Annotated in this window: 50 protein-coding genes, 1 tRNA gene and 5 riboswitches (1 of these 56 cut by a window edge); of the genes, 19 read left to right on the top strand and 32 right to left on the bottom strand. The window is 60.1% G+C overall.

Features of this window, described 5'->3' with window-relative positions:
• Positions 1-225, top strand: a 225-nt coding sequence (locus AMM41_RS16940; protein ID WP_304438333.1) for a group II intron maturase-specific domain-containing protein, incomplete at its 5' end; no start/stop codon positions are given.
• A gap of 193 nt (positions 226-418) precedes the next feature.
• On the opposite strand, the gene AMM41_RS16935 is transcribed toward AMM41_RS16940, so the two are convergent.
• From AMM41_RS16935 to AMM41_RS16920, 4 genes are all read right to left on the bottom strand, one after another.
• Positions 419-1285, bottom strand: a complete 867-nt coding sequence (locus AMM41_RS16935) for a CoA transferase (RefSeq protein ID WP_089961817.1) — start codon at positions 1283-1285, stop codon at positions 419-421.
• 68 nt (positions 1286-1353) lie between these two features.
• On the bottom strand, positions 1354-2304 hold the full coding sequence (locus AMM41_RS16930; protein WP_089961814.1) for a carbohydrate kinase family protein: 951 nt from the start codon (positions 2302-2304) through the stop codon (positions 1354-1356).
• Positions 2305-2325: 21 nt separating this feature from the next.
• Positions 2326-3270: an ABC transporter permease gene (locus AMM41_RS16925; protein ID WP_089961810.1), complete on the bottom strand. Its 945-nt coding sequence runs from the start codon at positions 3268-3270 to the stop codon at positions 2326-2328.
• A 69-nt stretch (positions 3271-3339) separates the two neighbouring features.
• A complete protein-coding gene (locus AMM41_RS16920; RefSeq protein ID WP_089961807.1) occupies positions 3340-4305 on the bottom strand; it encodes a sugar ABC transporter substrate-binding protein in 966 nt (321 codons plus the stop codon).
• 163 nt (positions 4306-4468) lie between these two features.
• On the opposite strand from AMM41_RS16920, the gene AMM41_RS16915 reads away from it, so the two are divergent.
• Genes AMM41_RS16915 through AMM41_RS16900 form a run of 4 tightly spaced genes read left to right on the top strand, consistent with a single transcriptional unit; the run spans position 4469 to position 7603 of the window.
• A complete protein-coding gene (locus AMM41_RS16915) occupies positions 4469-5257 on the top strand; it encodes an ATP-binding cassette domain-containing protein (protein WP_194944837.1) in 789 nt (262 codons plus the stop codon).
• A complete protein-coding gene (locus AMM41_RS16910; RefSeq protein ID WP_089961803.1) occupies positions 5251-5691 on the top strand; it encodes an RbsD/FucU family protein in 441 nt (146 codons plus the stop codon). The genes AMM41_RS16915 and AMM41_RS16910 overlap by 7 nt, the downstream gene beginning before the upstream one ends.
• Before the next feature lie 20 nt (positions 5692-5711).
• Positions 5712-6935 (top strand): ROK family protein, encoded by a 1224-nt coding sequence (locus AMM41_RS16905; RefSeq protein ID WP_089961799.1) that lies wholly within the window; start codon positions 5712-5714, stop codon positions 6933-6935.
• On the top strand, positions 6932-7603 hold the full coding sequence (locus AMM41_RS16900) for a transaldolase family protein (RefSeq protein ID WP_089961796.1): 672 nt from the start codon (positions 6932-6934) through the stop codon (positions 7601-7603). Before AMM41_RS16905 ends, AMM41_RS16900 begins: the two co-directional genes overlap by 4 nt.
• A 115-nt stretch (positions 7604-7718) precedes the next feature.
• Here AMM41_RS16900 and AMM41_RS16895 read toward each other — a convergent pair whose 3' ends face one another.
• Together AMM41_RS16895 and tsaE are read right to left on the bottom strand one after the other, a co-directional pair.
• Positions 7719-9110 carry an N-acetylmuramoyl-L-alanine amidase gene (locus AMM41_RS16895; protein WP_089961793.1) on the bottom strand — a complete coding sequence of 464 codons (1392 nt, stop codon included), beginning with the start codon at positions 9108-9110 and terminating at the stop codon, positions 7719-7721.
• The gene (gene tsaE / locus AMM41_RS16890) at positions 9100-9648 is read right to left on the bottom strand and encodes a tRNA (adenosine(37)-N6)-threonylcarbamoyltransferase complex ATPase subunit type 1 TsaE (protein ID WP_228769330.1); all 549 of its coding nucleotides are present in this window, start codon (positions 9646-9648) and stop codon (positions 9100-9102) included. Before tsaE ends, AMM41_RS16895 begins: the two co-directional genes overlap by 11 nt.
• Positions 9649-9672: 24 nt before the next feature.
• Between tsaE and queG the strand changes: the two genes are divergently transcribed.
• Complete coding sequence (gene queG, locus AMM41_RS16885) at positions 9673-10737, top strand: tRNA epoxyqueuosine(34) reductase QueG (protein ID WP_089961864.1); 1065 nt, start codon at positions 9673-9675, stop codon at positions 10735-10737.
• A gap of 745 nt (positions 10738-11482) precedes the next feature.
• On the opposite strand, the gene AMM41_RS16880 is transcribed toward queG, so the two are convergent.
• On the bottom strand, positions 11483-12301 hold the full coding sequence (locus tag AMM41_RS16880; protein ID WP_194944836.1) for a C13 family peptidase: 819 nt from the start codon (positions 12299-12301) through the stop codon (positions 11483-11485).
• Between the two features lie 91 nt (positions 12302-12392).
• Positions 12393-13304, bottom strand: a complete 912-nt coding sequence (locus tag AMM41_RS16875; protein ID WP_089961785.1) for an AEC family transporter — start codon at positions 13302-13304, stop codon at positions 12393-12395.
• Between the two features lie 150 nt (positions 13305-13454).
• Here AMM41_RS16875 and AMM41_RS16870 point away from each other — a divergent pair, with 150 nt between their 5' ends.
• On the top strand, positions 13455-14429 hold the full coding sequence (locus tag AMM41_RS16870) for a tripartite tricarboxylate transporter substrate binding protein BugE (RefSeq protein ID WP_089961782.1): 975 nt from the start codon (positions 13455-13457) through the stop codon (positions 14427-14429).
• A gap of 9 nt (positions 14430-14438) precedes the next feature.
• Positions 14439-15347, top strand: coding sequence for a site-specific tyrosine recombinase XerD (gene xerD, locus AMM41_RS16865; RefSeq protein WP_089961779.1), 909 nt, complete (start codon positions 14439-14441; stop codon positions 15345-15347).
• Between the two features lie 11 nt (positions 15348-15358).
• Here the strand turns inward: xerD and AMM41_RS16860 are convergent, their stop codons facing one another.
• The 6 genes from AMM41_RS16860 to AMM41_RS16835 form a co-directional block, all read right to left on the bottom strand.
• On the bottom strand, positions 15359-16894 hold the full coding sequence (locus tag AMM41_RS16860; protein ID WP_089961775.1) for a class I adenylate-forming enzyme family protein: 1536 nt from the start codon (positions 16892-16894) through the stop codon (positions 15359-15361).
• Positions 16895-17583: 689 nt separating this feature from the next.
• On the bottom strand, positions 17584-18741 hold the full coding sequence (gene ribD / locus AMM41_RS16855; RefSeq protein ID WP_228769328.1) for a bifunctional diaminohydroxyphosphoribosylaminopyrimidine deaminase/5-amino-6-(5-phosphoribosylamino)uracil reductase RibD: 1158 nt from the start codon (positions 18739-18741) through the stop codon (positions 17584-17586).
• Between the two features lie 46 nt (positions 18742-18787).
• Positions 18788-19225: a type IV pilus modification PilV family protein gene (locus AMM41_RS16850; protein ID WP_089961771.1), complete on the bottom strand. Its 438-nt coding sequence runs from the start codon at positions 19223-19225 to the stop codon at positions 18788-18790.
• A complete protein-coding gene (locus AMM41_RS16845) occupies positions 19222-20439 on the bottom strand; it encodes a hypothetical protein (protein ID WP_089961769.1) in 1218 nt (405 codons plus the stop codon). Before AMM41_RS16845 ends, AMM41_RS16850 begins: the two co-directional genes overlap by 4 nt.
• Positions 20436-21068: a hypothetical protein gene (locus AMM41_RS16840; RefSeq protein ID WP_089961764.1), complete on the bottom strand. Its 633-nt coding sequence runs from the start codon at positions 21066-21068 to the stop codon at positions 20436-20438. The genes AMM41_RS16845 and AMM41_RS16840 overlap by 4 nt, the downstream gene beginning before the upstream one ends.
• Entirely contained in the window at positions 21065-21532 is a 468-nt protein-coding gene (locus tag AMM41_RS16835) for a type IV pilin protein (RefSeq protein ID WP_089961761.1), read from the bottom strand. The genes AMM41_RS16840 and AMM41_RS16835 overlap by 4 nt, the downstream gene beginning before the upstream one ends.
• A gap of 116 nt (positions 21533-21648) precedes the next feature.
• Between AMM41_RS16835 and AMM41_RS16830 the strand changes: the two genes are divergently transcribed.
• Entirely contained in the window at positions 21649-22272 is a 624-nt protein-coding gene (locus AMM41_RS16830) for a GspH/FimT family pseudopilin (protein ID WP_089961759.1), read from the top strand.
• Positions 22273-22281: 9 nt separating this feature from the next.
• Here AMM41_RS16830 and nrdR read toward each other — a convergent pair whose 3' ends face one another.
• The 3 genes from nrdR to AMM41_RS16815 form a co-directional block, all read right to left on the bottom strand.
• A complete protein-coding gene (gene nrdR / locus AMM41_RS16825) occupies positions 22282-22728 on the bottom strand; it encodes a transcriptional regulator NrdR (RefSeq protein ID WP_089961755.1) in 447 nt (148 codons plus the stop codon).
• Positions 22729-22740: 12 nt separating this feature from the next.
• A complete protein-coding gene (gene glyA, locus AMM41_RS16820) occupies positions 22741-23985 on the bottom strand; it encodes a serine hydroxymethyltransferase (RefSeq protein ID WP_089961752.1) in 1245 nt (414 codons plus the stop codon).
• Between the two features lie 58 nt (positions 23986-24043).
• Positions 24044-24214: riboswitch (ZMP/ZTP riboswitch) on the bottom strand.
• 41 nt (positions 24215-24255) lie between these two features.
• Positions 24256-25041 (bottom strand): lytic transglycosylase domain-containing protein, encoded by a 786-nt coding sequence (locus AMM41_RS16815; protein WP_194944835.1) that lies wholly within the window; start codon positions 25039-25041, stop codon positions 24256-24258.
• A gap of 421 nt (positions 25042-25462) precedes the next feature.
• Between AMM41_RS16815 and AMM41_RS16810 the strand changes: the two genes are divergently transcribed.
• Positions 25463-28180: a DUF349 domain-containing protein gene (locus AMM41_RS16810; protein ID WP_089961742.1), complete on the top strand. Its 2718-nt coding sequence runs from the start codon at positions 25463-25465 to the stop codon at positions 28178-28180.
• 46 nt (positions 28181-28226) lie between these two features.
• Here AMM41_RS16810 and AMM41_RS16805 read toward each other — a convergent pair whose 3' ends face one another.
• From AMM41_RS16805 to AMM41_RS16790, 4 genes are read right to left on the bottom strand one after another with little or no spacing between them, the layout of a single operon-like run.
• The gene (locus tag AMM41_RS16805) at positions 28227-29051 is read right to left on the bottom strand and encodes a UDP-2,3-diacylglucosamine diphosphatase (protein ID WP_089961738.1); all 825 of its coding nucleotides are present in this window, start codon (positions 29049-29051) and stop codon (positions 28227-28229) included.
• Between the two features lie 11 nt (positions 29052-29062).
• Complete coding sequence (locus AMM41_RS16800; RefSeq protein WP_089961733.1) at positions 29063-29569, bottom strand: peptidylprolyl isomerase; 507 nt, start codon at positions 29567-29569, stop codon at positions 29063-29065.
• Positions 29570-29573: 4 nt separating this feature from the next.
• On the bottom strand, positions 29574-30296 hold the full coding sequence (locus AMM41_RS16795; protein ID WP_089961729.1) for a peptidylprolyl isomerase: 723 nt from the start codon (positions 30294-30296) through the stop codon (positions 29574-29576).
• A 26-nt stretch (positions 30297-30322) separates the two neighbouring features.
• Complete coding sequence (locus tag AMM41_RS16790; protein ID WP_089961725.1) at positions 30323-30829, bottom strand: tetratricopeptide repeat protein; 507 nt, start codon at positions 30827-30829, stop codon at positions 30323-30325.
• A gap of 242 nt (positions 30830-31071) precedes the next feature.
• On the opposite strand from AMM41_RS16790, the gene cysS reads away from it, so the two are divergent.
• From cysS to AMM41_RS16760, 6 genes are all read left to right on the top strand, one after another.
• On the top strand, positions 31072-32448 hold the full coding sequence (gene cysS / locus AMM41_RS16785; RefSeq protein ID WP_089961853.1) for a cysteine--tRNA ligase: 1377 nt from the start codon (positions 31072-31074) through the stop codon (positions 32446-32448).
• Positions 32445-33095: a DNA-3-methyladenine glycosylase family protein gene (locus AMM41_RS16780; RefSeq protein WP_089961719.1), complete on the top strand. Its 651-nt coding sequence runs from the start codon at positions 32445-32447 to the stop codon at positions 33093-33095. The genes cysS and AMM41_RS16780 overlap by 4 nt, the downstream gene beginning before the upstream one ends.
• Positions 33096-33140: 45 nt before the next feature.
• Entirely contained in the window at positions 33141-34115 is a 975-nt protein-coding gene (locus AMM41_RS16775; protein ID WP_089961716.1) for an acetyl-CoA carboxylase carboxyltransferase subunit alpha, read from the top strand.
• A gap of 28 nt (positions 34116-34143) precedes the next feature.
• Positions 34144-35088 carry a tRNA lysidine(34) synthetase TilS gene (tilS, locus tag AMM41_RS16770; RefSeq protein ID WP_089961713.1) on the top strand — a complete coding sequence of 315 codons (945 nt, stop codon included), beginning with the start codon at positions 34144-34146 and terminating at the stop codon, positions 35086-35088.
• A 147-nt stretch (positions 35089-35235) separates the two neighbouring features.
• The gene (locus AMM41_RS16765) at positions 35236-36498 is read left to right on the top strand and encodes an aspartate kinase (RefSeq protein ID WP_089961709.1); all 1263 of its coding nucleotides are present in this window, start codon (positions 35236-35238) and stop codon (positions 36496-36498) included.
• 17 nt (positions 36499-36515) lie between these two features.
• Positions 36516-36608, top strand: a tRNA-Ser gene (locus AMM41_RS16760).
• 194 nt (positions 36609-36802) lie between these two features.
• On the opposite strand, the gene AMM41_RS16755 is transcribed toward AMM41_RS16760, so the two are convergent.
• The 9 genes from AMM41_RS16755 to AMM41_RS16715 form a co-directional block, all read right to left on the bottom strand.
• Positions 36803-37285 carry a GNAT family N-acetyltransferase gene (locus tag AMM41_RS16755; RefSeq protein ID WP_089961706.1) on the bottom strand — a complete coding sequence of 161 codons (483 nt, stop codon included), beginning with the start codon at positions 37283-37285 and terminating at the stop codon, positions 36803-36805.
• A 2-nt stretch (positions 37286-37287) separates the two neighbouring features.
• Entirely contained in the window at positions 37288-38550 is a 1263-nt protein-coding gene (locus AMM41_RS16750; protein WP_089961849.1) for a D-amino acid dehydrogenase, read from the bottom strand.
• 74 nt (positions 38551-38624) lie between these two features.
• A riboswitch (glycine riboswitch) is annotated at positions 38625-38726 on the bottom strand.
• Positions 38727-38736: 10 nt separating this feature from the next.
• Positions 38737-38827: riboswitch (glycine riboswitch) on the bottom strand.
• Between the two features lie 35 nt (positions 38828-38862).
• Positions 38863-41769 (bottom strand): aminomethyl-transferring glycine dehydrogenase, encoded by a 2907-nt coding sequence (gcvP, locus tag AMM41_RS16745; RefSeq protein WP_089961703.1) that lies wholly within the window; start codon positions 41767-41769, stop codon positions 38863-38865.
• A gap of 178 nt (positions 41770-41947) precedes the next feature.
• Positions 41948-42313, bottom strand: a complete 366-nt coding sequence (gene gcvH, locus AMM41_RS16740) for a glycine cleavage system protein GcvH (RefSeq protein ID WP_089961700.1) — start codon at positions 42311-42313, stop codon at positions 41948-41950.
• 117 nt (positions 42314-42430) lie between these two features.
• Complete coding sequence (gene gcvT / locus AMM41_RS16735; RefSeq protein ID WP_089961845.1) at positions 42431-43570, bottom strand: glycine cleavage system aminomethyltransferase GcvT; 1140 nt, start codon at positions 43568-43570, stop codon at positions 42431-42433.
• Between the two features lie 45 nt (positions 43571-43615).
• Positions 43616-43748: riboswitch (glycine riboswitch) on the bottom strand.
• A gap of 11 nt (positions 43749-43759) precedes the next feature.
• Positions 43760-43877, bottom strand: a riboswitch (glycine riboswitch).
• Positions 43878-43886: 9 nt separating this feature from the next.
• Positions 43887-45164 carry a TRAP transporter large permease gene (locus tag AMM41_RS16730; RefSeq protein ID WP_089961697.1) on the bottom strand — a complete coding sequence of 426 codons (1278 nt, stop codon included), beginning with the start codon at positions 45162-45164 and terminating at the stop codon, positions 43887-43889.
• Positions 45161-45655, bottom strand: a complete 495-nt coding sequence (locus AMM41_RS16725; protein ID WP_089961694.1) for a TRAP transporter small permease — start codon at positions 45653-45655, stop codon at positions 45161-45163. The genes AMM41_RS16730 and AMM41_RS16725 overlap by 4 nt, the downstream gene beginning before the upstream one ends.
• Before the next feature lie 71 nt (positions 45656-45726).
• Positions 45727-46698 (bottom strand): TRAP transporter substrate-binding protein, encoded by a 972-nt coding sequence (locus AMM41_RS16720; protein ID WP_089961689.1) that lies wholly within the window; start codon positions 46696-46698, stop codon positions 45727-45729.
• Positions 46699-46887: 189 nt separating this feature from the next.
• Positions 46888-48579, bottom strand: coding sequence for an electron transfer flavoprotein-ubiquinone oxidoreductase (locus AMM41_RS16715; protein ID WP_089961684.1), 1692 nt, complete (start codon positions 48577-48579; stop codon positions 46888-46890).
• Positions 48580-48741: 162 nt separating this feature from the next.
• Here AMM41_RS16715 and AMM41_RS16710 point away from each other — a divergent pair, with 162 nt between their 5' ends.
• Both AMM41_RS16710 and AMM41_RS16705 read left to right on the top strand, forming a co-directional pair.
• A complete protein-coding gene (locus AMM41_RS16710) occupies positions 48742-49524 on the top strand; it encodes an SDR family oxidoreductase (protein ID WP_089961680.1) in 783 nt (260 codons plus the stop codon).
• 10 nt (positions 49525-49534) lie between these two features.
• Positions 49535-49957 (top strand): acyl-CoA thioesterase, encoded by a 423-nt coding sequence (locus tag AMM41_RS16705; RefSeq protein WP_089961676.1) that lies wholly within the window; start codon positions 49535-49537, stop codon positions 49955-49957.
• 45 nt (positions 49958-50002) lie between these two features.
• Here AMM41_RS16705 and AMM41_RS16700 read toward each other — a convergent pair whose 3' ends face one another.
• Positions 50003-50899 (bottom strand): metal-dependent hydrolase, encoded by an 897-nt coding sequence (locus tag AMM41_RS16700; protein WP_089961671.1) that lies wholly within the window; start codon positions 50897-50899, stop codon positions 50003-50005.
• A 99-nt stretch (positions 50900-50998) separates the two neighbouring features.
• Between AMM41_RS16700 and AMM41_RS16695 the strand changes: the two genes are divergently transcribed.
• Entirely contained in the window at positions 50999-51682 is a 684-nt protein-coding gene (locus AMM41_RS16695; protein ID WP_228769327.1) for a TetR/AcrR family transcriptional regulator, read from the top strand.
• Between the two features lie 24 nt (positions 51683-51706).
• Here AMM41_RS16695 and AMM41_RS16690 read toward each other — a convergent pair whose 3' ends face one another.
• A protein-coding gene (locus AMM41_RS16690) for a gamma-glutamyltransferase family protein (protein ID WP_089961662.1) crosses the window boundary here: on the bottom strand, positions 51707-52998 show its 3' portion. 523 nt of this gene lie beyond the right edge of the window; only the last 1292 of its 1815 coding nucleotides appear in the window; the start codon falls outside the window, past its right edge — the gene reads right to left on this strand; it ends in the stop codon at positions 51707-51709.

The raw sequence follows: 52998 nt of genomic DNA, 5'->3' as shown, positions 1-52998 counted from the left end.
CTCAAGGGATGGTTTGGCTACTTCAAGCACGCCTATAAAAGCACATTCCCCAGCATAGACGGATTCATCCGCAGGAGGTTGAGGGCGATGCTGCGCAAGCAGCAAAAGAGCCCGGGGATGGGGAAGAGCCAAGTTGATCACAAACGCTGGCCAAACGAGTACTTCGCGCAGTTGGGGCTGTTCACCATGACGCAGGCCCGAATGCAAGCGAGCCAATCCCGATGAGGAAACCACTGACTGGAGAGCCGTGTGCGGGAAAACTGCACGCACGGTTCGGAGGGAGGGGAGGCCTTGGCCTTTCCTACCCCTATCAACATGAATGGCCAACCTCTGTGGTCTGACATTTCCCCTTGTAGGAGCGACGCCCTCGTCGCGAAAAGCCTCGCAGACCACTCAGCATCGCCCCGGGGCGGGGCTTTTACTTGAGGGTCATCAGAGGGATGTCTTTGGCCACCGCCAGCTTGTCGAGCTGGGCGCGGGTTTGGCTGGCCAAAAAGGCTTCGATGGCTTGGCGGGTGGCGGGTTTGAACAGGTCCTTGACCGGGTGGGTCAGTGAGACGCCAGCCACTTCGCACAGACTCATCGCAAAGTGCGGCTCCAAGGCTGCGACGGCCACACGGCCGTTTTTGCAGGCGTAAACGCGGTAGCCTGCGTGGGCCCCGCCCACCGCGCCGTCGGGGGTGGTCATGCGCAATTGGCGGGGCAAGGCCAACCAAGCGGCGGCGCTGGACAGGGCCACCTCGTGGCGGGAGCCTTTGCCCTTTGCACGCTGATGAAGCACCGCCTTGAGTGTGGCTTCGCTGGCCATGAGTGCACCGCCCATGTCGGCAAACAGGCTGGGCGGCAGGTCCATGCCGTTGACCAGGCCCACTTCTGCCTGGTAGGTCAAATCATGGCCGGGGATTTCGGCCAGTGGGCCAGGAGCGCCTACCACTTCGATCAAGCTCAGGGCGGGGTATTGTTTGTGCAGGCTTTTCCAGCCCAAACCCAGCTTGGTCAGGGCGGATGGGCGAAAGGACGTCAGCAGCACATCGGTCTTGCCCAACAGCTTGTGCAGGGCAGCTTGTCCGGCATCGGTTTTGAGGTCGAGGGTGTGGTGCTTCACCCCTTTGTGCATCAGCGCGTAACCGTCTGGCGTGTAGTGCTGCATCGGATCGCCCGATGGGGGATTGATTTTGGTGCAAGTTGCGCCCATTTGGGCCAGGCGCATCAGTGCCGCCGGGCCGGGCAGGTTCAGGGCAAGGCTGACAACGCGCGTGCCGCGCAGGGGTTTTGTAGATGACATGGGGTGAACTTGAATGCGTTTTTGAGGGGCTTTGCATTATCGGCAAAGTTCAAGACGCTGGCTGTCACTCAAGGCTTGCCTTGCTGCTCAAAAGCCATGATGTCTGCCGGTTGGGGGGGCTGGCAGCCCGCGCGGGTGCAGTTGATGGCCGCGGCTTTCATGGCCAAACCCAAGGTGTCCATCACACGCAGCCCCGCTTTGTGGGGTTGCAAGGCCCAGTCGGCCAAGGTGTTGCCCCAAAACGTGTCACCTGCGCCCACGGTGTCCACGACGGAGACGGGGGGGGCCGGCAAAGTGTGGCTGTGGCCTTCGATGTCCAGATGAGCCCCTTCACCACCAAAGGTCAGGGCGACACGGCTCAAAGCACCCGCTGGCCCGCTGGCCCGCAACTCGCGCACCCATCGTGGCGATTCACCCACGCCGACCGCCGCAAAACCCATGGACTCCAGATCCTCGTCGCTGGCTTTGAGCCAGTCGGTCAGGGCGATCACCTCTTTCAGGGCGGCCACGTAAGGTGCCAATTCGCCCGCCACCTGGGGGCGCAGGTTGATGTCCACGCTGATGGTCCAGCCCATGGCGCGTGCCGACTTGAGAATGGCCACCACTTTGTGGTGTTCTGGCGGAATCAGCAACAAAGACCCGGTGTGAAAGATGCCCGGGCTGGCTTGTTGGCGCAGCAGGTCCAAGACACCGTCCACGGTGTAATCGCGGTCGGCAATGCCTTCGCGGTAAAACCCATAGCTCGGCTGACCCGCATTCAATTGCACCACCGCCAGCGAGGTGGGTCGTGGGCTGGTGCCGCCAGGCAGCGCCACGCCGTCTTGATGCAGTTGCCGCGCCATGCCTTGTCCGAACAGGTCGCTGGACAAGGGGTTGATGTAAGCCACGCGGGCCCCGCGCAATGCCGCTGCACGGGCCAGATTAAATGGGCTGCCACCCATCAGGGGTCGCAATTGGCCGTCGGGCTGGGCGATGCAGTCCATCAGGGCTTCGCCCAGCACAAAAATCGGAGTGGTCATGAGAGTGGAAAAGAGAAGAATTTATTTTTTCAGCAGGTGTTTCCGGCGCACCACGTCGATCCACACGGCCACGATCACGACTGCGCCAATGGCCATCATTTGCTTGAACTGGGAGACTTCCATCAGGTTCATGCCGTTGCGGATCATGGTGATCAGCACCGCCCCCAGCAAGCTGCCCCAGATGCTGCCGCGCCCGCCAAAGAGCGAGGTGCCGCCCAGAATGACAGCGGCGATGGCGTCCAGCTCAAACATTTGTGCCATCTTGCCGCTCGACGAGTCCATGCGGGCCATGAGCACGATGGCCGCCAGGGCGCAGCACAGGCCCGAGATCACGTACACGCCCAGCTTGTACCAACGGATGTTGATGCCCACCTGGCGAGCGCCCATTTCGTTGGAGCCCATGGCGTACACATAGCGGCCGATTTTGGTGCTCGACAACACAAAGGCCATCACCACAAAAAAGACGCCGGTGATCAGGGTGGGCATGGGGATGCCGAAGACATCGCCATAGCCGATGAAAGGGAAGGGATCGGGCAAGCCCGCGTTGTCAAAACCGCCGGTCATGTCAAAAGCCAGACCGCGCCAGAGTGTCAAACCACCCAAGGTGACGATGAAAGCCGGGATGCCCACAAAGGCCACCAAGTAACCGTTGAAAATGCCCACCGCCGCGCCAATGGCCAGCGCCACGAGCATGGCCAGATAAGGATCGACGCCCATTTTGATCATCATGTGACCGGCCACGGCACCGGCCAGCGCGGTCAGCGCACCCACGGCCAGGTCCACGCCACCGGTCAGGATCACAAAGGTTTGTCCACCTGCGAGCAAGGCGATCACCGAGGCCTGCACCAGGATGTTGGACAGGTTGCCGGTGGTCAGGAAGTAGGGCGAGGCGAAGGTGAGCAAAACGCCCAGCACGATGACCGCCACAAAGGCGCCGTACCACTCTTGTCGGGTGATGGATTTCATAAATTCTCGGTATTGCAAAAAGATAAACCCGGACACGCAGGTCCGGGCGGGCCCTATCGTGGAATTGACTTATTTGGCCTTGACCTTCATGAACTGGCCCACGCCGGAGTCGGCCGCGAACTTGTCCACGTTGGCCGGCAGCACCAAGAAAGAGCCGGTGTCGATGCGGGCTTCAACCTTTTTGCCTTGAGCCGCTGCGATGGCGGTTTCCACGCCCACTTGGCCGATCTTGGCCAGCATTTGTGCGGCGTTGGCTTGTTGCCAGCCTTGCTTCATCATGTCCAGGCCGCCGGGCGAGCCGTCAAAGCCTGCAATTTTCACGTCGCCGGGCTTCTTGCCTGCGGCCATCAAGGCGGCTTTGGCACCCAGAGCGCCGCCGTCCCAGGCGCAGGCGATCACTTTGGCACCGGGGTTGGCACGCAAGGCAGCTTCCACACCGTTTTGGGCCATGGTCTGGTCCCAGGTGGTGGCCACTTCAACGATTTTGACGTTCTTGCGAACCTCGTTCAGTGCGTCCACAAAGCCTTTTTTGCGCTCTTGGCCAGTCGATTGGCCTTGGTCGCCGGTCACGTAAATCACGGTGTCGCCGTCTTTGATTTGCTCAGCGGCCCATTTGCCCTGCACGTTGGCGGCCTTGATGTTGTCGGTGGCCACATACGAGGTGATCTTGGAGCCGGTGATGCCGGTGTCCACCGCGACCACAGCAATGCCAGCGGCCAGCGCTTTGTTGATGGCAGGCGCGATGCCGGCCGAGTCCACCGGGGCGATGGCAATCGCATTGACTTTGCGGGTGATCATGTCTTCCACGATGGCCAGCTGGCGTGACAACTCGCCTTTGTCAGCGGCCAATTCGATGAATTTGACGCCTTTGGTCTGTCCGGCTTTCTTGGCCCCCCCATTGATCAGGGTCCAGCCTTCGTTGGTGTTGCCGTTGGTGATGTAGGCCACTGTGATGTCGGCTGCCATGGCCGAAGTGAACAAAGTGGCGGCAGCGGCGGCGATGGCCAGGCGGCCGAATGTGCGTTTGGTGATCATGGGTCTTTTCTCCGTTGTGGGTTCGTACCGGGCAGAAAACCTTTTCTCTGACCGCGAACGGATTGGAAACGAAAAACCCGACTAAGTAAACCTAGTAGTTTTACTAATGCGTGAAATCACGAAATCCGCGATGCTTGCGCCATTCCATGTGAAAGTTGCTGTCATGTCTTCATCCCCCCCTGTTCTCGAAATCCAACAACTGACCAAGCATTACGGCGGCGTCAAAGCCTTGACCGATGCGCATTTCCGACTTTTGCCTGGAGAGCACGCGGCCATCGTGGGCGACAACGGCGCGGGCAAAAGCACCTTTGTGCGCCTGATCACCGGGGCCGAGCAGCCCAATTCAGGCGATATCTTGCTGGACGGCGGCAAGGTGAATTTCGAGTCACCGCTCGATGCGAGAGAGCAGGGCATCGAAACCGTGTACCAGACCCTGGCACTGGCCGAAGACCTGGATGTGCCCGCCAATATTTTTCTGGGCCGCGAGATCACCCGCCTGAACTTGGGGCCGCTGTCCATCCTCAACCACAAGGCCATGCGTGAAAAATCAGCGGCCATGTTGTCCACCACGGGCGTGAAGATTCAGGACATGTCCGAAAGCCTGCGTGGCATGTCGGGCGGGCAGCGCCAGTGCGTGGCGATTGCCCGCGCCGCCGGTTTTGCCAAAAAACTCATCATCCTGGACGAGCCGACCGCCGCTTTGGGTGTGCAAGAGACAGCCCGCGTGGAAGAAATCATCAAGGGCCTCAAGCAGCGCGGCATTCCACTCATCATCATCAGCCACAACCTGCGCCAGGTGTTTGATCTGGTGGACCGCATCTGGGTGTTCCGCCAAGGCCGCATCATCTGCAGCCGCCTGACCCGCGAGACCAGCCCCGAAGAGATCGTGGGCCTGATCACCGGGGCGATTGACCCGGCCAACCTGCGCTCTGAAGAGGCCGCCACATGCTGAAAGGGATCGACCCGCTGCTCACGCCCGAGTTGCTGATGCACCTGTGCGCCATGGGGCACGGTGAATGGGTGGCGGTGGTGGATGCGAATTTCACGGCCGATTTTTTGAGCCAGGGCAAGCCGGTGGTGCGCCTGCCAGGCAACAGCCTGGAGCGGGTGAGCCGCGCCGTGCTGTCGGTGATTCCGCTGGCGGTGGATGTGGCGAAACCGGCGGCTTTCATGCGGGTGTGTCACAGCGCAGACGGTCACCGCACGCCTGCTCAGCAGGCCGTGGTGGATGTTGTGGTGGCCGAAGGCTTTCAACCCGAACAGGTCGAGGCGGTGGAGCGCTATGCGTTTTACGAGAAAATCAAAGCGGCCAGCCTGATCGTGCAAAGCGGTGAAGGCACGGCCTATGGCAACGCCTTGTTTTGCAAGGGCGTGATTCTTGTTTAATTTATTCCAGCATTTCTGACATGAACAGCGCCACCCCGAATTCAGCCATGCGTGGGTCCAACCACGTCGGGATGCGCCAATTCAACGAGCGCATCGTGCTGCAGGCCATCCGTCACCACGGGGCCATCCCCAAAGCCGATCTGGCCCGCCTGACCCAGCTGTCCACCCAGACCGTGGCCATCATCGTGGGGCGTCTGCTGGACGACGGCTTGCTGCTCAAGCAAGACCGGGTGCGCGGCAAGATCGGCCAGCCTTCGGTGCCACTGTCGCTCAACCCGCAAGGGGCGTTCAGCGTGGGCATTCAGGTGGGGCGGCGCAATCTGGAGCTGTTGGTGGCCGATTTCACGGGCCAGCCTGTCCATCGCGTGGAGGTGCTTTACGACTATCCAGACCCCGACGAGCTGTTTCAGTCCATGACGCAAGGCTTGCAGACTTTGCAAGCACGCATGGGCGATCTCTGGCCTCGCACCGTGGGGGTGGGCCTGACCGCGCCGCTGTCGCTGCACAAATGGGCCGACCTGATGGGCGGGCAAGCCGCACAGGCCTTGGCCCGCTGGGAACACATCGACCTGCTTGCACAAGTGCAGCGCCTGACCGATTTGCCGGTGGTGTTTGCCAAAGACACCACCGCCGCTTGCGTGGCCGAGTTGCTGCAAGGCCATGGGCGCAGCGAACGGAGCTTTTTGTACGTGTTTGTGGGCACCTTCATTGGTGGCGGTTTGGTGCTGTCGGGCCACATCATGAACGGCGAGCGCGGCAACGCCGGGGCGATTGGCTCACTCCCTGTGGGTTTGGCCACGTCCGAGTCCAAGGGCTCAGGCATGCCGCCGCAGCTGCTGCAAAAAGCCTCGGGCTGGCAGCTCGAACAGGCCTTGCTGGCCGCAGGCCACAACCCTTTGCTCATTCACCAAAGCGCCATCATGGATGCGGCTTATGCCGAATTCACCGGCCCGTGGATCGCCCAAGCCAGTCAAGCTTTGGCCATGACGGTGGCCAGTGCCGCCGCCTTGCTCGACCTGGACGCGGTGGTGATGGACGGCTCGCTCGGTGCACCGCTCATGACCGCCCTGATGGCTGCCACGCAAGAGGCGCTGGGCCAGTACCGGTTTGACGGCATGCACCAACCCCCCCTGTTGGCGGGGCAGGTGGGTGCGCACGCCCGTGCTTTGGGCGGGGCCTTGCTGCCGCTGCACAGCCAGTTTTTTCCGGACAAAGACATCTTCCTGAAACAGGACGCAGCATGAAGTTCTACCTCGACTCGGCCGATGCACGCCAATGGGCGCTGCCCGCAGGCTGCCCGCCCGTGCAGGGCGTGACGACCAACCCCACCTTGGTCATGCAAGCCGGTTTGCCGGTCAGCCTGAGCGGCTATTTGAAGTTGGTGTCTCAAGCCGGTGAGGCGCGTTTGCCCGAGCTGATGCTGCAACTGCCTCGTGCCGACGTGGGCGAAGCCGCCCAATGGCTGGAAGTGCTGCTGCCTGCCGCCGTGCAGGCCCGCGTGCGCCTGACCCTCAAGCTGCCGTGCCACCCCGACTGGCAGCCGGTGCTGCGCGAGGTGCAGGCCTGGGGCGTGCCCACTTTGCTGACGGGCTTGTCCAACCCGGTGCAACTGCTGTGGGCAAGGGCGCAGGGGGCGAGCTATGTGGCGCCCTATGTGGGCCGTCTGCAGGCCGGTGGCCGTGATGTGTGGGCCTTGATCGAGGCTTGTGTCGCGGTGCAGTCCGACGGCTTGCAACTGCTGGCCGCCAGCATCAAGTCGGCCGATGTGCTCTCACGCCTGATCGCTTGTGGGGCGCACGCTGTCACGGTGCGGCCGGAGTTTGCGGCAAGCCTGGCCACCGACCCCCTCACGTTGGCGGCGATGGCACAGTTTGACCGCGATGTGCAGACCAGCCAGCGGGCTGTTTTGTAGGTCGGCGGCTTCAGCCCCGACATGGATTTCCAGTACGCGTTGTCGGGGCTTAAGCCACCGACCTACAAATACCTGTGACAACAGCGCGAGGGTTCTGACCATCGACCGCCCCTCTTCAAATGCTGCGGTTGCGGGCCAGTGGCGGGTTGCGCGAAAAATACTGCAAGATGCCGCGCATCAGGGCGTCTGTGAGTTGCTTTTGGTAGGCCTCGCTGCGCAGTTTTTCTTCTTCTTCAGGGTTGCTGATGAAGGCGGTTTCGACCAGCACGCTGGGGATGTCGGGTGCTTTGAGTACGGCAAAACCAGCTTGCTCGACGCGGGGCTTGTGCAGGCGACCCACACCGCCAATCTCGCGCAGCAAGCTGCTGCCCAGCTGCAAGCTGTCTTTGATCTGCGCGGCCGTGCTCATGTCCAGCAATGCACGCTGCACTTGGGCGTCTTGTGTGCCTAGGTTGATGCCGCCAATCAAGTCGGCTTTGTTCTCTTTTTGTGCCATCCAGCGGGCGGCACTGCTCGACGCGGCCCCCTGGCTCAGGGCAAACACACTGGCCCCACTGGCCTGTGGCGTGAAAAATGCATCGGCATGGATGCTGACAAACAGGTCGGCCTGGACGCGACGTGCTTTTTGCACCCGCACTTGCAGCGGAACAAAAAAATCGGCATCGCGCGTCAGGTAGGCCCGCATGGGGTTGCCTGCAACGCTGCTGGCGTTGATGCGGTCGCGCAGCATTTTGGCAATTTTGAGCACCACGTCTTTTTCACGCGTGCCACCCGGGCCAATGGCCCCAGGGTCTTCGCCGCCATGCCCGGGATCCAGCGCCACCACGATCAATCGCTCCGTGCTGGTGGTGTTTGACTTGGGCGGGGGGTGATCCGGACGGTCCATCGATGGGGTGCCTGGCGGCAACTTGTCCACTCGCCGGGTGCTGGGCGGGGGCAAAACCATCGCCCCTGTGCCGGGCAGGCTGTGCTTGGCCATCAACTCACCCAGTGGGTCATTCACTGCGGCTGAGGGCGCTGGCAGGCCAGCCGCAGGGGCTGTTTTTTCGGCCATGCGTTCCTGAATCAGTTGTTCCAGGGGGTCAAGGGCTTGGGCAGGGTAGAGGTCCAGCACCAGTCTGTGGGCATAAGCGGCCACCGGTTGCAGCGTGAACACCTCGGGGGCAATCGGGCGCTTCAAATCGATGACCAGGCGCACCACCTGGGCGCTGAACTGGCCGATGCGAATGCCTGAAATGTTCGGGTCAGACGCTTGCACCTGCCCCACCAGGTCACGCAAGGCGGCATTGAGTTGCAGGCCTTCGATGTCCACGGCCAAGCGAGGCGGTGATGTGATGAAAGTTTGTGTGGTTTTGAGGGGCGCGTCCGATTCCAGCGTGACCCGTGTGTAGTCGGCAGCCGGCCAAATGCGCACAGCCAGCATGTTGGCCCCTCGGGCCAGCTGGGCTGAACCCAAACTCAGCACCCAGAGGCCCGCCTTGAGCCATTGGCGTCGGTCAATGGGCATGTGTGGCACCTTGGGCCCACGACTGCAGCCAACTTTGCCCTTGGGGGGTGCCTGCGCTGATGTGGACACGGCGCTGGTCTTCGTCGAGGGCTTCAAGGGCAATCACCCAGTCCGCGGCAGGCAGTTGCCCGGCCACTTTGTCTGGCCATTCCATGAGCTTGAGGCCCGGCCCTGCAAAGATGTCCCGAAAACCGGCGTCTTCCCACTCTTTGGGGTCGCTGAAACGGTAAAAATCAAAATGCCAAATCGGCCAGGCACTCTCGCCGGTGCCGACTTGGTGTGGCTCAACCACTGCATAAGTGGGGCTTTTGATGCGGCCTTGTACACCCGCCGCACGCAACAGGTGCCGCACCAGCGTGGTTTTGCCCGTGCCCAAATTGCCGCGCAGTTCGATGCGTGCATCACGCCCTTGGGGCCATGTTTGCAACGCCGCAGCCAGTGCGGTGGCAAAAGCCTGTGTGGCCGCTTCGTTGGACCACAGGCTTGTCCAGCTGGAGGCGGTGACGGGGCTTTCTACAATCGGTGGGTGACTGCTCAACGTACTCAAATCGACCTTCTTGAACTGTGGCCCCAGATCCAAGTCTGGGCGGGTGAACTGGGATTGTCCCAAATTGGCGTGACGGGGATCGATTTGTCCTCGGCAGAGCCCGGATTATCCGCTTGGCTGGAGGCGGGTTTTCAGGGCAGCATGCATTACATGGCCGCACATGGCCTCAAACGTGCCCGTCCCGCAGAGCTGGTGCCTGGCACGGTGAGCGTGATCACCGCTCGCATGGATTATTTGCCCCAGGGCACCACGTCCGACTGGGTGGCTCGGGAGACCGCCCGTAGCCTGCAGCCCGGCGAGGCGGTGGTGTCGCTGTACGCCCGGGGGCGTGATTATCACAAGGTGTTGCGCAGCCGCCTGCAAAAACTGCAAGATTGCATCGCCCAGGCGATAGGCCCCTTTGGCCACCGTGTGTTCACCGACTCGGCCCCCGTGCTCGAGGCCGAGCTGGCCAGCCGCAGCGGTTTGGGCTGGCGCGGCAAGCACACCCTGATCCTGTCACGCGAGGCGGGCTCGATGTTCTTTCTGGGTGAGTTGTTTGTGGATTTTGCGCTGCCCGAAACGCCAGCCGCGACGGCGCATTGCGGCCAATGCACCGCCTGCATGGACCTGTGCCCCACGCAGGCCATCGTCGGGCCTTACCGGCTGGATGCGCGGCGCTGCATTTCGTATCTGACGATCGAGCATGCCGGGCCCATCGACGAGGCGCTGCGTCCCTTGATGGGCAACCGCATTTATGGCTGCGACGATTGCCAACTGGCCTGCCCTTGGAACAAGTTTGCGCAAGTCAACGCCTTGCCGGATTGGCAGCCGCGCGAAGGTTTGGGAGCGTCCAGCATCGTCCAGCTGATGGCCTGGAGCGAAGCCGAGTTTTTGCGCCGCACCGAAGGCAGCGCCATCCGCCGCATCGGCCATGCCCGCTGGCTGCGCAACCTGGCCCTTGCGGCGGGCAATGCGCTGGCGTCGGGTGGCATGCAGGCAGGTGAACGACAGGCGCTGCATCAAGCGCTGTTTCAGCATGTGGCACATCCCGACCCGGTGGTGCAAGAGCAAGTGCAATGGTCGCTCAATCGGCATTGAAAATCAGCCTTTGCGAAATCGATGCCTATAGGTCCGGTCCGATGAAGTTTGCAAAAACGCTTTTTTGTGGGAGCGGCGCCCTCGCCGCGATATAGCCTCACAGACCACCACCGATCGCCCCGGGGGCGGGGCTCCCACAGAGGTTGGGGTGCTGATCGCCGAGCCTATGGGTCCGGCCCGATGAAGTTTGCAAAAACGCTTTTTTGTGGGAGCGGCGCCCTCGCCGCGATAGAGCCTCGCAGACCACCACCGATCGCCCCGGGGGCGGGGCTCCCACAGAGATTGGGGTGCTCATCGCCGAGCCTATGGGTCCGGCCCGATGAAGTTTGCAAAAACGCTTTTTTGTGGGAGCGGCGCCCTCGCCGCGATAGAGCCTCGCAGACCACCACCGATCGCCCCGGGGCGGGGCTCCCACAGAGATTGGGGTGCTGATCGCCGAGCCTATGGGTCCGGCCCGATGAAGTTTGCAAAAACGCTTTTTTGTGGGAGCGGCGCCCTCGCCGCGATAGAGCCTCGCAGACCACCACCGATCGCCCCGGGGGCGGGGCTCCCACAGAGATTGGGGTGCTCATCGCCGAGCCTATGGGTCCGGCCCGATGAAGTTTGCAAGAACGCTTTTTTGTGGGAGCGGCGCCCTCGCCGCGATAGAGCCTCGCAGACCACCACCCATCGCCCTTAGGGTGGGGCTCCTATACTGATTGCTGAGCCCAAAAAAGCCCTTCACTTTAAACTTCACAGGGCTGGATCAATCGTTGGAAAACCACTGTTTCAGTGTCATTTTTCGGTTTCGCTCACTGCCGCTCATTTGTGGGTTGGATGCCGGGGAAACCCGATGTAATTTTTCTTGGTTCTCAATCCCCGCACGAGTTGCTGTGAAGACCTCGTCCCAACTGCTTTCGGGTGAAAAATGCGGCCCCAGAAGTTGTCCAATGAACCAAGTATTTTTGTCGTGGTAATGACAACCAAAAGAATTTCGATCAGCCGCAGCCGCGGTCAAAATCATCCTGTTTTCAGCCCGTAAGGCCTCCATGAAAGAGCCCGAGTAGCACGCTGAAAGTAACAAAGTGATTTTTGTTCGGCTGTGCAGCTGGTCCAACCAGGCTTTGAGCTGCGTCGAGCGCAGCGCTGGAAAGTACTGGTTGCCAATATTGACGGACAACACATCGGGTGCACCATGCGTGGAGATGAGGACCGTCAAAGACAGCGGGTGCGACTGCGACCAGGCAGACAAATTCGCAAATACCCGGTCGAGGTTGGGGCGGGTTGCAAAAGGGAAACTCAGCTTTTGCGTTTCAAGCTGGTTGCTGAGCAAAATGGTAGAGGTGTCGGGATGGATGGTTTTGAGGCGCTCGGCCATTGACACAATGTCTCTTTGAAAGACCAGTGATTGTGAGTGTTGCGCTGAGCCCAGGAAGATGTGTTTGTAAGGGGTCGTGCCCGGACGGCTCAAGTGGGCTTTAACTTCTTGTAGTTGTATTTGCAACAAATCATCGGACTGTTTTTTGGCTTCTTCTTTTTGAGGGGTGAGTGCGCATGCGCCCAGGCTGGTGACCAGAATGGTCAACAAAGTTCCTCTGCATGCTTGGATGGCACGCACAAGCCATGGTTGGGGTGAGTTCACAAGTACCTCCGAAAAGTAAGTACTTTTATTTTACTTACAAAGTATTCAAAATACCCAAGGCAAAAGGCAAGCTCAACATGCCCGACAGGGTGGACAGCGTGACCAGTCCTGCCACATAAGGGCCGTTGTAACCCATGCGTGCGGCCAAAACATAGCATGTTGATGCTGTGGGCAAGGCCGAAAAAGTCAGCAGCACGGTGGTTTGCAAGGTTCCTAGCTGGAACCATTGGGCCAAACCCAAGGCCATCAAGGGCATCGCCAAATGCTTGATGCCCAGCACACTCAAGCCCAGCAGTTGGCCTTGGCGCAAAGAGCCCAGCTGCATCCCCGCACCTGCGGCCATCAGTCCCAAGGCCAATGAAGCGGCCCCAATGCGACCCAAGCTGGGGTCCAGCCAAACAGGGATTCGAAATCCCGCCAAATTGGCGATCAGGCCTGAGCCCGTGGCCACGATCAAGGGGTTGCGCACCAATTCCCTTAAAAACCCGGTTTTGGCGTGCCGGGCCATGGGCCAGACGGCGCCGATGTTGAACAGTGGCACACACACCCCGATCAACATGGAAATCATCAACAAACCTTCGGGTCCGCCCAGGCGTTCGGCCAGGGCCAGGGCCATGAAGGAATTGAAACGAAAACCAATTTGGGCAGCAGCAGCATGGTCACGGCGGTCGAGTTGACGGCCCAAAATCGGCCAATAAGGCAGGCTGTAGGACAAAGCGATGGCACAAAACGCCAAACTGACCCCTGCGCCAATAAAGCTCGAGGCTGCACCCAAGTCGATCGGACTTTTCACGATGGAGTGAAACAACAGCACCGGGAAAAGGAAAAAATACACCAGGTTTTCAACCGGTTGCCACACTGAGCGCCCCAATGCCGTGAAGCGGCAAAGCAAGTAGCCGCACAAAATCAGGGAAAAGTCTGGAAAGAGGAGTTGGGCAAAGTTCACTCAGCTAGGATAACTGCGCCTATAGATCTTCAGGGTACACAGCTGTCACCTTGGGGCGATGAAGACCTCCATCGGAGGGTTTTTGGCCTTTTTTGACCCAGGCAGGCCCTGGCGATTGAATATGATGTGATTATTTCAAGGAGTTTTTGAATGAAGCGACGCGATTGGATTTCCGTAGCCGTGATGGCGGCCAGCACCGCAGCCGTTGGTTCCGTCTGGGCCCAGGCTTACCCCAACAAAACCATCAAACTGCAAGTGCCTTTTGCGCCGGGCGGTACGACCGACATCGTGGCCCGAGTCATTGCAGAGCCCCTGGGCAAAGCCTTGGGTCAAAACGTGATTGTCGAAAACAAGGCCGGCGGCGGCGGCGTGGTGGGGGCTACGGAGACGGTTCGCTCAGCACCCGATGGTTACAGCTTGGGCATGGCCACCGTGTCAACCACTGCTGCCAATCCGGCCATCAACCCCAAAATTCCATACAACCCGACCACCGATTTCACCCCCATCATCAACATCGCAGCCACGCCCAACGTGATTGCCGTGCACCCCAGTTTTCCAGCCAAAGACTACAAGGGTTTCATTGAAGAGTTGAAGAAAAACCCCGGCAAATACTCCTATGCTTCTTCGGGCACAGGGGGCATTGGTCATTTGCAAACCGAGTTGTGGAAGAGTCTGGCCGGGGTGTTCATCACCCACATTCCTTACCGTGGTGCAGGTCCAGCCCTGAACGACACTGTGGCGGGCCAGGTGCCGATCATTTTTGACAACATGCCCTCGGCCTTGCCCTTCATTCAGCAAGGTCGTTTGGTGCCCATTGTTGTGGCTGCTCCCCAGCGCTTGCCGCAGTTGCCCAATGTGCCCACCTTCAAAGAAGTGGGCTTGGAGCCGGTGAACCGCATGGCTTATTACGGCATTTTGGGTCCGAAAAATCTGCCCAAAGAGGTGGTTGACAAGATCAGCGCCGGTGTGAAAAAAGCCTTGCAAGATCCAGCCGTGTCCAAGCGCATTCAAGACACGGGCTCTTTGGTGGTGGCCAACACACCCGATGAGTTTGCCGCTCAAATCAAGGCCGAATTTGAGGTCTACAAAAAAGTGGTGGAGCAGCAAAAACTCAAGCTCGACTGATGCACATCCATGCATGAGGCCAGCCAGGACGCCATCGATCTGTTTGTGGAGTCCCTGTGGCTGGAAGATGGTTTGGCCGCCAATACCTTGGCGGCCTACCGTCAGGACTTGACGCTTTACGCCCATTGGCTCTTCTTGACGCATCGGCTGGCCGTGTTGGCCAGTCAAGAGTCGCACCTGCAGGCTTATTTTGCTGAGCGCTACGTCCAATCCAAAGCAACTTCTGCCAACCGCCGCCTGACGGTTTTCAAGCGGTTTTTTCGTTGGGCTTTGCGCGAGCGCAGGATGCCAGCTGACCCGAGCTTGCGCCTATTGGCTGCCAAACAGGCACTCAAGCTGCCTGGCACTTTGGGCGAATCACAAATTGACGCTTTGATGTCGGCCCCTGATGTGAGCACCGAGTTGGGCTTGCGTGATCGTGCCATGCTGGAGTTGATGTATGCCAGTGGCTTGCGGGTCACCGAACTGGTATCCCTTCAAACCCTGCATGTGAGCCTCAATGAGGGCGTTTTGCGCATCACGGGCAAGGGCAGCAAGGAGCGCGTGGTGCCGTTTGGGGACGAGGCTCGGGTGTGGTTGCAGCGCTATGTGAGCCAGGTGCGCCCGGCTTTGTTGGGGTCGCGCCTCAGTGAAGATTTGTTTGTCACTTCCAGTGGCCCTAAACCCGGCACGGGCATGTCCCGCGTCATGTTCTGGAGCTTGGTCAAGCGCTACGCCATGGAGGCGGGCATCACTTCGCCGCTGTCGCCCCACACTTTGCGCCATGCATTTGCCACCCATTTGCTCAACCACGGGGCCAATTTGCGGGCCGTGCAAATGCTGCTGGGGCATGCCGATATTTCATCCACCACCATCTACACCCATGTGGCCCGTGAACGGCTCAAAGCCCTGCACGCGCAGCACCACCCGCGAGGCTGAAGTCGGTTGCTTCAGACCAAGCGTTGCCGCAGTTCGGTTTTGAGCACCTTGCCGTAATTGTTTTTGGGCAAACTGTCCACCACCACGTAGCGTTTGGGGCGTTTGAAGCGGGCGATCTCTTGCAGGCACAGCGCGTCCAGTGCAGCGGTGTCGGGGGTGTGGCCTGCTTGTGGCACCACAAACGCTACCACCACCTCGCCCCATTCAGGGTCCGGTGCGCCCACCACGGCCACTTCGGCCACACCCGGTGCGTGCAGCAGCACTTCTTCGATTTCGCGCGGGTAGATGTTGGAGCCGCCGCTGATGATCATGTCTTTGCTGCGGTCTTTCAGGGTCAAAAAGCCATCGGCGTCCAGACAGCCCATGTCGCCCGTGAAAAGCCAGCCGTTTTGGATGGCTTTGGTCGTGGCCTCGGGGTTGCGCCAGTAGCCGGCCATCACGCTGTCGCCCTGAATCAGCACTTCGCCAATCTCGCCCAGTGGCAAGTCGCGGCCTTGCTCGTCGGTCACGCGGATGTTCACCGGGGTTTGCGCCACACCAATCGAGGCCAGGCGGTCCAGGTGCCGGGGGTGCTGGGTGTCTTGCAGATGGTGGCGCGACAGGGCCGTGCCCACCATGGGGCTTTCGCCTTGTCCGTAAATCTGCACAAAACGCGGCCCCATGACCCGCAGCGCCCGCTGCATGTCGGCCGCGTACATGGGCGCTCCGCCGTAGACCACGGTCTTGAAGGATTGACCACAAGCTTGTTGCGAAAGCCCAGCAGCCTCAGCATGGTCCACCAGTCGCTTGACGATGGTGGGGGCTGCAAACATCGACAGCGGCCCGACTTGTTGGCCCAAGGCAAACAACTCGGCCGGATCGAACCCACCGGAAGGCGGCACCATGTGCCAGGCCCCGGCCATCAGGTGTGGAATGGCGTAAATGCCCGCGCCGTGCGACATGGGGGCGGCGTAGGCGATGGTGTCTTGCGGGCTGACGGCGTCCACATCGCAGAAATAGCCCAAGCCCATGGTCATCAGGTTGCGGTGCGTGATCATCACGCCTTTGGGCCGGCCGGTGGTGCCGCTGGTGTAGAACAGCCACGCCAAGTCATCGGCCTGGCGCTCGGTGATCGGGGTGTCGATGGGGGATGCGGGCAATTGCCAAAGCGCATGGGCCTCGGCACTGTCGACATCGATCACGCGTTCCAGACCCGAGAGGTTTTCACCGGTGTCGCTGGTGATGTCGGCCGTCACAAAGGCCCAGCGGGCCTGGGCGTTGTCGATGATCCATTGCGCTTCGCGCACATGCAGTTTGGCGTTGATGGGCACCACCGCCAAACCTGCCCACCAGGCGGCAAACACCACCTCGAGGTAGCGCACATGGTTGCGCATGAACAGCGCCACGCGGTCGCCGGGTTGCAAGCCTGCAGCTTGAAGCTGCACCGCCAAGTGCTGGCAGCGCTGCGCCCACTGCCCATGGGTGGCCACACATGAGGTGCCGCTGAAGATGGCCGGGCGCTCGGGGGCCATGCGGGCTTGGCGTTGCAGCAAGTGGGCAAGGTTCAATTCAATGTCTCCAGCAAAAGTGCCGCTATTTTGACCCCGACTGCCGAACGCAGTTTGTCGCTTGGACGTCTTGGTCACTGACACGCCAAGCCCTCATGTCGGAGCAGAAGGAACTGGCCTGCGGGCAGGCGCCCGATTGATCCGGCACGATGATGTTTGCATCCACGATTTTTTGTAGGAGCGACGCCCCCATCGCGAAAAGCCTCGCACACCACGACCCATCGCCCCGAGGGATGGGCCCCCCACAAACTGCAGGCATTCCCCCTGTAGGAGCGACGCCCCCGTCGCGATAACCCCCGCAGACCACCACCCATCGCCCCGAGGGCGGGGCTCCCACAAAATGCAGTGCACTGTCCCTGTAGGAGCGACGCCCTCGTCGCGATAACCCCCGCAGACCACCACCCATCGCCCCGAGGGCGGGGCTCCTACAAAATGCAGGGCACTGTCCCTGTAGGAGCGACGCCCCCGTCGCGAAAAGCCTCGCAGACCAAGACCCATCGCCCCGAGGGCGGGGCTCCTACAAAATGCAGGGCACTGTCCCTGTAGGAGCGACGCCCCCGTCGCGAAAAGCCTCGCAGGACACCACCCATCGCCCCGAGGGCGGGGCTCCGACACCGATTGCAAAGCGGATCGCTGCGCCCTGATACAAGCTTGAAACTTCACAGGGCATGCGCCCAAGGTGCACGTGGTCAGGCGCGGCGCAGCAGCAAACGCACATCCGGGCCGACACGGTCCACCGCGTGGAAGGCCAACTTCACGGAGTCGCTCAGGGCCGTCAGCGCAGGCAAATTGGCCATGCCTTGGCCAGGGCCGAGCAGCTGGGGGGCGATGTAGACGAGGTATTCGTCCACCAGCCCTTCACGGATGAAGGAGCCGTTGAGTTTGTGTCCGGCTTCCACATGCAGCTCATTGATCTCGCGCCGGGCCAGGTCGCGCAGCATGGCAGCCAGATCGACTTTGCCGCCCGGGCCGGGCATGTCGATCAGGGTGACGCCGCGTGCGATCAGTGCTGCGCGTTTGTCCGCATGTTGTGCGTCCTGCGGGGCGGTGGCGGTGTAAATCCAGATTTGGCGGGCTTGCTCGCCTGTGCCTTGGGTGTCCAGCAGTTTGGCGTTCAAAGGCATGTCCAGGCGGCTGTCCACCACCACCAGATGCGGTTGGCGAGGCACATCAAGGCCGCGCACGTTCAGTCGCGGATCGTCTTCGAGCACGGTGCCGATGCCGGTCAGGATGGCGCAGGCACGGGCACGCCAGGCATGGCCGTCGGCGCGGGCCTCGGGTCCGGTGATCCACTGGCTTTGGCCGTTTTGCAAGGCGGTTTGCCCGTCGAGTGAGGTGGCCACCTTCATGCGCACCCAGGGCAGGGCACGCTCCATGCGGCTGAAAAATCCGATGTTCAGCTCACGCGCTTGAATGGCTTCGTCTGAGCTGGGGCCCAGCGTTTCGGTTTGCACCCCCGCAGTTGCCAAACGTGCCATGCCTTGGCCTGCCACTTTCGGGTTGGGGTCGGTCATGGCCGCGATCACGCGCCCAATGCCAGCCGCTGCCAGCGCATCGCAACAGGGTCCGGTGCGGCCTTGGTGAGCGCAGGGCTCCAGCGTGACCCAGGCGGTGGCACCTTGCACGCTGTGGCCGCGCTCGGCCGCGTCGCGCAAGGCCATGATTTCGGCATGCGGGCCGCCTGCACGTTGGGTGTGGCCTTGGCCCAGCAGCGTGCCGTCAGCAGCGGTGATAACGCAGCCCACACGCGGGTTGGGCGAGGTCAGCCACAAAGCCTGACGGGCCAAGTGGAGGGCCGTTTGCAGGGGCGTGAGCAAAGGTGAGAAGGGGGCGTTTGAAGCTGGCACGGTGGTCAAAAAATGGGGTATCGAGGCGCTTTGCCTTAAAAAACAATTATGGCCCGGATACCCAGGAGGGCAGAGCCGAGACACTGCTGTGCCATTCGATGCGGTTTTCTGAAGGTGTGCCCGAAGTGTCGGGGCCTTTGCCGGGCTTGCCGCTGTTTGTCCAGGTCACGCGCACTTGCAAGTCTTGAATGAGCCCATTGCCGCGTGGCGTACTGCTGGTTTGTCGGCTGTATTGCACCCCTTGAACCAGGATGGTTTCATCGGATGCGCATGGATGGGCGCTGCCCCGGATGCTGGCCACCCAGCAGTCCAGGCCTTCTTGGGCCAGCCTTTGAGCTGCCGCGTGTTGACGGCTTTCGCGGCTCAGTTGCAAAGTTTTCAAGGTCAGTTGTGTCGCACCCAGCAGGCCAATGCCCAGCACGGCCGAAGCGATCAAGGCTTCGATCAAGGCCATGCCTTGCTGGGGGTGTTGGGCACCTTTCATGGCGTGCTGGCGGTCCAACTGCCGTTGACCCGTTGAACACGCGAGGCGTCCATGCCGTCCGGCCAGTTCAGGATGTAAGCATTGCGCCCAGCCGGGCGGGCCAGTACTGTGCCTGATCGCCATTCAGGAATGCCTGATTGCACCACCAGTTGGCCTTCAATGGTGCCGCCTTGCCAGCCGCGCATTTTGTCGTCGTTGCAGCCCGAGTCGATCAACACACTGCCGTAGATGACGGTGTTGGCAGAGATGCGCGGGCAGCGCAGGGCGCAAGCTTTGGCAGAAAACACCAGCAGTGCCGGGGTGTTGGCCGTGCCCACGCTTTGCTGCCAGTCGTTGGGGCTGTCGATCCAGTAGATCGAGCGTGGTGGGGTGGTTTGCGCTGTCAAGCCGTTGCGTTCTTGAGCGGTGGACCAAGCTTGCAGTTGCGCGTCGGTGATGGAGCCCAGCACACTTTGCCAAGCAGCGCGGGTGCAGGGGCTGCGCGGCACAGCTTGGCTTGGCCCCGTTTTGCTGCCACCGCCGGGCAAGCTGGTGGTGCTCAAAGCCAGGCAGGCATTTTTCTCTGCCGTTGAAATGCTGCCATTGCGGTTGGTGTCCACCACAAAATGCGTCAACACTGCGGGTCCTTTGGCGGTGCTGACGCAGGCTTCGCCCTTGCTGACCCAAGGGCACACCCGCAGCTTGGCCCCGGAGGCTTCGGTCACGCAACCGTTGAGCACCAGCGTAGCGGGCTCTTGCAAGTCGGGCGCTGGGGCCACCGTAGGGACGAACACACTTTCTTTGACCAGCGCTTGACTGTGTGGTGTGCCCATGCGGGCGCTGGCGTGCAGTGTCAGCACATGGGGCGACTCGACCAAGTCGCGCACGGCGGTGGTGCTCAGCTGGGCCTGCGGTATGGCAGGGTGTTGTTCGGGCGTGAGCCGAATGCACTGCCACTGGGGCCCGGTGACCCCTTCGGGGCAGGGGGTCAAAGCCTGCAAAAGGCTGTCTAACGGGGTGTTTGTGTCCAACAACAAAGCTTGTGCTCCCGCCAAAGCGGCCGTGGCGGCCCATCGGGCTTGGTGGCTTCGGGCGTGGTTGAAAGTGGCCAGCTGGTCCATTTGGGCACTGCGGGCGCTGTAAAAACTGGCCAGGCTGGCCAGCATCACCAAGGTCATGGCCATCAGCAAAGTGATGGCACCCGTCTGCGGGCCGAGGGCAGGGGAGCGCGTCATGGGCAAAACTTCGATTGGACGCTGGCGGGCAAATCGTTTTGCAAGCGCACGGTTTGAGTGAGGCTCATGGTGCGACCGGGGTCCTGTGGCCATGCAGCGCTCAGCGTCATCTGCACCGAGCGGCGCAGCCAACCTTGTGCAGCTGAGCAATGGAGTGTCCACTGCAGTGCGCTGACTTTCAGGCTGCTGGTGTCGGTGATGGCTTGCCAATCCCCCGCATCTTGGCATGAACGTTTGATTTGGATGGTTTGCGACGAGAGCCGAAAACCCATGCATTCGTCTTTCTCGCGCTGCCCGTTGTGGTTGCGGTCATAACTGAAGGCCAGAGTTTCGCCGCTCACGCTGAAATCTTGTGCATCCTTGCAAAAATCGTCCAGACACAGGGTTGGGCTGCGTGTTTCCCAGGCTTTGGCCGAGTACTGCGCTTGGCGCAATTCTTTGGCCATCCAGTCCATGGCCGAACGCAGATCGTGGTGCAGGTGGGTGTCATGCAGTGCCTGGCGGTGACCACGCAATTGACGGGTCAGCATGGTGCTGCCTGCGGCCAGCACCACCATGCCCAGCGCAAGGCCCACCAGCAGCCCGGTCAAGGTCTCACCTTTTTGAAGGCGGTGGCGGTTGGTGCTCATTTTTTCCAGCAACGGTCGGGGTCAGCGCTCCAGTGAGGGCCCGCGCTGAGCAAAGCGTTGGCGGGTGCTTGCCACGTCAACCGCAAGGGCGCGCACTGGACGTCGGCCGATTGGGCCCCCACGGGGGTGGCCTCTAAGGTGAAGCCGTCGGCATCGGCCAAGGTGATGCGCAGTTGGTAATGGGCTTGGCTGGATCGGTCGGTGGTCCAGCCCAAAGTGCTCAGGGCATCGGCATGCTGGTCATGGGCACTGCGCCAGCGGATTTGGTCCATTTGCAATTGCAGCAAAGCGGCTTGACCGTCAATGCGTCGGGTCTGGCGTTGTTGTTGCTGGTAAGCCGGCAGGGCCAAGGCCGCCAGAACGGCCATCAGCGCCAAGCTGATCAGCAGCTCGGTCAGCGTGAATCCCCGATTCCGAAACTGGGCGGTGGTGGTGTCTGGGGGATGGCGACCCAAAAGGTGCATGGCATGACTCCCTTGATTTGGTTTTGATTGTGGTCTTGTGTATTCATTTTGTACAGTTCAAGATGAGGGCCTGCTTGTGGGCACGATGCGCACACATGAACCCAGGAGGATGAGCCATGCATCGCCAAACGCTGCCACCCCGCCCGTGGCCCCATGACCCGCGCTGTGCGCAAACGCTGCGGGGCTTCAGTTTGCTGGAGGCCTTGGTGGTGCTGGCGCTGGTGGGTGTGTTGATGGCCATCGCTGTGCCGACTTTGTCGGACTTGCGGCAACAGCATCGGCTGCAAGCACGGGCCGAGGCCTTTTTGAGCAGCTTGGTCTTGGCTCGCTCGGAAGCGCTGCATCGCCAGCAAAGGGTGACCGTGTGTGCAAGTGCTGCTTCACATGGTCATTCATGTGATCCTGAGGGGCGTTGGCAGCAGGGCTGGCTGGTGTTTGTGGACAGCAACAACAGCGCCCGCAGAGATCCGGGAGAGGTGATCGTCGAGCGACAAGACGCCATGCCCGAGGGTTTTCAATTGACGGTCACCAATACCGTCAAGTCTTATTTTTCTTATGGCGGTGAGGGAAGAAGCGTGAGCCTCAGCGGGGCCTTCATGGCGGGCACCTGGCGCTTTTGTTCGGCTAATTTGCCACACGGTTGGCAAGTGGTCAGCAATGCTATGGGACGCCCCAAGTTGGAAAAAATACCGACCAAGGACTGCGATTGCCGCCTCTTTCAGGGGCCGACATGCCCTTGAGCAAAAATTTTAGCGGACTTCGTCAACCAAGGTTTTGAAGTCGTCAATATCTTCAAAATTGCGGTAGACACTGGCAAAGCGCACATAAGCGACTTTGTCGAGTTTTTGCAATTCACGCATGACCCATTCACCAATGCGGTGTGAAGCCACTTCGCGTGTGCCCAAGTTGAGCAGTTTTTCCTCGATCCGTTCCATGGCCGCATCGAGTTGTTCGATGCTGACGGGCCTTTTGCGCAGAGCCAAGTTGAGGCTGCCGCGCAGTTTTTCTCGCTGGTAATCGATGCGCCGACCGTCTTTTTTGACGATGGCCGGAAAGTTGACTTCGGGCTTTTCGTAGGTGGTGAAGCGCTTTTCACACGCCCCACATTGGCGACGCCGCCGAATGAAATCCCCGTCCTCGGCCAAACGGGTCTCGACCACTTGCGTTTCGAGGTGACCGCAAAACGGGCATTTCATCGTGTGGACCGATCAGCCGTAAACGGGGAAACGGCTGGTCAGCGCATGCACCTTGGCACGCACGGCGGCCAAATTGGCTTCGTCCAGCGGGTTGTCCAGCACATCCGCAATCAGGTGGGCCGTGGCGCGGGCTTCTTCGTCCTTGAAGCCGCGGGTGGTCATGGCAGGGGTGCCGATGCGCACGCCGCTGGTCACGAACGGCTTTTCTGGGTCGTTCGGAATGGCGTTCTTGTTGATGGTCATGTGGGCGTTGCCCAATGCGGCTTCTGCAACTTTGCCGGTGATCCCTTTGGCACGCAGGTCCACCAACATGACATGGCTTTGGGTGCCGCCGCTGACGATGCGCAGGCCGCGAGCGGTCAGTGTCTCGGCAATGATCTGCGCGTTTTTGACCACTTGGGCTTGGTAGGCCTTGAACTCAGGTGCCAGAGCCTCTTTGAAGGCCACCGCTTTGGCTGCGATGACATGCATGAGCGGGCCGCCTTGCAGGCCGGGAAAGATGGCGCTGTTGATGGCTTTTTCGTGCTCGGCCTTCATCAAGATGATGCCGCCACGGGGGCCGCGCAAGCTCTTGTGGGTGGTCGAAGTGACCACGTCGGCGTGGGGCACGGGGTTGGGGTATTGGCCCGCAGCGATCAAGCCCGCATAGTGGGCCATGTCGACCATGAAGATCGCGCCAACTTCTTTGGCAATTTTGGCAAAGCGCTCAAAGTCGATGTGCAGCGAGTAGGCCGAAGCACCGGCAATGATCAGCTTGGGTCGGGTTTCACGGGCTTTGGCTTCCATGGCCTCGTAGTCGATGGCTTCTTGCGCGTTCAGGCCGTAAGACACCACGTTGAACCATTTGCCGGAAATGTTGAGCGGCATGCCGTGGGTCAGGTGACCGCCTTCGGCCAAGCTCATGCCCATGATGGTGTCGCCGGGCTTCAAGAAAGCCAGAAACACGGCTTCGTTGGCCGAGGCACCACAATGCGGCTGCACGTTGGCGGCTTCAGCGCCAAAAATTTGCTTGACGCGGTCAATGGCCAATTGTTCGGCCACATCCACATGCTCGCAACCGCCGTAATAACGCTTGCCCGGATAACCTTCGGCGTATTTGTTGGTCAACTGACTGCCTTGTGCGGCCATCACGGCGGGCGAGGCGTAGTTTTCGCTGGCGATCAGCTCGATGTGGTGTTCTTGGCGGGCGTTTTCGGCCTGGATGGCAGCGAACAGCTCGGGGTCGGTTTGTTCAATCAGAATGTTGCGGTGGTACATGGCAGTCCTTTGGATGGAAGTGACCTTGAATAAAAACGAAGATGGGGTTGTTTTTGACAAGGGCTGCCCAGGCGAACGGCTGAGACCGGCTGGGCATGACAAAAAGCGACAGCCGGTTGCACGCTTCCCAGTGGTTCAGGGTGGAGCATCCACCACAATCCACGTCAGAGCAGTCGCTGGCTTTTTGAGAGCCAGAACGCCGCCCCTATCGCCAGTTGCGCACCCGGCTAGTGTAGCCGAGGGTTTTCAGGCCCTGGTCAAGGCCCGAGATCAAAGCGGAAATTGAGTGGTTTTTGTCCCGCCAGAATGCGATGGCGCAACCCCAGCTGTTTTGAATCCTTGCGTGATTTTGTCCAGCTGTTTTTGTTCGCTCAAGACGCGGTCAATGTAGGTCTCGTCCCTGGCTTGTCCTGAGTCGGCGGCATAAAGCCGCAGCGCATCTTCAACGGTGCTCGATTGTTGAATCAAAAACTGCAAGTGGCGCGTGCCTACGCGCAGGTTTGTCAAAGGATCGAACGCGGCCAATCGGCCCCCAAAAGGCGTCAAGGCCTGACTGTGGGCATTGGGCTCGATCTGCATCAATCCCATGCCACCTTGTGAACCCGAAGCAAAGGGATTAAAGCGTGACTCAATGGCCATCACCGCCAAAATCAAAGTCGGTGCGATTTGGCTGCGCTCACCTACCGACCAGGCCTCTGACACCAGTGCGCCCACGGGTTCGGGCGACACTTTGTACTTGCGGCTGAGCCATTGGGTCACAGCCATTTGGTCTTTGGGCAGACTTTTCACGCTCGTTGCGGTCGAACGTGATGCGCCTTCGAGCAAGATGTCGATGTCCAGCGTCTCAGCTTGGCGCATTTCGAGCCAACTCATCAAGGTTTCACTGGCATAGACCTGCAAACCGGGGCGGGCAAAAAAAGTCAAGGCCACAGCCACCACAGCCATGCCCAGCAGGGCCAGGCTGTGCCGTGTGATTTCTACAAAACCTTCGCGCACGTCGCCGCTCAAGGTGGTGAAGCTTCGCCAGAATTCGGACAGATTCAAATGGGATTTCAAAAAAACTCCTCTCGTGTCAAGCGTGAACATGCCGCAGGCAAACGCTTGGTAGGGGGGCCGAGGCTGCAGACCAGGAGGGGTTTGCAGCGAATCGGCTGATGCTCGGGTTATCCCTAGTGGTGCCGATGTGTGGCAAATTTTAAGAAATTTTAATAACCCGTCAAGTATTTAAATTTTGTTTGATAGATTTTATTGAATATATAGATGGTTTTTTGGCTCTGAAAACCGTCCTGTTTCGCTTGGATTCGCGTTCCGCTTTCTGTCGCGTGCAAATCCCGGCGAAAATACGCGTTTGTGTTGCCGAGTTGGTCCCCAGGGGTCGAGTCTGTCGGCCCGCCGCCGTCTTGGCACCCAACGTGTTTTAAAGTTTTTTACCGTGACCTCATCATTCAAGCCTTTTGACCTTGCCGCCCTCGATCCCATGACGGCCGGTATCTTCAATGCCGCCACATCCGGTGAACGCAGCGCCCGTTTGCGTGAGTGGTTGGCCTCCGAGCCTGCAGAGGCATTGCTCAACGATGTTTACCGTGAACTGGCCAGCCGTGACAAAGGTGTGGCCAAAATCCTCAAGGAAAAACTCGACGAGATCAAACGCGCCCACGGACAGGAGGCTTTGGCCAGTGATTGGGGCCAGAAAGCCGAACACATGCTGATGGCACCGCGTTTGAACATTGCCGATGCCTTGGCATGGCAGCGTGATGCGGCCAAGGCCGGTGCCCCCTTGTCGCGCGAACCTTTGGCCAGCCTGAAATTGCGATTGGCCGAAGTGGTCAAAGGAGTCGAAGACTTGCAGCACCAAGTCATGGTGCAGCGCGAGGCGGCCGTTTTGTTGGCGCAGCGTGTGGAAGTGCTTTCCACCAAACATTTGATTGAAGCCCAAAGCGGTCATGCGGGTTTGCAAGCGGATGTGGTGCAGTGGCAAGCCCAGGCTTTGGCCCTCACCCAAAATGCGGTTTGGCCGAGTGTGGACCTGAAGTACCCCTCTCAACTGGAGGTGGCGGGTAAACAACTTCAAGCGGTCTGGGATGGTTTTTCAGCAGCTCTGGATTTGGCCGGTTTGGCTCAAACCGACCCTGCCGCAGCCTTGCCTTCGGTGCCTGTTTGGGCCGACGAAATTCGACGCTTGCGCGGTGACACGGGCAAAGAGGCAGCCCCCGTTGCAGAACAAGCCAAAACCGAAAAAACAGACAAACCCGCCAAGCCCAAATTGGATCCAGCGCAACGTCAGGCTCTGCGCGAAGCCGCCAGTGCTGCCGTCACGCCCGTGCTCGAAGCGGTTGAAAAAGAAGCCGCTGAGGGTCAAGGAAAAGCGTCTGCTGAAGCTGCAGTGGCTTTGCGTGCGGTGCTCAAAGTTCACGGCAAGCATCTGGACACGGTCTTGGATGAGCGTGTGCACTTGGCCTTGACCGCAGCGGGCGAACTCGAAGGCTGGCAACGCTGGCGAGCCGACCAGATCCGTCAAGACCTGGTGGCTCAGGCTGAAGCTTTGCTTGGTCAAGACAAAACCCCCACCGTGGGGGGGCGCAAAATGCAAGACAAGCTGCGCCAACTGCGTGAAAGCTGGAAGCAAACCGACCAAGGTGGCCTGCCCAACCACGCTTTGTGGAAACGTTTTGACGCGGCTTGCAACGAGGCCTACAAAACAGTGCTGTTGTGGCTGGAGCAAATCAAAAAAGAATCGGCCGACCACCGTGCGCAGCGTGTGGCGCTGATAGAGGAAGTCAAAGCTTTCACTGCCGCGCATGCCGACAGTGAAGACTGGCGTGGCCAATTGCGGGCTTTGCACCAGTTTGCGGACCGTTGGCGCAATGCTGGCCACTTGAGCGAAAAGTCATTTGCTGAAATGCAGTCTCAGTGGAAAGCCCTTTTCAAGGCCGCAGCAGCCCGACTGGAGGCCGCACAAAAGGCCAGCATTGAGCGCCGCCAAGCCTTGATCCAAGAGGCCCGCGAGCTGGGCGCGGCTGCGGCTTTGCGCGTGGATGCGGTGAAGGCTTTGCAAACCCGTTGGCAAACCGAGGCCCAGTCCGTGCCTTTGGACCGCAAAACCGAGCAAAAATTGTGGGAAATTTTCCGAGCTCCCCTGGATGAAGCTTTCCAGCGCAAGGGCTCTGAGCGCCAGCACGTGTCCGCCCCCTTGAATGCACACGACCGCATGGTGATCGACGCCTCTCAAGCTTTGGAAGCGGCCAATGCCAGTGGCGATGCCACCAAAATTCGTGCCGCCATGGCCGCACTCGACGCCGCTTTGCGTGGCCAAGCTGCAGCGGTGTTGGCTGAAAAAACGAGTCCTGCCCCAGAGGTTCGGGCCGAATTGCCCGCATCCGGTGCTGCGTCTGATCAAGATGCCGCTCCTTCTGACGGCGAAGGCTCGGACATGGCCAAGGCGTCTGCTCCATCGGCTGAAGGTCAGGAAGTGTCCGGCGACACGGGTGCACAGAGCGACGCTGCGGCGCCACCTGTGGCCAAAGTGCAAGCGCCCAAACGGGTGGTGGCGGTTCGGGGCGATGACCGTCCTGGACAAAAGAAAACCGAAGCGCCAGCCCCCACAGGCCGCCGCGATGCGCGTCCGGGCGAACGCTCAGGCCGTCCCGGCGAGCGCATGGGCGAGCGTGGCCAGCCTCGCATGGGCGAGCGCGATCGCTCTGGCCGAGGTGACTTTGAGCAACGGCCAGATCGTGGACCCCGTTTGGGTGATGCCGCTTTCCGTGCTCAGCGCGAGGCCTTGGAGCGTGCTGAGATGTCTTTGCGCAAGCTGGCCGCCCAAGCCCATGGTGAGACCCTCACGCGTCTCATGGGGGCTTGGCAAGAGCGTCAAGCCGATGCCTTGCCGAGCACACAGGAGTTGGGCCGTGCCGTCAATGCATCGACCCGCCAGGTCTGGACTCAGGCCCTGAGTTCACCGGCCAAAGAGAGTGCCTCAACGGCCTTGCTTCGCCTTGAAATGGCTGCTGAAGTGCCCACGCCTGCCGAACAGTTGTCCGCGCGTCGTGCCCTGCAATTGCAATTGCTCACACAGCGCAATCAACCCGGTCCTGCAGAGACTTGGGCCCAGGATGTGGCTCAGGTGTTGTCAGGTCCGCACGACGAGGTGTCGGCACGTCGTTTGCAAAACGCCTTGAAAGGGTTGCTCCGCTCGTGATTGGACACTGATGTGCTGATGACCAGGCCCTCTTCCAAAGGGTTGGTTATCGCATCAGTGGCCGGGTGGCTTGCTCTTTGGGTGCAAGGTCAACCCTTTCAGTTTGGCCATTTGCCCAGAGTCTCATTGCCTGTGCCCTGAGCGGGGTGTGGTCGAGTGACCAGTCGCTCAGCACTTGGCGCAGGGTGTGGGGCGTTTCCAACAAGGAATGGTCAGCAGCTTGGTGGGTATGGCCATGAATCAGGTGGCGGCTGTCGGCGGCTTTTAACCAAGCCAGGCTGGTCGCGGTGTCTGCATCGGCATAGACCGCATCGCTGCGTTTTTGCGATTCGCTGTGCATGCGCATGGCACGGGCCAAGCGCAGACGCTCGTGCAACGGTTGAGCCAAAAAGGCATGCTGCCAATCGTCGCTGCGAACTTGCAGGCGAAAGCGTTGATACTCCAAATCGGCCACACACAAGGCGTCGCCATGGCTGAGCAACAGGCGCAAATCGCCCCATTCCAACACAGTGGGGTCGCTCAGGGCCTGCACCCCACAGCTGGACAAAAAGTTTTGCCCAAGCAAAAAGTCCCGGTTTCCAGGCATGAAGCCCACGGTGATGCGCTCAGTGGTTTGGCGCAAAGTGTCCGCACAGGCCTGCAAAAATGGGTCACTGTCCACCGCGTCATCACCCACCCAGACTTCAAACAGGTCGCCCAAAATCAGGACCGCCTGCGCTGAGGTCGTGTGCATGAAATGTCGCCAAGCTTCGAAGGTGGCCGTCTCGGCAGACTGCAGGTGCAGGTCCGAGATCAGGTCCACGCATTGCCAAGTTGCCGGAGCCCTCAAGTGCCCGAGCTTGAGGGCGTCGGGTGCTGACCCGTTGGGCATGGCGTTGTCAATCAGAGGGCGACGGCCTTTTCGATCACTACGTCTTCTTTAGGCACATCGCCGTGACCGCCCTTGTTGCCGGTTTTCACGCCCTTGATCTGGTCCACCACCTCGGTGCCGCTGACGACTTTGCCAAACACGGCATAGCCCCAACCTTGCATGGAAGGGGCCGTGTGGTTCAGAAAACCGTTGTCCGCCACGTTGATGAAAAACTGTGACGAGGCCGAGTGAGGGGCCGAGGTGCGGGCCATGGCCACGGTGTACTCGTTGTTTTTGAGGCCGTTGTTGGCTTCGTTTTCGATGGTGGCATCGGTGGGCTTTTGGTTCATGCCAGGTTCAAAACCTCCGCCTTGAATCATGAAGCCCGGAATCACACGGTGAAAAATGGTGTTGTTGTAGTGGCCCTTGTTCACATAGGACAGGAAGTTGGCGGTGGATTTAGGGGCTTTTTCCGCATCGAGTTCGAGGGTGATGACGCCGTAGCCAGTGATGTGCAGTTCGACTTGGGGGTTGCTCATGGTGTTACTTCAACAAAGTGATGGATTGAATGAGGACCGGTGTCCGGGGGACATCGGCGGGAAAAGGACCGCCCGCACCGGTGGGGGTGGTCCTGATTTTTTGGACCACGTCCATGCCGGACGTGACTTTGCCAAAAACGGTGTAACCATACAGTTGGGGTGCACCCAGCAGCTGGGCGCGGGCCACGTTTTCGTAAACGCGGCCTTGGTATTGGAATTTGGCCACGGGATCGCCATCGGGGATGGGCGTGGGGTCCAAAAATGCGTTGTCCACCACATTGATGAAAAACTGAGCGGTGGCCGATTGCGGGTCGTTGGTGCGTGCCATGGCCAGCGTGCCGGTGGTGTTTTTCAGGCCTGCGGCCAGAGATTGGCGTCCTTCGTGTGGCACCGGGGCGCGGGTTTTCTTTTCTTTGTATTGCGCGTCATAACCGCCCCCTTGCACCATAAAACCTGCAATCACGCGGTGAAAAATCGTGCCGTCGTAGTGCTTGTCGTTCACATATTGCAAAAAGTTGGCCACGGTTTTGGGGGCCTTGTCGGCATAGAGTTCAGCGTCTATATCACCCATGCTGGTGCTGATGCGGACTTTGGTGGTGTTGCCTGTGCTGCCAACGGTTTGTGCTGGGGCTGTCACGGGGAAAAACGAGGCCAAAACAAAGGCCAATGCGGCCCATGTGGTCAGTCTGCGTTGGTGCAGCTGGGGGGCGAGTGCGGTCTGGGTCATGTGGTTGCCAAGGTCCAGGGTGTCGTTCAGGGTGTTTTCAGGGTTTGCTCGGTGGCCAGTTTTTTGCCTTGCAACCTGGCCGCAGGCGCACCCGATTTCAGGGCTTGTGCATAGGCTTGGGCGGCCAGTGCCAAATGGGTATCCCCCAAGTTTTCCAGTGCCAAAGCATAGTCGGGGCGTGCCTTGATGGCTGCTTGCAAGGACTCAAGCGCTTCTTCATGACGGTTGTCTTGGGCCAGGAGCACGGCCAGGTTGTTGTGGGGTTCGGCCAACTCAGGAAAAGATTGCGTTAACGCCTTGAGGGTCTGGATTGCCGCCTGGGTTTGTCCCAAACCTGCCTGAATATGGCTTTGCAGCAAGCGCATTTGCGGGTCTGTAGGAGCAGTTTGGAGCCGAAGATTGGCCAGTGCCTGGGCTTTTTGCCATTGTCCACTGCGCACCAGGGCGTCAACATCGGTGTAAATGTCGGCGCGCAGATGCGTGCTGAATGCCAGCAGGGCACCCATCCAAGTCAGTGTGAGCAAATGTCGCATGCAAGCCAAAAGAAAGGGTGTGTAGGTGTCGGGTCCGATGGCTGCAAAGTGCTGCAGGGGGCCGCAGGTCGGGGATATACTGAAGGGTCATTGTAACGGAGCGCTGGGTCAGCCCCATGCCCGAGACTTCTTCGCCGCACAGCTTCACTGCGGCCTTTTAGAACGCTTTTTCCGGTCCAATGCGCCTGTGCCAAGGTGGTTTGATCCGGTGTTCTCATTTCCGATAATTTTTGTGGTTTGACATGAGTCTGCGCATTTTCAACACGCTGAGCCGTGCTGTTTCCGATTTCACGCCTGCCGAGCCCGGCCATGTGCGAATGTACGTTTGTGGCATGACGGTTTATGACCTTTGCCACTTGGGGCACGCCCGTTCCATGATCGCTTTTGACGTGGTGCAGCGCTGGCTCAAGGCCAGTGGTTACCAAGTCACTTATGTGCGCAATGTGACCGATATCGATGACAAGATCATCAAGCGTGCCTTGGAAAACGGTGAAACCATCCGCCACCTGACCGACCGCATGATCGACGCTTTGCACCAAGACGCGGACGCCCTGGGCATTGAGCGCCCCCAACACGAGCCCCGGGCCACCGACTTTGTGCCCCAAATGCTCAGCATGATCGGCACGCTGGAGCAAAAAGGCCTGGCTTACCGGGCGGGCAATGGCGACGTGAATTATTCGGTGCGCAAGTTTGCCGGTTACGGCAAGTTGTCCGGCAAGTCGCTGGACGAGCTGAATGCTGGCGAGCGTGTGGCCGTAGAGACCGACAAGAACGACCCGCTGGACTTTGTGCTCTGGAAGAGCGCCAAACCCACCGAGCCCGACGACGTGAAATGGGCCAGTCCCTTTGGCACGGGCCGACCCGGTTGGCACATCGAGTGCTCGGCCATGGCTTGCGAGCTGCTGGGGCAGACCTTTGACATCCACGGCGGCGGTGCCGATTTGCAGTTTCCGCACCACGAAAACGAGATCGCCCAAAGCGAGGGTGCCAACGGCCAGCTCTTGGCCCGCTTTTGGATGCACAACGGCTTCATCAATGTGGACAACGAAAAGATGTCCAAGAGCTTGGGCAACTTTTTCACCATCCGTGACGTGCTCAAAGAATTCGATGCCGAGACGGTGCGTTTTTTCATTGTGCGCAGCCACTACCGCAGCTCGCTCAATTACAGCGATGTGCACCTCAATGACGCCAAAGGCGCTTTGAAGCGCTTGTACACCGCCTTGCAAGCTGTGCCGCCCGCAACAGTGTCCATCGACTGGGCTGACCCTTTGGCTGCTCGATTCAAGGCCGCCATGGACGAAGATTTTGGGACGCCCGAGGCGGTGGCCGTGCTGTTTGAGTTGGCAGGCGAAGTCAACCGCAGCGGCTCGGCCGAGCGTTCGGGCTTGCTCAAAGCCTTGGGCGGCTTGCTGGGCTTGCTGCAAACCGACGCCACGGCTTACCTGCAATCCGGTGCGGGTTTGGATGAAGCGGCCATTCAAGCGCAGATTCAGGCACGAGCCGACGCCAAAAAGGCCAAAAATTTTGCCGAAGCTGACCGCATTCGCAACGATTTGCTGGCCCAAGGCATTGTGCTCAAAGACTCTGCTGCGGGAACGACTTGGGAGTCGGCGCAGTGACTGTTTTGAGCAGCAAAGATTTGACACCCGTGACGCCCGCCTATTGGGCCGAGGCCTGCGCGCACCTGGCCGATAAAGACCGGGTCATGAAAAAACTGATTCCCCAGTTTGGCGATGCCATTTTGGAAACCCGGGGCGATGCCTTCGTCACTTTGGCCCGGTCCATCGTGGGCCAACAAATTTCTGTCAAGGCGGCTCAATCGGTGTGGGACCGTTTTTCGGCCTTGCCCAAGCGCATGACCCCTGCCGCCGTGCTCAAGCTCAAAGTCGATGACATGCGTGCCGCCGGTTTGTCGGCCCGCAAGGTGGAGTATTTGGTGGACTTGGCGGTGCATTTCAGCTCCGGCACCGTGCACGTCAAAGCGTGGAACGAGATGGACGACGAGGCCATCATTGACGAGTTGGTGGCCATTCGAGGCATTGGCCGCTGGACCGCCGAGATGTTTCTCATTTTCTACCTCATGCGCCCCAATGTGTTGCCACTCGATGATGTGGGTTTGATCAACGGCATCAGCCGCAATTATTTTTCAGGTGAGCCGGTCAGCCGCAGCGACGCGCGCGAGGTCGCGCAGGCCTGGAGTCCTTACGCCACCGTGGCGACTTGGTATATTTGGCGCTCGCTGGACCCTGTTCCCGTGGCGTATTGAGGGGTTGGACGTGGCGTCCACCCGGTTATGAACAAGGAGTAAAACTTGGCCAAAAAAACATTTCTCGACTTTGAGCAGCCGGTTGCCGAACTCGAAGCCAAGATCGAAGAGCTGCGCTATGTGCAAAGCGAGTCGGCGGTGGACATCACCCTCGAAATCGATCAACTGAGCAAAAAAAGTCATCAGCTGACCAAGGACATTTACAGTGATTTGTCGCCTTGGCAAATCACCAAAATCGCTCGCCACCCGGAGCGCCCCTATACGCTCGATTACATCCAAGGCATCTTCACCGACTTTGTCGAGATGCATGGTGACCGGCACTTTGCCGATGATTTGTCCATTGTGGGTGGTTTGGCCCGCTTCAATGGCCAAGCCTGCATGGTGCTGGGCCAGCAAAAAGGACGAGACACCAAAGAGCGAACTTTGCGCAACTTTGGCATGAGCAAGCCCGAGGGCTACCGCAAAGCCTTGCGCCTCATGAAGACGGCCGAAAAATTCAAGCTTCCAGTGTTTACTTTTGTTGACACACCCGGCGCGTACCCTGGCATTGACGCCGAAGAGCGTGGTCAGTCCGAAGCCATTGGCCGCAACATTTTCGAGATGGCCCAACTCGAAGTGCCCATCATCACCACCATCATTGGCGAAGGTGGCTCTGGCGGTGCATTGGCCATTTCTGTGGCCGACCAAGTCTTGATGCTCCAGTACTCGGTCTACTCGGTCATCAGCCCTGAGGGTTGCGCCTCCATTTTGTGGAAAACCAGCGAGAAAGCCGAAGTGGCCGCCGAAGCCTTGGGCATCACGGCGCACCGCTTGAAAGCTTTGAGTCTGGTCGACAAAATCGTCAATGAGCCTGTGGGTGGGGCGCATCGCGACACCGCTCAAATGGTGTCTTTCCTCAAGCGTGCTTTGGGGGATGCATGGCGTCAAGTGGCCGACCTCAAACCCAAGGAACTGCTGGAGCGTCGCTACGAGCGACTGAACAGCTACGGCCGATTTACCGATACCAAAGCAGCCAAGTGAGTGCGCTGGGGGTTGACGAGTCGCTTGCATGAACCCCAATCTTGAGCAGGCCCTGGCTGATTTCAGCCCGGGCCTTCCTTTTGCCGTGGCCTTGAGCGGTGGGGCCGATTCGACCGCGCTGCTGTTGGCCTGTGAACGACGTTGGCCAGGACAGGTGAGGGCGGTGCACATTCACCATGGCTTGCAAGAGGCTGCCGATGGTTTTGAGACACACTGCCGAGCACTTTGCGAGACATTGGCCTTGCCCTTGGCGGTGCGCCGGGTTCAGGCTGCTCATGCCCCCGGTCAAAGCCCAGAAGATGCAGCCCGCCAGGCCCGCTACCTGGCGCTGGCCGAGGCGGTACAAACCGAATGGCCCGAGGTGCGTGATGTGGCTTTGGCCCAGCACGCGGACGACCAAATTGAAACCCTGCTCATTGCTTTGTCTCGCGGCGCAGGTTTGCCGGGGTTGGCCAGCATGCCGGCGCACTGGCAGCGACAGGGCTTGAACTGGCACCGCCCTTGGTTGGCTGTGCCGGGTGCGGCCCTGCGTGTTTGGCTGCAAAGCCAAGGGCAAACTTGGGTTGAAGACCCCAGCAACACGGACGAGCACTTGACCCGTAACCGCATTCGTGCCCAAGTACTGCCCGCTTTGTCCAAAGCGTTGCCTGCTTTTCGCGCCACATTTGCCCGCAGCGCCACCCACGCAGCACAGGCCCAAGAGGTCTTGAACGAGGTGGCTGCGCAAGATTTGACTCAGGTGGGCGTGCCACCACGCATCCAGGCTTTGCAGCAACTCAGCCGTGCCCGCCAAGCCTTGGTGCTGCGACACTGGTTGAGGCAACACCACGCCACCACGCCCAGCACTGCGCAGCTGCACGAGTTGCTCGACCAAGTGGCGGCCTGTACCACCCGTGGGCATCGCTTGCACCTGAAAGTGGGGCAAGGCTTTGTGCTGCGTCAAGCCAGCCAGCTGTCTTGGACGAGGGCCTGAACCCTGCTGGGCTTGATGGCCAGCAGGCCTGCATGAGCAGGTCAAGAAGGTGTCAGGCCGATGGGTACAATCTAGGGTTTGTCCGATGCTCGCAGCAGTGAAAACAGACACCTGTTGCCCAGTTTTTTTATCAATTAAACACTCAAGATGGCTTTGATCGTTCACAAATACGGCGGCACCTCGATGGGCTCCACCGAGCGCATTCGCAATGTCGCCAAGCGCGTGGCCAAGTGGGCCCGCGCTGGCCACCAGATCGTGGTGGTCCCCAGCGCCATGAGCGGCGAAACCAACCGCCTGCTCGGCTTGGCCAAGGAGCTCGCCCCCGCCAAACCGGGCAACGACTACAGCCGCGAACTCGACATGCTGGCCTCGACCGGCGAGCAAGCTTCGTCGGCCCTGCTGGCCATTGCCTTGCAGTCCGAAGGCCAGCCTTCGGTCAGCTATGCAGGCTGGCAAGTGCCCATCAAGACCAACAGCGCTTTCACCAAAGCCCGCATCGAATCGATTGATGATGTGCGAGTTCGCGGTGATTTGAACGCGGGCAAGGTTGTGATCATCACCGGCTTCCAAGGCGTGGACGACCAGGGCAACATCACCACGCTGGGCCGTGGCGGCTCCGACACCTCAGCCGTGGCTGTGGCTGCTGCACTCAAAGCCGACGAATGCCTGATCTACACCGATGTGGACGGCGTCTACACCACCGACCCCCGCGTCGTGCCTGAAGCCCGTCGCCTGCACACCGTGAGCTTTGAAGAAATGCTCGAAATGGCATCGCTCGGCTCCAAAGTCCTGCAAATCCGTTCGGTGGAGTTCGCAGGCAAATACAAAGTGCCCATGCGCGTGCTGTCGAGCTTCACGCCCTGGGACATCGACATCAACGAAGAAGCCGCATCCGGCACCCTGATCACTTTTGAGGAAGACGAACAAATGGAACAAGCCGTCGTTTCCGGCATCGCATTCAACCGCGACGAAGCCAAAATTTCCGTGTTGGGCGTGCCCGACAAGCCCGGCATTGCCTACCAAATCCTGGGCGCTGTGGCCGACGCCAACATCGAAGTGGATGTGATCATTCAGAACCTGAGCAAAGACGGCAAGACCGACTTCAGCTTCACGGTGCACCGCAACGATTACGCCAAGACCATTGATTTGCTCAAGGAAAAAGTGCTGCCTTCATTGGGTGCAGCCGAAGTGTTGGGCGACGCCAAGATTTGCAAAGTGTCCATCGTTGGCATCGGCATGCGCAGCCATGTGGGCGTGGCCAGCAAGATGTTCCGCAGCTTGAGTGAAGAAGGCATCAACATCCAGATGATTTCAACCTCCGAAATCAAGACTTCGGTCGTGATCGATGAAAAATACATGGAATTAGCAGTGCGTGCCTTGCACAAAGCCTTCGATCTGGACCAAGCCTGAGCTATAATTTACGCATTGGAAACGTGACCGAGTGGCCGAAGGTGCTCCCCTGCTAAGGGAGTATGGGGTGTAGAGCCTCATCGAGGGTTCGAATCCCTCCGTTTCCGCCAAGACCAAACCCTAAGTAGTTGATCTACTTAGGGTTTTTTCTTTTGTGGTGTTTGGAATTGGGTTCAGTCGACCCAGTTTGATCGGACAAACAATCCCATCAGCCTTCTTGGGTCAAGCTGAATTATTTGTGCAACCCGCGGTGTCTGAATCGCACCATGGGTGGAACTTCAGCCAATGGGCAAGTCTGGGCTGTTCAAAGCCACTTTTGCATGAAGCTGGCCTGGCCCGCTGCCGGGTCCAGCGCATAAGGCTCAAAGCCAAATCCGAGATAACTCTTCAAGGCCCGCGCATTGCCGGTCAACACTTCCAGCGTGAGCTTGCAGCAGCCGTGTTCTTTGGCGTGTTGTTCGGCGGCTGCCAGCAAAGCCTGACCGACGCCCGCGCCCCGGTGACCCGGCAGCACGGCGATGTCGTGGATGTTCATCAAGGGTTTCGCTTTGAAGGTCGAATATCCCTCGATGCAGTTGACCAAGCCCACAGGCGCATCGTCCAGCCAGGCGATGAAGCTGGCCGCATCGGAGCGTGCGGCCAAGTCATCGCACAGCCGCGCTTTCACATCCTGCGCCAATGCTTCGCCGCCGCCCATGGGGTCTTGGGCGTAGGCGTCCAGCAGCATCACCAGCGCGTTGCGGTGGGTTGGGTTTTGGTAATCAACGGGCAGGATGTGAAGTGGCATGGTCAGGCGGTGACAGGGGTCAAGAAGGAGCGCACATTGTCCTGCATAGCGGCCATCACATGGCCCGCCAATTGATGGGCCGTGATGGCGCTCAACGTCCAGCCCAGGTGGCCGTGGCCGGTGTTGTAGAACACGTTGGCTTTTTTGCCTGCGCCGACGCGCGGCAGCATGTTGGGCATCATGGGGCGCAGGCCAGCCCAGGGCTCGGCGCGGCGCGTGTCCACCCCGGGGAAGCAGTCGTTGACCCAGTTGACCAGGGGTTTGATGCGGTCGGCGCGGATGTCCAGGTCGATGCCGTTGAACTCGGCCGTGCCCGCGACGCGGAAACGGTCTGCGCCCAGGCGGCTGGTGACCAGTTTGGTTTCGTCATCGAGCAGGCTGACCTGCGGCGCCGCGGCCTGGCTGGCGGCGTCATTCAGGCCTACGGTGATCGAGTAGCCCTTGACAGGGTAGATGTTCAGGCGGTCACCCAGCTGCGCGGCCAAGCGGCGGCCGTGCACACCGGCGCAGACCACGATGCCGTCAAAGGTCAAGGTGTCCACTTGGCCTTGGTGCTTGACCTGCACGCTGGCGATTTGGCCATCGGACTGCACGTTCAGCACTTCGTGCTCGGTGAGGAACTTCACGCCCAGGCGTTCGCAGGCTTTGGCCAGGCCGAAGGTGAATTTGTGGATGTCGCCGGTGGAGTCGCTTTCGGTGAAATAGCCACCGTAGTACTGGCCTTGCAGGGTCGGCTCGATGGCTTTCATTTCGTCGGGTGTCACGGCGCGGCGGGGCAGGCCGCCTTGGGCCAGCAGCTTGGAGACTTCGCCCGCGTGGTCAAAGCCTTTTTTGTCGCGGTAGATGTGCAAGATGCCTTCGCGCTTGTGGTCAAAGTCGATGCCCTCAGCCTTGGCCCAGGCGAAATGATGTTCGCGCGACTCGATGGCCAGCCGTGCCGTGGCGATGGTGTTGTCTTTGTATTTGGGAATGGCCGCCACAAACTCGGCCATCCAGCTGAGTTTGTGCCAGGTGGGGGCGGGGTTCATGAGCAGCGGCGCATCGCTCTTGAGCATCCACTTCAGGCCCTTGATGATCGTGGACGGGTGTGTCCAGACCTCGGCATTGGAGGCCGACAGTTGCCCGCCGTTGGCATAGGACGTTTCCATGCCGGGGTAGCGGTTTTTCTCGATCAGGGTGACCTGGATGCCCTGTTGGGCCAGGGCGTAGGCGGAGGTGACGCCGGTGATGCCGCCGCCCACAACGACCATATGTTTTTTGACCATGGGATTTTTCATAGGAGTTCTCTAGTATCAACGTCTCAAACAGGTGGACACGCTGCGCACCGAATGTGCGCGGCATGACCCCCTCTGTTTGAAACCTGAGAGATTCACCTCGTATGAGGCTTGCTCCTGCGGTGGACCCCGGTGACGAACCGGGATCGCTCTTCAGAGTTTTTGACACGGATGTGTCGACCTGCATCGGTCCTTTGGCCTGAGAGTTTCCGGGGTGGTTGCTCCTTCGGCGCTGTCTGCGGTTGACAGTCTCTCCCGATGCGGGCGATGAATATGGTGTGTGGCTCTTCCTTTGCGCTTGTATCAGGCGTAGTCGCTCAGCGGAATGCAGCTGCAAAACAGGTTGCGGTCACCGTAGACGTTGTCAACCCGGCCCACCTGGGGCCAGTACTTCACGCTGCCCGGCACGCGCTGCGCTTGGGCGGCAGCGATCTCTCGGCTGTAGGGGCGGGCCCATTCGCTGCCGAGCAGGCTGTCTGCGGTGTGCGGCGCGTGTTTCAGCGGGTTGTTGTCTTGTGGCCAGGTGCCGGCTTCGACTTGGCGGATTTCTTCGCGGATGGCGATCATCGCGTCGATGAAACGGTCGATCTCTTCGAGTGTTTCGCTTTCGGTGGGCTCCACCATCAGGGTGTTGGCCACAGGGAAGCTCAGCGTGGGTGCGTGAAAGCCATAGTCCATCAAACGTTTGGCCACGTCCTCGGCCATGACGCCGCAGCTTTCCTTGAAGTGGCGCAGGTCCAGGATGCACTCGTGGGCCACATGGCCGTTGTCGCTGGCGTACAGCGTGGGGTAGTGGGGTGCCAGGCGCTTGCTGATGTAGTTGGCCGCCAAAATGGCCGACTCGGTGGCGTGTTTCAGGCCCTCGGCGCCCATCATGCGGCAGTACATCCAGCTGATGGGCAGCACGGCGGCATTGCCCAGCGGTGCTGCGCTGACTGCCCCCACACCGTTGACCGGCACGCCGCCTGTGGCGTGGCCGGGCAGATAGGGCACCAGGTCTTCCACCACGCACACCGGGCCGACGCCGGGGCCGCCACCGCCGTGCGGAATGCAGAAGGTTTTGTGCAGGTTCAGGTGGCTCACGTCGCCGCCAAACTCGCCGGGCGCAGCCACACCCACCAGGGCGTTCATGTTGGCGCCATCCACATACACACGACCACCGTGCTGGTGCACCAGCTCGCAGAGCTGCTTGACTTGGGTCTCGAACACACCGTGTGTGCTGGGGTAGGTGATCATCACTGCGGCCAAGTTGGCGCTGTGCTGCTCGCACTTGGCCTGCAGGTCGGCCATGTCCACGTTGCCGTTTTCATCGCACTTGGTCACGACAACGGTCATGCCGACCATCTGGGCGCTGGCGGGGTTGGTGCCGTGTGCGCTGGACGGGATCAGGCAGATGTTGCGGTGGCCTTGGCCTTGGGCGCGGTGGTAGGCCTGAATGACCAAGAGACCGGCGTATTCGCCTTGCGATCCGGCATTGGGCTGCAGGCTGATGCCTTTGTAGCCGGTGGCCTGGCACAGCCAGTCGCGCAGTTGCTGGTCAAGTTGGGCGTAGCCCTTGAGTTGCTCAGTTGGAGCGAAGGGGTGGACGTCCGCGAACTCGGGCCAGGTGATGGGGATCATCTCGCTGGTCGCGTTGAGCTTCATGGTGCAGCTGCCCAGCGGGATCATGCTGCGGTCGAGCGCCAGGTCCTTGTCGGACAGCTGGCGGATGTAGCGCAACATGCCGGTCTCGGAGTGGTAGCGGTTGAACACCGGGTGCGTGAGGAAATCGCTGGTGCGGCGCAGCTCGGTTGGGATCAGCGGCTCGACGCCTTTTTCAAACGCATCGAAGCTGGGCAGAGATTGGCCCGGGGTGGCGGATTCGGCGGCGAACACTTGCCACAGGGCTTGGATGTCCTCGCGCGTGGTGGTCTCGTCCAGCGAGATCGACACGCTCTTGTCACAAGCCTTGCGCAGGTTCATGCCCGCCTGCCGGGCCCGTTCGATGAGCGAGGCCGAGGATTCGCCGATGGCGATCCACACGGTGTCAAAGGCGGTTTCTTTGCGCAGCTTGAAGCCCAGGCTCTGCAGGCCTTGCGCGAAGATCGCGGTGTAAGCCGCCACGCGACGGGCAATGCGCTTCAAGCCTTCGGGGCCGTGGTACACGGCGTACATGCTGGCGACCACGGCGGGCAAGACCTGCGCGGTGCAGATGTTGCTCGTGGCTTTTTCGCGGCGGATGTGTTGCTCGCGGGTTTGCAGTGCCAGGCGGTAGGCGGGTTTGCCATGCACGTCCACACTCACGCCGACCAAGCGGCCGGGCAGCGAGCGTTTGTAGGCGTCGCGGCAGGCCATGAAGGCGGCGTGCGGCCCGCCTGCGCCCATGGGCATGCCCAAGCGTTGCGTGGTGCCGACCACGATGTCGGCACCCATCTCGCCTGGGGCCTTGAGCAGGGTGAGCGCCAGCAGGTCAGCGGCCACGATGAGTGCGGCGGTTTGCGCGTGGCTTTGGGCGGCGTAGCCACTGAGGTCTTCGACCAGCCCGGTGCTGCAGGGGTACTGCACCAGCGCGGCAAAGTGTTCGCCGTCCAGCGCAGCGGTGAAGGCGTCAGCACTCTGGGGCACCAGCACCTCAATGCCCAGGGGTTGGGCACGCGTCTGGATCACTTCGATGGTTTGCGGGTGGCAGGCGCGCGAGACCACGAAGATCTTGCTTTTGCTTTTGACGGTGCGCATCGCCAAGGTCATGGCCTCGGCAGCGGCCGTGGCCTCGTCGAGCATGGAGGCGTTGGCGATGTCCATGGCCGTCAGGTCGGTCACCATGGTCTGGAAGTTGACCAACGCTTCCATGCGGCCTTGTGAAATCTCGGCCTGGTAGGGCGTGTAAGCGGTGTACCAAGCGGGGTTTTCCAGAATGTTGCGCAGGATCACACCCGGCGTGTGCGTGCCGTAATAGCCCTGGCCGATGAAGCTCTTGAGCAACTGGTTTTGCTGCGCCATGCTTTTGAGTTCGGCCAGTGCGGCGGCCTCGGTCACCGGGGCGGGCAAGTCCATGGCCTGGGCGCGGGCGATGCTGCGCGGCACGATGGACTCGATCAGGGCGCGGCGCGAGGCCTCGCCGATCACGCTGAGCATGTGCTGTTCGTCGGCAGCGCTGATGCCAATGTGGCGGGCGATGAATTCGGACGGGTTTTCGAGTTCGCCCAAGGGCTTGAGGGTGGACATCAGCATGTGTGGCTCCGTTTAAAACTTTCGGCAAGTGGCACGGTGTGCCATTTGCCCAAGGTTCTGGATGGGAGGGCGTGGTGTTTGTCATGCCCGACCAGATCGGGCATCCATGTCTTTCATTGGCGACCATCGTCCTTGACAAGATGAACCCCGGATCAAGTCCGGGGTGACATGAGCAGGTTCAGCCAGCAGAAAACTGCTTGTAAGCCGTCTCGTCCAGCAGGGCATCGGTTTGCGCCGGGTTGCTTAACTTGACCTTGAAGAACCAGCCTTTGCCCAGCGGGTCGGTGTTGGCGAGTGATGGGTCGCCGCGCAGTTCTTCATTCACCTCGGTGACTTCGCCGTCCACGGGCATGTAAACGTCGGCGGCGGCCTTGACCGACTCGACCACGCCAGCGACTTCTTTGGCCGCAAAAGACTTGCCGACTTCGGGCAGGTCCACAAAAACCACATCACCCAGCGCATCTTGCGCGTGGTGGGTGATGCCGACGACGGCGGTGTCACCGTCAATTTGCAACCATTCGTGGTCTTCGGTGTACTTGATCATGAGGGGGCTCCTGGTGTGTGTTTGGAAATTAAATCGGGGTCAGATCCCAATTGTTTGGCTTGAATGAGTGTGTGGATTTAATTGGGATCTGACCCCGATTAACGATTCAATGTGCCTTTAGCCGCGGAAATAGCGGTTGGGCACGAAGGGCAGGGCGCTGACTTCCATGAGCACGGCTTTGCCGCGCACCATGGCGTTCAGGCGTGTGCCTGCTGGCGCATATTCTGCCTGCACATAGGCCAGCGCCACAGGCCGATCGGCGGTGGGGGCGAGCAAGCCGCTGGTGACTTCTCCCACTTTTTGACCGGCGTCGTTGTGCAACTCGACATGCTCGCGCACCGGCACGCGCTCCAGGCCCACCAGGCCCACACGCAAGCGCTGCGCCGGGGCTGTGCCGTCGAGCTGCGCCAAAATTTTGTCGGCACCGGGAAAGCCGCCCGCCCGCGCGCCACCTGTGCGGCGCACCTTTTGCATGGCCCAGTTCAGGCCCGCTTCGACCGGGGTGGTGGTGGTGTCGATGTCGTTGCCATACAGGCACAGCCCGGCCTCCAAGCGCAGCGAGTTGCGAGCACCCAGGCCAATCGGCTTGACCTCGGGCTGGGCCAGCAGGCGGCGGGCAAAGGCCTCAGCCGCGTGGTCGGGCAGGGAAATTTCGAAACCGTCTTCGCCGGTGTAGCCGCTGCGGGTCACGTACAGGTCTGCGCCATCCACTTCAAAGGCCGCGCCGGTCATGAACACCAGTTTTTCCACACCGGGCAACAGGCGTTGCAAGGCGGTCACCGCTTGCGGGCCCTGCAGGGCCAGCAAGGCGCGGTCAAATTGCGGCGTGATGGTGCAGCGGTTGCCCATGCGCTCTTGGATATGGGCCAAATCGCCGTGTTTGCAGGCACCGTTGACGATCACAAAAATGTCGCCACCGTTGGCCACATCGCGGTTCACAAACATCAGGTCGTCGATGATGCCGCCCTCGTCATTGAGGAGCAGGCCGTAGCGCTGTTTGTTCACGCCAAGTCCCATCACATCCACCGGCATCAAGCTCTCGAAGGCGGCTGCGGCGTCCGGGCCGCTCAGGCACAACTGGCCCATGTGTGAGACGTCGAACAAGCCTGCCGCGTTGCGGGTGTGGTGGTGCTCGGCGACCAGGCCAGCGGGGTATTGCACCGGCATGCTGTAACCGGCAAAAGGCACCATGCGTGCGCCCAGCTCGGTGTGCAGCGCGTTCAAAGGGGTAGTGAGCAGGTCGGCAGCAGCGGTCACAAAAAACTCCAAGGGCAATGAAAAACCACAGCACATGCTGTGGCGCTTGCCCTCGCTGTCCGCTTTACCTGAGAGATTCGCCGGTAACCTTCAGCCCAAAAGCCAAACGTTCTGCGGGTTGCTCCTTCGGTGGATGCCGTGGCCCGATGGCCCGGCACCTCTCTCCAGTGAGGTAACGCCTTGATGAAAAGCGTTTTGTCAGTCCTTTTGCCTGAGCGTTCAGCAGTTTTTCAAACCGCCTGCGCCTTCGGCGGCCTGACTTGTTTCACAAGGGAAGACAAGTCAGGCACTCTCCTGACAGGGGTGGATTCTAGCTTTATTTGTTGTAAATCCAGTCTCGCAAGGTCAAGGATATCTCGGGCACGTAGCTGATCAGCAGCAAACAGCCCAAGATGACCCCGATGAAGGGGATCAGGTCTTTGATGATCCGGTCCAGCGAAATCCTAGCCACCGTACACGCGGCAAACAGGTTCACGCCAAAGGGCGGGGTGATCATGCCCAGGGCCAGGTTGACGATCATCACCATGCCAAAGTGGATCGGGTCGATGCCAAAGTGCATCGCCACTGGCACCAGGATCGGGGCCAACACGATGATGGCCGCGCTGGTCTCGATGAACATGCCGATGATGAACAAGGCCGCATTGATGCCCAGCAAGAAATACATGGGCGACTGCAACACCTCTTGCAGCCAGGCACCAATGGCCGCTGGCACACCGGCACGGGTGATCATGAATGCAAACAAACCGGCATTGGCGATGATGAACATGATCACCGCGCTTGAAATGACCGACTTGCGCAGGATGTTGTACATGTCCTTGAAGCCGATTTCGCGGTAGATCACGGTGCCCACAATGAAGGAGTAAAGCACCGCCACGGCCGCTGCTTCGGTGGGTGTGAAGACGCCGCCATAAATGCCGCCGAGCACAATCACCGGCATGAGCAAAGCCCAGCTGGCTTGCCAAGTGGCCTTGCCAAAGCTCAAGCGACCGTCTCCATCATTTTTGCCCCAACCCATGTACTTGGAGTAAAGCCAGACGAACAGCATCAGGGCACCGCCAATGAGCAGGCCAGGGCCGACACCCGCGACAAACAATTCACCAATCGAAACTTCGGCAGAGACGCCAAACAAGATCATGGGAATGGACGGGGGGATGATCACGCCCAGCTCGGCCGAGGTGGCTTGCAAGGCGGTAGCCCAAGGCCTGGGGTAACCGTGTTTGATCAGGGCCGGAATCAAGATGGCACCGACGGCGAAGGTGGTGGCCACCGAGGAGCCCGAGACGGCTGCAAAAATCATGCAAGTCAGCACGCAGGTCATGGGCAAGCCCCCCTGGACACCACCCACAATGCTCTTGGCAAATTCGACCAAGCGGCGAGAAATGCCGCCGGTCTCCATCAGGTTGCCCGCCAAAATAAAGAAGGGAATGGCCGCCAGGGGAAACTTGTTGATCGAGTTGAACATTTCCTTGACGGAAATGAGCATGTTGGCGTTGGCGATTTGGATGCCAACTATCGCCGACAAACCAATCGAAACTGCCACCGATACCGTCAGTGCAAAGCACAGCAGCATCGTGAAAAGCATGGCTGAACTCATTGTGCGCTCTCCAATTCCATCCGCTGGGGATCCAGCCAAAAACCAATGATGCCAATGATGCTGAACACAGCGCCCACGGGCAGTGCCAAGTAGGCCCAGAACATGGAAACACCCTCAAGACCAATCATGGACTGCACACTGCCCCGGTTGGTGTAGTCCCAGCCCCACCACAAAATGATGCCGCACAGCACCAGGGCCGAAATGGCCACCACGGCGTCCAAAACGCGCTGCATGCGGTGACCGCTCAAGCGGTACAGCAAGTCGACGCTGACCATGGAGCCGGTGCGAAAAGCGGTGGGAATGCCAAGAAACACCATCCAGATCAGGCTGAATCGGATCAACACCTCGGTCCACTCCGCCGGAGACTCGAGGATGAAGCGCGTCACAATTTGGTGAATGGCAAAAGCCGAGGCCAGTGCCATCATCGCGCAGGCGACCATCATCGAGATGGCGGTGGTCCATTGCTCAAAGCGTAAAAATAATTGTTTCATGGGGCGTTTCTCGGCCAAATTGAAAAACGCCCGCCAGCCTAAACCGGTCGGGCGTTGCCAGAGGGCTCAAATCACTTGAAGTTGCGAATGCGGTCCAGGTTGGCCTTGCCGAACTGTTTTTCAAACTCGGCCATGGCTGGACCCATGGTGGCGACAAACTTGGACTTGTCCACGTTCTCGATGATGGTCATGCCTTTTTTGCGCAGCTCGGCCACGCCATTGGCATCGTCCTTGTCTACACGGGCGCGGTTGACCTTGACGGCCTCTTTGGCGGAGTCCAAAAAGATCTTTTTATCGGCGGCACTGAGCTTGTCAAACGTGCCCTTGTTCATCAAGATCACAGCAGGCGAGTAGACATGGCCTGTCAGTGTCAGGTGCTTTTGTACCTGATCAAAGTTGGCTGCCATGATGACCGACAGGGGGTTTTCTTGACCATCCACAGTGCCTTGTTGCAAAGCGGTGAACACTTCGGCGAAAGCCATGGGTGTGGTCACGATGCCCAAGCTTTTGTAGGCGGCCACGTGAACAGAGTTTTCCATGGTACGCATCTTCAGGCCTTTGAGGTCATCTGGACTGTTAACAGCGCGTTTGCTGTTGGTCATGTGGCGCACACCGTTTTCACCCCAAGCCAGGGCTTTCATGCCCTTAGGCTCGAATGTGGCCAGCAATTCTTGTCCGATAGGACCATCCAGCACAGCGCGTGCATGGGCTTTGTCGCGGAACAGGAAAGGCACGTCCAAGATTCGTGTCTCGGGCACAAAGTTGGGCACGGGGCCCGTTGAGGTAGTAGTCAACTCTTGCGTGCCCAATTGCACCGACTCAATCGACTCACGCTCTGAGCCCAATGAGGCCGAATAGAAGTTCTGTATCTTGATGCGACCATTGGTGCGCTTTTCAACTTCTTTGGCCAAGGTGTCGATGGCTTCGCCCTGGTGGGAGTTCTGGCCGACAGAGATGCTGTTGCGCATGGTGATTTGCGCAGAGGCGGTGGTCAGGATACCCATGGCCAAACTCAGGCCCAACATCAGTTTGCTCAATTTCATTCGAAAGCTCCTCGTGGATCGATGGACAACAACAAGCTGCGAATCAACTTGTCATACAAGTTGATTATGGTGTGATCATTGGCCGTTTGGCCTAGGGTTTTCGCGGGGTTGCTGTTGCATTGGCGACGTAGCGGGGTCGAGTCGAAAAAAAGAGGCCCCGCAGGGCCTCTTGAACTGAATGCGCAGGACTTACATGCCTGTGTAGTTGGGGCCGCCGCCGCCTTCGGGAGTGACCCAGATGATGTTTTGCGTGGGGTCCTTGATGTCGCAGGTTTTGCAGTGCACGCAGTTTTGCGCGTTGATCTGCAGGCGGTCTGAGTTGTCTTCGTTTTTCACGAACTCATAAACGCCAGCAGGGCAGTAGCGACTCTCTGGGCCAGCGTATTTGGACAGGTTGATGCTGACAGGCACCGAGGCATCCTTGAGCGTCAGGTGGGCGGGCTGGTTTTCTTCGTGGTTGGTGTTGCTGATGAACACGCTGCTCAAGCGGTCGAAGGTGAGCTTGCCATCGGGCTTGGGGTAGTCGATCTTGGGGCAATCGGCCGCAGGCTTCAGATAGGTGTGGTCGGCCTTGTCGCGCCGCAGTGTCCAGGGAATGTGGCCGCGCAGCACGAACTGCTCAAAGCCATTCATGAGGGTGGCCACCGTGAGGCCCTTCTTGAACCAAGTCTTGAAGTTGCGCGATTTGTTGAGCTCGGTGTAGAGCCAGCTGGCTTCAAACGCTTCGGGGTAGGCACTCAGCTCGTCGTGCTGGCGGCCGGCCACGATGGCGTCGTAAGCGGCTTCGGCGGCCAGCATGCCGGTCTTGATGGCGGCGTGGCTGCCTTTGATGCGGCTGACGTTGAGGTAACCGGCATCACAACCGACCAGCGCACCGCCTGGGAACACGGTCTTGGGCAGACTCATCAGACCGCCAGCGGTGATGGCGCGTGCGCCGTAACCTATGCGCTTGGCGTTGACTTCGCCTTGGTCGTTGGTGAAATACCACTTGATGTTGTTGTGGGTTTTCCAGCGCTGGAATTCTTCAAACGGGCTGAGCCAGGGGTTGGCGTAGTCCAGACCCACCACGTAGCCGATGGCGATTTTGTTGTCTTCCATGTGGTACATAAAGGCGCCACCGTAGGTGTCGTTGTTCATGGGCCAGCCAGCGGTGTGCATGACAAAACCGGGGGTGTGGCGTGAGGGGTCGATTTCCCAGACTTCCTTGATGCCGATGCCGTAGGTTTGTGGATCACGGCCTTCGTCGAGCTTGTATTTGGCGATCAGCTGCTTGCCCAGGTGGCCGCGTGCGCCTTCGGCGAACACGGTGTACTTGGCGTGCAGCTCCATGCCCAGCTGGAAGTTTTCTGTGGGCTCACCATCTTTGCCGATGCCCATATTGCCGGTGGCCACGCCTTTGACCGAGCCGTCGTCGTTGTAGAGCACTTCGGCGGCGGTGAAGCCAGGAAAGATTTCCACACCCAGGTTTTCGGCCTGCTGGCCCAGCCAGCGGGTGAAATTGGACAGGCTGATGATGTAGTTGCCGTGGTTTTGTGCACACTCGGGCAAGAAAATGCCGGGGGTGCGGGTCGCGCCGGTCTCGCTCAAGAAGCTCCAGGCGTCATCGGTCACCGGTTGGTTGAGCGGGGCGCCCAGTTCTTTCCAGTTGGGCAAAAGTTCGGTCAGGGCCTTGGGGTCCATGATGGCGCCCGACAAGATGTGCGCACCGGGCTCACCGCCTTTTTCCAGGACAACGACCGACACGTCGGTGCCTTTTTCAGCGGCCAATTGCTTGAGGCGGATCGCCGTGGACAGGCCGCCGGGGCCGCCGCCAACCACGACCACGTCGTATTCCATGGATTCGCGGGGGCCGTAAGTGCTCAGGATTTCTTCGGGGCTCATGAACTTCTCTTTAAGTGCAAGGGGTCAAAACAAATGCCCACACGGGGTGGTTCAGGGAGAGTGTCGGGCGTGTGACTCATTTTATGCGGCTCTGCCCGGCTTGCCCCGCACAATGGCGTCAACCGTTTTTGCCCGCAGGGGTTCATTCTTGAAGGAGTTGTCATGGCTTATGAAATCGATTTGTCCGGCCGCGTGGCCCTGGTGACGGGCGCTTCGGGTGGTTTGGGGGCTCAATTTGCCAAAACCCTGGCCGCAGCAGGCGCGGGCGTGGTGTTGGCCAGCCGCCGTATCGAAAAGCTCAAGGACTTGCGGGCCGAGATCGAAGCCGCTGGCGGCGACGCGCATGTGGTCGAGATGGACGTGACCGACCGCCACAGCATTGCAGCGGCCGTGGCGCATGCCGAAACCGAGATGGGCAGCATCGACATTTTGGTGAACAACTCGGGCGTGAGCACCACCCAGCGCATCCAGGACGTGACGGAAGACGACTACGACTTCATCATGAACACCAACGTGCGCGGCGCGTTTTTTGTGGCGCAAGAAGTGGGCAAACGCATGCTGGCCCGAGCCAAGGGGGCGGCGCCTGGCAGCTTCACGGGCGGGCGCATCATCAACATCGCCTCGATGGCGGGCCTGAAAGTTTTGCCGCAAATTGGTGTGTACTGCATGAGCAAGGCCGCCGTGATCCAGATGACCAAGGCTTTTGCGGTGGAGTGGGGCAAGTTCGGCATCAACGTGAACGCGATTTGCCCGGGCTACATCGACACCGAAATCAACCACCACCACTGGCAGACCGAGCAGGGCCAAAAACTCATCAGCATGCTGCCGCGCAAACGTGTGGGCCAACCGCAAGATTTGGACGCTTTGCTGATGCTGCTGGCCAGCGACCAGAGCCACTTCATCAACGGCGCGGTGGTGTCAGCCGACGACGGCTTCGCGGTGTGAGGGCCAAGCCATGAAGCTGGAGCTGCCTGAGCACAAAAAGCAAGTGTTTGAGTTGGTCATCCCCATCCGATGGGGTGACATGGACGCCATGGGCCACGTCAACAACACGGTGTATTTCCGCTACATGGAGACACTGCGCATCGACTGGTTTGAGGCCATTGGTTGCCAGGTCAACCCGCAAGGCCAGGGGCCGGTCATCGTGAACGCGTTTTGCAACTTCTACAAACAGTTCGAGTTTCCGGGCGACATCCTGGCCAAGATGTTTGTCAGTGACCCCGGTCGCACCACGTTTGAAAGCTGGTGCACGCTGGAGCGCACCGACCAGCCTGGTGTGATCTTTGCCGCAGGCGGGGCCACAACGATTTGGGTGGATTTTCCGAATCAAAAAGCCGTGACTTTGCCCGACTGGGTGCGGGCTTTGGTCAGCGACTGAGCGTGGTTGCTGTTTTGTGGGAGCGCACCCCCGTGCGCGAATGCCTTAAGCCGCAGCCTGGGTCGCTGAACCCACCGCACGCCATTGGTCGGCATGGTTTTCCAGCCAATCTTTCGACAAGGTGTCGCTGCCCACTTGCATGGGGTGAAAGTCTTTGCGGGTGTATTCCCAAACGGGTTTGGCCACTCGCCAGACCATGCCGTGACGGCCAAACAAGAACTTGCTGGCCGACCACCAAGTGGAGGGCTTGAAGAGCGTCTTGTCGTGCCACAGGTTGTTGACCGTCTGGCGAAACACGTCGGTGCTGAATTGCACCGTGACGTACCAAAACCAGCGCATGCGCCAAGCGTGGTTGCCGCCCAGGCGTTGGTACAGGTCAAAGGCCACGCATTTGTGCTCGGATTCTTCGGCCGCGTGCCAACGCCACAAGGTTTTCAGGGGCTCTTGCGCCCCGGCGAACCAGTCGCCGGGCTGGTCCATGCGCTCGAGAGTCAGGTCGCCAAAAATCGAGGTGTAGTGCTCAAAAGCGGCCGTGATGGCCAATTCGTGCAAATAGCCCTTGTCGCTTTTGCTGAAAAACTCTTCACGGCCTTTTTTCAGACGGCGCTCTGCGCGGGGGCCCCAATGGTTGACCAAGCCTTGCTTTTCAAGGTGGGCGTTGTAGAGGGCGTGCAGGTGGCGGTGGGTGGCTTCTTGCCCAATAAAACCTTTCGCGACACTTTTCAGGTCAGCGTTTTCTGGCGTGTCGGGCAAGGCTTTGGCACCGTTCTTGACCGCGTCGATGAAGGATTGTTCGCCCACCGGAAAGCTCATGGACAAGGCGTTGGCATAAGCCGTCATGAAGGCGTCGCCACCGTTCCAGTGGCGAGAAAACCCTTGGCTCAGGTCCACGCTCAAGCGACGAACGGTCAATTCAGTGGGGGAGTTTGCGTGTGTGCTCATGGGAGTGCCTTGCGTGATCGATCAGAATATGAGCATTGTTCAGGTTTTGCAAAGACCTTGCAACTCGCGATCTGCTCACATTTTTTGAAGGGCTTTTTCATGGCTTCAGCCAAAACCGCCAAAGCGACCCCGTCTGCCAAAGCCCCGTCCAGCCTGCGTCGCCAGCCATCGCAGGCCAGATCGCAGCAAACCATGCAAACCTTGTTCAAAGCCGCTGCTCAGATTTTGGACAAGGACGGTGAGGGCGGTTTGACCACGAACAAAGTGGCCGCCGCCGCCGGATTTTCGATTGGCACGCTGTACCAATACTTCCCCAGCAAAGAGGCCTTGATGCGGGCCATGGCCGCAAGGGGGCAAGATTTGGTGCTGCAAGCGCTTGAGCGCTATTTGAGTGAACTGGAAAACCAGCACGATGTGCAGCAAGTTGATGGCCGTGAACTTCTGGGCAAAGCCATCCGCATTTTGATTCGCGGTTTTGCCACCGGGGAGGGCCTCAGTCAGAGCCTGATTCGGACGTGCTGGACGCTGGAGCAGCCTGAGGAGACCGCCAGCGCCGTCAGGCAGGTGTCGGAGCGCTTGGCCATTTTTTTCGAGCGCATCCAGCATCCCGCCTTGCATTCACCGAGCTCGGCGCAATGGTTTGTGCTGACCCGTTCGGTGATTGGCACCTTGCGCAGTGCCAGCCTGGAAAAATCACCCCTGTTGGGCAGCCCGGCATTTGAGGCTGCTTTGCTGCAAATGGCTTGGGCCGTGCTGGCCCGGGACACCAGCCGATCTGTTTGAACCGGGCCTTGCGCTGGCCGCGCATCAATCACCTTGCACGATGCCTTCACGTCGGGGGTCGGCCCCACCAAACCACCCTTTGGGGGTGCGTTCAATGGCTTGCAAGCCGCTGGTCATCTCCATTTCGCGCACCTCGTGGCCACGCGCCTTGAGGGCTTCGATGGTGCTGCGCTCAAAGCGTTGGGCTTCCAGCAAAGTGGGGCCGCCCAGCGAGCCGAAGTTGGGCAGGTCAATCGCTTGCTGCGCGTTCAGGCCCCAGTGCAGCGTGCCCGTGAGCAGCTTGGCGGTGTAGTGGATGATGGCCGCGCCCCCGGGGCTGCCGCCGCTCATGAGCAGTTGGCCTGTGGCCTTGTCGAACACCAGGGTGGGCGACATGGACGAGCGAGGGCGTTTGCCGGGCTCGACCCGGTTGGCGATGGGGCGGCCCTGCGCGTCGGCAGGGACCAGGCTGAAATCGGTCAACTCGTTGTTGAGCAAAAAGCCACCAGGGCGAGTGGGGTCGGTGGTGACCATGCGGCGCGAGCCAAAAGCGGCTTCGATGGTGGTGGTCATGGCCACGGCGCGGCCTTGGGCATCGACCACGCTGATGTGGCTGGTGCCGTACTCGGTTTGTGTGGGCATGGGGGCGAAGCTGGTGGTTTGGCCTCCGGGCTGGCCTGCGGGGGCCGCTTTCATGGCCTGTGCACCGATGAGCTGACTGCGTTTTTGCAGATAGTCGGGGGCCAGCATGCTGCGCCAGTCACCAGCGGGTGCGCTCACAAAATCCGGGTCGGCCACGTACTGCGCCCGGTCGGCAAAAGCCAGGCGCGAGGCTTCGGTGTAGCGGTGCAGCCAGTCGGGCGAGGGCAGGCCGCCTGCCAGCTCGGGGCCTTGGGATTGGGTGTGGCCCAGCATGCCCAAAATTTGGCCTATGGCGATCTGTCCTGAAGACGGTGGCGGAAAGCCGCAAATGCGGTAAGCCCGCGATGCGGCCGTGTGGTCAAAACACAGGGCCTCGCGCATGCGGGGCTGGTAGCTGGCCAGGTCTTGCAGGCTGAGGGTGCCGGGGCGTGGTGCTTGTGCGGTGCGCGCCACCATGGCTGCCGCCACCGGCCCTTCGTGCAGGGCGCGGCTGCCCGCTTGGGCGATCGCGCGCAGCACATGGGCGTATTCGGGGTTGCGCAGCACATGGCCCACGGGCCAGGCCTGGCCATCGGCTTGGTAGAAAAAGCGCAGGGCCAGGGGATCTTTTTTGAGCAGTGCGTCGGCGTTCAGCAAGGCGTGCAAACGGGGGCTGACCCGAAAGCCTTGCTCGGCCAGCGTGATGGCAGGTGCCA

The organism is Limnohabitans sp. 2KL-3 (assembly GCF_001269405.1).
Taxonomy (GTDB): domain Bacteria; phylum Pseudomonadota; class Gammaproteobacteria; order Burkholderiales; family Burkholderiaceae_C; genus Limnohabitans_A.
Note: the sequence above shows the minus strand (reverse complement) of the source record. Positions and strands in the feature narration are given on the sequence as shown.

Coding starts and splice junctions, on each gene's coding strand:
- AMM41_RS16850 (WP_089961771.1), bottom strand. CDS start 19,225: ATGAAAGGTGCCCAACACCCCCAGCAAGGCATGGCCTTGATCGAAGCC.
- AMM41_RS16835 (WP_089961761.1), bottom strand. CDS start 21,532: ATGCACCTTTTGGGTCGCCATCCCCCAGACACCACCACCGCCCAGTTT.
- AMM41_RS16840 (WP_089961764.1), bottom strand. CDS start 21,068: ATGAGCACCAACCGCCACCGCCTTCAAAAAGGTGAGACCTTGACCGGG.
- AMM41_RS16725 (WP_089961694.1), bottom strand. CDS start 45,655: ATGAAACAATTATTTTTACGCTTTGAGCAATGGACCACCGCCATCTCG.
- AMM41_RS16935 (WP_089961817.1), bottom strand. CDS start 1,285: ATGTCATCTACAAAACCCCTGCGCGGCACGCGCGTTGTCAGCCTTGCC.
- AMM41_RS16705 (WP_089961676.1), top strand. CDS start 49,535: ATGAAGCTGGAGCTGCCTGAGCACAAAAAGCAAGTGTTTGAGTTGGTC.
- AMM41_RS16790 (WP_089961725.1), bottom strand. CDS start 30,829: ATGCGACATTTGCTCACACTGACTTGGATGGGTGCCCTGCTGGCATTC.
- AMM41_RS16710 (WP_089961680.1), top strand. CDS start 48,742: ATGGCTTATGAAATCGATTTGTCCGGCCGCGTGGCCCTGGTGACGGGC.
- tilS (WP_089961713.1), top strand. CDS start 34,144: ATGAACCCCAATCTTGAGCAGGCCCTGGCTGATTTCAGCCCGGGCCTT.
- AMM41_RS16715 (WP_089961684.1), bottom strand. CDS start 48,579: ATGAGCCCCGAAGAAATCCTGAGCACTTACGGCCCCCGCGAATCCATG.
- AMM41_RS16720 (WP_089961689.1), bottom strand. CDS start 46,698: ATGAAATTGAGCAAACTGATGTTGGGCCTGAGTTTGGCCATGGGTATC.
- gcvP (WP_089961703.1), bottom strand. CDS start 41,769: ATGCTGATGTCCACCCTCAAGCCCTTGGGCGAACTCGAAAACCCGTCC.
- cysS (WP_089961853.1), top strand. CDS start 31,072: ATGAGTCTGCGCATTTTCAACACGCTGAGCCGTGCTGTTTCCGATTTC.
- AMM41_RS16695 (WP_228769327.1), top strand. CDS start 50,999: ATGGCTTCAGCCAAAACCGCCAAAGCGACCCCGTCTGCCAAAGCCCCG.
- AMM41_RS16895 (WP_089961793.1), bottom strand. CDS start 9,110: ATGCCCATTGACCGACGCCAATGGCTCAAGGCGGGCCTCTGGGTGCTG.
- AMM41_RS16730 (WP_089961697.1), bottom strand. CDS start 45,164: ATGAGTTCAGCCATGCTTTTCACGATGCTGCTGTGCTTTGCACTGACG.
- AMM41_RS16915 (WP_194944837.1), top strand. CDS start 4,469: ATGTCTTCATCCCCCCCTGTTCTCGAAATCCAACAACTGACCAAGCAT.
- AMM41_RS16930 (WP_089961814.1), bottom strand. CDS start 2,304: ATGACCACTCCGATTTTTGTGCTGGGCGAAGCCCTGATGGACTGCATC.
- AMM41_RS16800 (WP_089961733.1), bottom strand. CDS start 29,569: ATGAGCAACCCCCAAGTCGAACTGCACATCACTGGCTACGGCGTCATC.
- AMM41_RS16810 (WP_089961742.1), top strand. CDS start 25,463: ATGACGGCCGGTATCTTCAATGCCGCCACATCCGGTGAACGCAGCGCC.
- AMM41_RS16870 (WP_089961782.1), top strand. CDS start 13,455: ATGAAGCGACGCGATTGGATTTCCGTAGCCGTGATGGCGGCCAGCACC.
- AMM41_RS16920 (WP_089961807.1), bottom strand. CDS start 4,305: ATGATCACCAAACGCACATTCGGCCGCCTGGCCATCGCCGCCGCTGCC.
- AMM41_RS16805 (WP_089961738.1), bottom strand. CDS start 29,051: ATGCCCAACGGGTCAGCACCCGACGCCCTCAAGCTCGGGCACTTGAGG.
- AMM41_RS16795 (WP_089961729.1), bottom strand. CDS start 30,296: ATGACCCAGACCGCACTCGCCCCCCAGCTGCACCAACGCAGACTGACC.
- AMM41_RS16700 (WP_089961671.1), bottom strand. CDS start 50,899: ATGAGCACACACGCAAACTCCCCCACTGAATTGACCGTTCGTCGCTTG.
- AMM41_RS16910 (WP_089961803.1), top strand. CDS start 5,251: ATGCTGAAAGGGATCGACCCGCTGCTCACGCCCGAGTTGCTGATGCAC.
- glyA (WP_089961752.1), bottom strand. CDS start 23,985: ATGTACCACCGCAACATTCTGATTGAACAAACCGACCCCGAGCTGTTC.
- AMM41_RS16845 (WP_089961769.1), bottom strand. CDS start 20,439: ATGACGCGCTCCCCTGCCCTCGGCCCGCAGACGGGTGCCATCACTTTG.
- AMM41_RS16830 (WP_089961759.1), top strand. CDS start 21,649: ATGCATCGCCAAACGCTGCCACCCCGCCCGTGGCCCCATGACCCGCGC.
- AMM41_RS16900 (WP_089961796.1), top strand. CDS start 6,932: ATGAAGTTCTACCTCGACTCGGCCGATGCACGCCAATGGGCGCTGCCC.
- gcvH (WP_089961700.1), bottom strand. CDS start 42,313: ATGATCAAGTACACCGAAGACCACGAATGGTTGCAAATTGACGGTGAC.
- AMM41_RS16765 (WP_089961709.1), top strand. CDS start 35,236: ATGGCTTTGATCGTTCACAAATACGGCGGCACCTCGATGGGCTCCACC.
- AMM41_RS16750 (WP_089961849.1), bottom strand. CDS start 38,550: ATGGTCAAAAAACATATGGTCGTTGTGGGCGGCGGCATCACCGGCGTC.
- xerD (WP_089961779.1), top strand. CDS start 14,439: ATGCATGAGGCCAGCCAGGACGCCATCGATCTGTTTGTGGAGTCCCTG.
- AMM41_RS16755 (WP_089961706.1), bottom strand. CDS start 37,285: ATGCCACTTCACATCCTGCCCGTTGATTACCAAAACCCAACCCACCGC.
- AMM41_RS16925 (WP_089961810.1), bottom strand. CDS start 3,270: ATGAAATCCATCACCCGACAAGAGTGGTACGGCGCCTTTGTGGCGGTC.
- nrdR (WP_089961755.1), bottom strand. CDS start 22,728: ATGAAATGCCCGTTTTGCGGTCACCTCGAAACGCAAGTGGTCGAGACC.
- AMM41_RS16905 (WP_089961799.1), top strand. CDS start 5,712: ATGAACAGCGCCACCCCGAATTCAGCCATGCGTGGGTCCAACCACGTC.